Source organism: Streptomyces sp. NPDC058086 (assembly GCF_042885015.1).
In the GTDB taxonomy this organism is placed as follows: Bacteria; Actinomycetota; Actinomycetes; order Streptomycetales; family Streptomycetaceae; genus Streptomyces.
The window spans coordinates 1-56,331 of record NZ_JBHVST010000075.1 but is presented as its reverse complement, the minus strand read 5'-3'; the positions used below and the strand labels follow the sequence as shown (position 1 = coordinate 56,331).

Here is a 56,331-nt window from a genome sequence, read left to right as displayed (position 1 = left end):
TCGCAAGCCCGTCGCTTACGTTCGGATCGAGCAGCGGCTCGCTTGCCCGGCCCACGTCTGATCCAGCGGCGACGGGCTCGACGCACCGCCACGGCCCCGCCCCACCACCGCCACCAGGCGCCACGCACCCGGCACCCGTCACCCGGCACCCGGCAGGCGGCACCCGGCAGGCGGCACCCCATGGGGCCCGAGATAAAGCACTCGCCAGTAATTTCGGCGAGGTGAGATCCTGGACGGCGTATGTCTACGCATCCTGCCCCCGTCCTCGGCGACCTCGCCCCCCGCCTGGCCGAGCTGTCCCTGCGCGAAGCGCACCGGCTCGGCCGCAGGCTCGAGGGCGCGCGCCGGATCCGCAAGCCCGAAGCCCGCGCAGCCGTGCTCGCCGAGATCGACGCGGAGGTCACCAAGGCCGAGGCCCGCATGGCCGAGCGCCGCACCCGTGTGCCCGCCGTCACCTACCCCGAGCAGCTCCCGGTCAGCCAGAAGAAGGCCGACATCGCCGACGCCATACGCGACCACCAGGTCGTCATCGTCGCGGGTGAGACCGGCTCCGGAAAGACCACCCAGATCCCCAAGATCTGTCTCGAACTGGGCCGCGGCGTCCGCGGCATGATCGGCCACACCCAGCCCCGCCGCATCGCCGCCCGCACGGTCGCCGAGCGCGTGGCGGAGGAGCTGGACACCCCCCTCGGCGAGGCCGTCGGCTGGAAGGTCCGCTTCACCGACCAGGTGAATCCGGACGGCACCTTCGTCAAGCTCATGACGGACGGCATCCTGCTCGCCGAGATCCAGACGGACCGCGAGCTGCGCGCGTACGACACGATCATCATCGACGAGGCCCACGAGCGCTCCCTCAACATCGACTTTCTGCTCGGCTACCTCGCCCAGCTGCTCCCCAAGCGCCCGGATCTCAAGGTCGTCATCACCTCGGCCACGATCGACCCGGAGCGCTTCTCCCGCCACTTCGGCGAAGCCCCGATCGTCGAGGTCAGCGGCCGTACGTACCCCGTGGAGGTCCGCTACCGCCCGCTCCTCGAAGAGGAGGGCGACGACGCCGACCGCGACCAGATCACCGCGATCACGGACGCGGTCGAGGAACTGCAGGCCGAAGGCAAGGGCGACATCCTCGTCTTCCTCTCCGGCGAACGCGAGATCCGCGACACGGCGGACGCACTCACCAAGAAGCAGTACCGCTTCACCGAGGTTCTCCCTCTCTACGCCCGCCTCTCCCACGCGGAGCAGCACCGCGTCTTCCAGCCCCACACCGGCCGCAGGATCGTTCTGGCGACCAACGTCGCCGAGACCTCGCTCACCGTCCCGGGCATCAAGTACGTCATCGACCCGGGCAACGCCCGTATCTCCAGATACAGCCACCGCACCAAGGTCCAGCGCCTGCCCATCGAGCCGGTCTCGCAGGCCAGCGCCAACCAGCGCAAGGGCCGCTGCGGCCGTACGTCGGACGGCATCTGCATCCGCCTGTACTCCGAGGACGACTTCAACACCCGCCCGGAGTTCACGGACGCGGAGATCCTCCGTACGAACCTGGCGAGCGTCATCCTCCAGATGACGGCGGCCGGCCTCGGCGACATCGAGAAGTTCCCCTTCATCGACCCGCCGGACCACCGCAACATCCGAGACGGCGTCCAGCTCCTCCAGGAGCTGAACGCACTCGACCCGTCCGAGAAGGACGTACGCAAGCGCCTGACGGAGACCGGCCGCAAGCTCGCCCAGCTCCCCGTCGACCCCCGGCTGGCCCGCATGGTCCTGGAGGCCGACAAGAACGGCTGTGCGCGCGAGGTCATGGTGATCGCCGCGGCGCTCTCCATCCAGGACCCGCGCGAGCGCCCTGCCGACAAGCAGACGCAGGCGGACCAGCAGCACGCCCGCTTCAGGGACGAGACGAGCGACTTCCTCGCCTTCCTCAACCTCTGGCGTTACGTCCGCGAGCAACAGAAGGAGCGAGGCTCGTCGGCCTTCCGCCGCATGTGCAAGCAGGAGTACCTGAACTTCCTGCGCATCCGCGAGTGGCAGGACATCTACACCCAGCTGCGCACGGTCGCCAAGCAGATGGGCATCCACCTCAACGAGGACGACGCGGCGGACCAGAGCGTCCATGTCTCCCTCCTCGCCGGCCTGCTCTCGCACGTCGGCATGAAGGACGTGAAGGAGACCGGGGGCGAGAGCGGCGGGCGCAGCACGGGCAAGAACGAGTACCTCGGCGCCCGCAACGCCAAGTTCGCGATCTTCCCGGGCTCGGCCCTCTTCAAGAAGCCCCCGCGTTTCGTGATGTCGGCCGAGCTGGTGGAGACCTCCCGTCTCTGGGCCCGGGTGAACGCCAGGATCGAGCCCGAGTGGGTCGAACCCCTGGCGGAACACCTCCTCAAGCGCACCTACAGCGAACCGCACTGGGAGAAGGACCAGGCGGCCGTGATGGCGTACGAGAAGGTCACCCTCTACGGTGTCCCGATCGTCGCCCAGCGCAAGGTCAACTACGGTCGTATCGACGCCGAGACGAGCCGCGACCTCTTCATCCGCAACGCCCTCGTGGAGGGCGACTGGCGCACGCACCACAAGTTCTTCGCCGACAACCGCAAGCTCCTGACCGAGGTCGAGGAGCTGGAGCACCGTGCCCGTCGCCGGGACATCCTGGTCGACGACGAGACGCTGTTCGACTTCTACGACCAGCGGGTGCCGGCCCACGTCGTGTCCGGCGCGCACTTCGACTCGTGGTGGAAGCACAAGCGCCATGACGAGCCGGAGCTCCTCGACTTCGAGCGCTCGATGCTCATCAACGAGCGAGCCGGTGACGTCAGCAAGGACGACTACCCCGACTCGTGGCGTCAGGGCCGCCTGAAGTTCCGGGTGACCTACCAGTTCGAGCCGGGCGCGGACGCCGACGGCGTCACGGTCCACATCCCGCTCCAGGTCCTGAACCAGGTGACGGACGAGGGCTTCGACTGGCAGATCCCGGGCCTGCGCGAGGAAGTGGTCACCGAGCTCATCCGCTCCCTCCCCAAGCCCATCCGCCGCAACTACGTCCCCGCCCCGAACTTCGCGAAGCGGTTCCTCGACCAGGCCGTGCCCCTTCAGGAGCCGCTGCCGACGACCCTCGCCCGCGAGCTCAAGCGGATGGTCGGCGTGCCGGTCGCTGCCGACGACTTCGACTGGTCCCGCGTCCCCGACCATCTGAAGATCACCTTCCGGATCGTCGACGAGCGGCGCCGCAAACTGGCCGAGGACAAGGACCTGGAGACCCTCCAGCTCCAGCTGAAGCCGAAGGCACGCAAGGCGATCTCGCAGGCCGCGGCGGCGACGGCGGAGCGCGAGGGCGGCGAGTCCCTGGAACGTACGGGCCTCACGGACTGGACGATCGGCACGCTGACGCGCGTCTTCGAGACGCGCCGGGCCGGCCAGCCGGTGAAGGCGTACCCGGCCCTGGTCGACGACGGTCCGACGGCGAACACCGTCTCCGTACGTCTCTTCGACACGGAGGCCGAGCAGGCGCAGGCCATGTGGAAGGGCACCCGGCGGCTGATCCTGCGCAACATCCCGGTGAACCCGGGCAAGTTCGCCTCGGACAAGCTCACCAACGCCCAGAAGCTCGCCCTGTCCGCCAACCCGCACGGCTCCGTGCAGGCCCTGTTCGACGACTGTGCGACGGCGGCGGCGGACAAGCTGATCGGCGACTTCGGGGGCCCGGCGTGGGACGAGGAGTCGTACCGGAAGCTGTATGACAAGGTGCGCGCCGAGATCGTCGACACGACGGTCCGGACGGTGGGCCAGGTGCAGCAGGTCCTTGCCGCCTGGCAGGCCTGTGAGCGCCGTCTGAAGGCCACCGGCAGCCCCACCCTGCTGGCAAACCTCACGGACGTACGGACGCAGCTGAACGCCCTGGTGAAGCCCGGCTTCGTCACGGCGACCGGCCTGCGCCGCCTCCCGGACCTGATGCGCTATCTGGTCGCCGCCGACCGCCGCCTGCAGCAGATGCCGACCGGCGTCCAGCGGGACACCACCCGCATGGAGAAGGTCCACGAGATGCAGGACGAGTACGCGTGGCTCCTGGAGCAGCTGCCGCAGGGCCGGCCGGTCCCGCAGCAGGTCCTGGACATCCGCTGGATGATCGAGGAGCTCCGGGTCAGCTATTTCGCCCATGCGCTCGGCACGGCGTACCCGGTCTCCGACAAGCGCATCGTGAAGGCGATCGACGCTGCGGTGCCGTAACGGGACCTGCACGGTGGGTGAGTTCGACCCCGGGCTCACCCTCCTGTACAGTCTCTTCTCGCAGCACAACGCAAGAAAGTGACTGTGAAACCTGGTCCTGTGGAGCAGTTTGGAGTGCTCGCCACCCTGTCAAGGTGGAGGCCGCGGGTTCAAATCCCGTCAGGACCGCAGTAGATACGAGAGCCCGGGTCTTCGGACCCGGGCTCTCGTGCGTACGCACTCCGCGCAGCCGCACGAACTCACGGACCCCTCACGCATCCGGACTCCCGGACCACCCGCACGGACCGCCCCGCCCGGCTCGAACCCCCGGCAGCGCACGTTCGGGCCCCTGGGCGCGTATCCACAGACTCCGGGCGCCGTACGCCCCTTCACGCGCCTCGTGCGCCCCCACCCCCACACGGCCGCTCCCCAGGCCCTCCCACCGAACGCCGGACGCAGCCCCGCCCGACCGGCGGAGCCCCCCGCACCTTGACGCCGTCACATTCGGCGGGTACCCCGGAATCCAGGGCACTCGACCTCCTGGAGGTGGTTCATGGCGGCGTCCGCTCGGCACGAGACGCGCGCGCTGCTCCGCGCCCATCTGTCGGCCGCTTCCGGGTACCGCCATCTGACGCGGCACTGCCCGATCTGCCACCAGCTCCTGAGACTGGCCATGGAGCCCTCCGCGCACGGCGAGGAGGACGAGACGGCGGCCGAGGACGAAACCCCCGCCACGGCGTGACCCTCGCGCGGGAGGGCACAACCGCCCAACTCCTTTAGCGCAGACGCGTCACAGGCAACAAGGACTCTGGCATGTGACGGGTGTCACCGCATAAGTTTTCAGAAGGGCGGAACTTACACCCCACCTACAACTTGTCAATTTAATATGTGCAATTGCACTACTCTCCGAGGGCTCCCACAGGAGATCCGACACCCCTCCCCAGACTCCGACAAGGCCGCTCACAGGCCCACCGCACGACCCACGGCCGCGCCCCTTCGGCGCCTGAGCAGGGCACAAAAAAATCGCGCTGGACCCGGCGGAGTCCAGCGCGATCGACGACGCACCCTTGTCGCATATGTAACTGGGGTCGGGCGTGAGCCCTGTTGGGGCAGGACCCGCGTCGCTTGGAGCTGTGGTTCGGGCGTCTTGACAGGTTGGGGGACCTACCGAATTGCCCGGTTATGCGATTGTTCAGGCCTCGCTGCGCTGCTGCGGGATACCCGCGAGTAGCGCGCGGACCTCAGCCTCGCGGTAGCGGCGGTGCCCGCCGAGCGTGCGGATGGATGTGAGCTTGCCGGCCTTCGCCCACCGCGTGACCGTCTTGGGGTCGACGCGGAACATCGTGGCGACCTCAGCCGGGGTCAGCAGCGGCTCGGCATCAGGGGTGCGAGCGGTCATGAGCGGCCTCCTCGGGAGAACCGAACCTTCTCGGTTCATTCCTCTAAATTCTGCACCTTGACCCGCGTTGCCCGAAATGGCGGACACGGGTCGAGTCGGTTATAGGACGAACGGCTTGTCCTCGGCACTACAACTACACCATCCGTCCAGCCGCGTCGGCCAAACCGATGGAATTGCCCTCCCAGGTGTTCATCAGCGACGGAAGCCGATGGACCATGCCATAGCGGACAGTCACGCCACTGTGACGATCAGTCACAGGGCGATCAGGAGTCATCAGACCCCCCATAGCGCGCAATGCCGAGATTCCCGCCCAAACATGGACGGATGGAGCCCTCCCCCGGGCTCCTTGTCCTATTTTGGCACGAGGAGGGGCAAGCGATGCAAGAGCCAGGTAAGTGCCATCCGTCACGCTTGACACATCGTCGACACAAAAGACCGGATCAGGACCTAGGTCCCGACCTGCGCGATCTTCTCCCGCAGTGAGGGTTCTTCAGCGTGCGAGGACCATACGTCAGTTCGGGCGAACGCCAGTGAGAAGCACATCACACTTCTCGTGCGGCTGGCCCGCCCCAGCCGGCCCGGGACACTCAGACACCCCACAGGCGCTCAGACACCCCACAGGACACACAGGCCCCACAGGTCCCAGAGAGCACACAGAACCCACGTGCCACACAGGACCCACGTGCCCCACAGGCTCAAAGGCCCTGGACGCCCCTCAGTTCGCCGAGCGCCGGTCCCGGACCGAGCGCCAGCGCTCCACGAGCCGCCCGTACGCCTCGCCCGCCGCCGCCCCGTCCCCGTGACGCAGCGCCTCGATGCCTTCGGCCACGTCGGCCGCCGAGTGGTCGTCCTCAAGGTGCCCGGCCGGCAGGGTGTGCACGAGCCCGCCGTAGTCCAGCTCGACCAGCGAGCGCGGATGGAACTCCTCCAGCCAGCGCCCCACGTCCACCAGACCCTCGATGAGGGGCCCCTCGTCCAGGGTGTCCCGGAGGGTCTTCAGGGCGCGTGCCGTCCGTCGCCGCGCCTGCACCATCGGCGTCCGGTAGCGCAGCACCGGCGCTGCTCCGTCGCCACCCGTCCCCTTCTCGTACCGCCGCTCCTCGTCGGTGACGAGCACGAACCAGTTCAGCGGCACCTGCCAGGTCGAGGTGCGGATCCACGGGCGGGCGTCGGGGTTGCGGGCGAGCCAGCGCTCGTAGTCAAGGGCCGCCTGGCGGCGTACGAGCGGCGGCAGGACCGCGTCCAGGACGGACGCGGGCAGTTCGTCGGCCAGTTCCTCCAGCGCCTGCCAGCCGCGCAGCCGGGTGCGCCAGGGACAGACGCAGAGCACTCCGTCGACGCTCAGCACGAACGCGTCCGCGCTCTCGTGCACCGGCACGGGGATCGGCGGGGTGGGCAGCAGATCGGCCAGCGAGCGGCGCAACTCGTCCTGGTACGACGGGCGCTCGGCGCGCCGTGCGTAACGCGCCCAGTGGGTGCGCTCCGGCTCCGGGAAGGCGGCCAGCGGTTCGTACACGCGCAGATAGGACGCGTACGGGACGATCACCGAGGACACCTTGGGCACCCCTGCTCCCTCCCCAACGGACCGGACCCGAAACCCGGGCGGGAATCCCGGGCGAGCGGCGCGCGGGCGACCGGGAAATCACTCCAAATCGTCCCACGACCGTGCGGAAACGTACTCCGGGAGGAGGTGATCCTGAACACTGCGCGGATGGCGACCGGGCACAGGCTCTAATCTCATGCCCACGGAAGCCCGCCATCCGCACGGGCACCGTCCACAACCGCCGCTACTTACCTGGGAGTCACCACAGTGACCGACGTAACCGACGGCGTCCTGCACACCCTGTTCCACTCGGATCAGGGGGGTCATGAGCAAGTCGTGCTCTGCCAGGACCGGGCCAGCGGCCTCAAGGCCGTCATCGCCATCCACTCCACCGCTCTGGGCCCCGCCCTCGGCGGTACACGCTTCTACCCGTACGCGAGTGACGAGGAAGCCGTCGCCGACGCGCTGAACCTCTCGCGCGGGATGTCGTACAAGAACGCCATGGCCGGTCTCGACCACGGCGGCGGCAAGGCCGTGATCATCGGGGACCCCGAGCAGATCAAGAGCGAGGCCCTGCTCCTCGCCTACGGCCGGTTCGTGGCCTCGCTCGGCGGGCGCTACGTCACCGCGTGCGACGTCGGTACGTACGTCGCCGACATGGACGTCGTGGCGCGCGAGTGCCGCTGGGCGACGGGCCGCTCGCCCGAGAACGGCGGCGCCGGTGACTCCTCGGTCCTGACCGCCTACGGGGTCTTCCAAGGCATGCGGGCGAGCGCCCAGCACCTGTGGGGCGACCCGACACTGCGCGGCCGCAAGGTCGGCATCGCGGGCGTCGGCAAGGTGGGCCGCCACCTGGTGGACCATCTGCGCGAGGACGGCGCGGAGGTCGTGATCACGGACGTACGCGACGAGTCCGTACGACAGATCCTGGACAAGCACCCGACGGGCGTCACGGCCACCAGGGACACCGAGGCGCTGATCCGCACCGAGGGTCTGGACATCTACGCCCCCTGTGCGCTGGGCGGGGCGCTGAACGACGCGTCCGTGCCCGTGCTCACCGCGCGGATCGTGTGCGGCGCCGCCAACAACCAGCTCGCGCACCCGGGCGTCGAGAAGGACCTCGCGGACCGCGGGATCCTCTACGCGCCCGACTACGTGGTGAACGCGGGCGGTGTCATCCAGGTCGCCGACGAGCTGCACGGCTTCGACTTCGACCGGTGCAAGGCGAAGGCCACGAAGATCTTCGACACCACGCTGGCCATATTCGCACGTGCGAAGGAGGACGGGATTCCGCCGGCTGCCGCGGCCGACCGGATCGCCGAGCAGCGGATGGCGGAGGCGCGCCACCTCGGATAGCGGAACCTTCCATTCCGTCGCATTCCGCGCGTGTCTCGACGCTTGTCAGGGACCCGCCGAGGGGACACTTCGAGAGAACTCTCACTCCCGTCGGCGGGTCGTCCGCCAAGAAGAGGTTAAAATCGCGGTTGACCAGCGGGGACAGGGCACCTCGCAGGTTCTGGGCCTAGGCGCGTCCTGCGGGCGACGTACCGTATGGGCGCGGGCTCAGGTACCGTGGAAGCCCTACGGACCGGTCTCTCCACGGAGAGCCCGTTCCAGATCATGAACGCGTGTCAAGACTCTGGGGCCACCGAGCCCCGTATCCGAGGGGGTCGAGCCATGGGGCGCGGCCGGGCAAAGGCCAAGCAGACGAAGGTCGCCCGCCAGCTGAAGTACAGCAGCGGCGGGACTGACCTCTCGCGTCTGGCCAATGAGCTGGGCGCTTCGACTTCGAGCCAGCCGCCGAATGGCGAGCCGTTCGAGGACGACGACGAGGAAGACGACCCGTACGCCCAGTACGCGGATCTCTACAACGACGACGATGAGGATGAGGACGAGCAGTCCGGTCCGCAGTCTCAACGTCGCGGCGCTTGACGCACCAGCGTCCCTCGCGGTTTCCGCGATCTCTCGTAGCAGTAGCGGTGAGTAGATCTCTGTTGGCGGATTTCTCGTAGCAACCGCACTTCACCCGGTCCGGGGCCTCAACGCCGGACCGGGTTTCGTGCTGCCCCGAGGGCCTCAGCTCGCGTAGTCGCCGATCAGGGCCGCGCCCGTCGCGTGCTCGCCGCGCTCGGTGATCTCACCGGCGATCCAGGCGTCCACGCCGCGGTCCGCGAGGGTGGCCACCGCCACGTCCGCCGATTCCTCGGGGACGATGGCGATCATGCCCACGCCCATGTTCAGCGTCTTCTCCAGCTCCAGACGCTCGACATTGCCGGTCCTGCCGACGAGGTCGAAGACCGGGGCCGGGGTCCAGGTCTCGCGGTCCACGATCGCGTGCAGCCCGTCCGGGATCACCCGGGCCAGGTTGGCCGCGAGCCCGCCGCCGGTGATGTGGCTGAAGGCGTGCACCTCGGTGGTCTTCGTCAGCGCCAGGCAGTCCAGCGAGTAGATCTTGGTGGGCTCCAGGAGCTCCTCGCCGAGCGAGCGGCCGAACTCCTCGACGTGCTGGTCCAGGCTGAGGTTCGCCCGGTCGAAGAGGACGTGCCGGACGAGCGAGTACCCGTTCGAGTGAAGACCGGAGGCCGCCATGGCGATCACCGCGTCACCCGTACGGATACGATCCGGGCCGAGCAGCCGGTCGGCCTCCACCACGCCCGTACCGGCGCCCGCGACGTCGAAGTCGTCCGGACCGAGCAGGCCCGGGTGTTCGGCCGTCTCGCCGCCCACCAGAGCGCAGCCCGCGAGCACACAGCCCTCGGCGATGCCCTTCACAATGGCCGCCACGCGCTCCGGGTGGACCTTGCCGACGCAGATGTAGTCGGTCATGAAGAGCGGCTCGGCACCGCACACCACGATGTCGTCCATGACCATCGCGACCAGGTCGTGGCCGATGGTGTCGTACACGCCGAGCTGCCGGGCGAGGTCGACCTTGGTGCCCACGCCGTCCGTGGCGGACGCGAGCAGCGGGCGCTCGTAGCGCTTGAGGGCGGAGGCGTCGAAGAGGCCGGCGAAGCCGCCGAGGCCGCCGAGGACCTCGGGGCGCTGCGTCTTCTTCACCCACTCCTTCATCAGCTCCACGGCGCGGTCGCCCGCTTCGATGTCGACGCCGGCAGCCGCGTAGGAAGCACCGGATGTGCCCGTCGACGCAGCCGACTGATCAGATACAGCAGACATTGCCTGGGATCTTTCGGGTTGGTGATACGGGGCTCTGCGGCGCTTACGGGCGACGGATCGCGTCGGCCGCGGCCGTGGCGGCGGGACCGGCCGCGAGCTCAGTCTCCAGAAGTTGCTTGCCCAGCAGTTCCGGGTCCGGGAGCTCCATCGGGTACTCGCCGTCGAAGCAGGCGCGGCACAGGTTCGGCTTGGCGATGGTGGTCGCCTCGATCATGCCGTCGATGGAGATGTACGAGAGGGAGTCGGCGCCGAGCGAGGTGCCGATCTCCTCGATGCTCATGCCGTTGGCGATCAGCTCGGCGCGGGTCGCGAAGTCGATGCCGAAGAAGCAGGGCCACTTCACGGGGGGAGAGGAGATCCGGATGTGGACCTCCGCCGCACCCGCCTCGCGGAGCATGCGCACCAGGGCCCGCTGAGTGTTGCCGCGCACGATCGAGTCGTCGACGACGACCAGGCGCTTGCCCTTGATGACTTCCTTCAAGGGGTTCAGCTTCAGACGGATGCCCAGCTGGCGGATGGTCTGTGAAGGCTGGATGAAGGTCCGGCCGACGTACGCGTTCTTGACCAGGCCGGCGCCGAACGGAATGCCGCTGGCCTCCGCGTAACCGATCGCGGCGGGCGTCCCGGACTCCGGGGTCGCTATCACCAGATCGGCTTCGACAGGGGCTTCCTTGGCGAGCTTGCGCCCCATCTCGACACGCGAGAGGTACACGTTCCGGCCGGCGATGTCCGTGTCCGGACGGGCCAGGTACACGTACTCGAAGACACAGCCCTTGGGCTTCGCTTCCGCGAATCGGGACGTACGCAGGCCGTTCTCGTCGATGGCGACGAACTCGCCCGGCTCGATCTCACGGACGTAGGCCGCGCCGCAGATGTCGAGGGCGGCGGACTCGGAGGCGACGACCCAGCCGCGCTCCAGGCGGCCGAGGACCAGCGGGCGGATGCCCTGCGGGTCGCGGGCCGCGTACAGGGTGTGCTCGTTCATGAAGACGAGGCTGAAGGCGCCCTTGACCTGCGGGAGGACCTTCGCGGAGGCCTCTTCGACGGTCAGCGGCTTGCCGTCGTCGTCGACCTGAGCCGCGAGAAGCGCGGTGAGCAGGTCGGTGTCGTTGGTGGCGGCCACGCGGGTGGTGCGGCCGTCCTGCTTGGGGAGGTCGGCGACCATCTCGGCGAGCTGCGCCGTGTTGACGAGGTTGCCGTTGTGGCCGAGCGCGATGGAGCCGTGCGCGGTGGCACGGAACGTCGGCTGGGCGTTTTCCCACACGGAGGCGCCGGTGGTCGAGTAGCGGGCGTGACCGACCGCGATATGACCCTGGAGCGAACCGAGCGAGGTCTCGTCGAAGACCTGGGACACGAGGCCCATGTCCTTGAAGACGAGGATCTGGGAGCCGTTGCTTACCGCGATTCCCGCGGATTCCTGACCCCGATGCTGGAGGGCGTAGAGCCCGAAGTAAGTGAGCTTGGCGACCTCTTCACCCGGGGCCCAGACTCCGAAGACGCCGCAAGCGTCCTGGGGGCCTTTCTCGCCGGGGAGCAGATCATGATTGAGTCGACCGTCACCACGTGGCACACCACCGAGTGTAGGCGAGATCGACCACTGGTCCGAATTGGGGATACGGATCTTTGACGGATCACTCGTCGGCGACGGCTTGGAGGGTCTTTCCGTTTGTGCTGGTCAGCGCGATGGCTCGGTGGTTCAACTCGTATCCGACCGTGCTGTCGAAGAAACCCAGCAGGGTCCTCTCGGTGTCCATGAGTGAGCCGTCGCACATCATCCGGGTGGTCCTGGCGGTGCCGAGGGTGATATGTCCGTCGCGGACGGTGGCCTTGGCGGTGACCTGGTTGCAGCCGAGGCGGCCGGAAAGGATGCCTTTCGCCTTGTCGAGGGTGAAGTGGGCGTCGGCCCCCTCGGGAAGGGACTGGGCCACGGCACCGTCCCCGAGGGACATGACCGTCCACTTCGTGCCGTACAGGGGCGCGTCCGGCTCCTTGGTCAGATTGACGCGGTCGCCGCCGTCGGTGGTGAGCGTCAGCTTGTCGCCCTTGACCTCGCTGGTGAACGTGTCGTCGACGAAGGCGCGGCTGAGGCTCTGCTCGAAGCTCATGGGGTCCTTCTGGCAGCCCATGTCGGTCGCCTCGATCTTCCCGAAGTCGACACGGTCACCCTTGAGGGTGACGGTCGAGCCGAAAGTGTTGCAGCCGAGGTTGCCGCTGACGCGACCGTCTTCGCCGATCCGCAGATACGCGCTGTCCGGCGCCTGCCGGGTCCGGCCGTGCGTGGTGAGGGTGTCGACACTCCAGTGAACGCCGGTGACCGGCGACGATCCGCTCCCCACGGAACCGCCGCCCGCCGTCTCGGTGCCGCAGGCCACGGCGAGCGGAAGCAGGGTCAGGACACTGAGGGTCAGTCGCTGCTTGTCCATGACGGTGTGACGGGAGGGGTGGGGTGGCCGGTTCCCCTCCGGGGCGGTGCGGGTGGAGTCAACGGTGAGGTCGGCGGGCGGAACCGGCGGGCGGGCTCAGCCCATCAGGGGCAGCAGTCCGCCGAGGTCGGCCCGCTCACCGCTCGCGCTGACCTTCGCCTCGTCCAGCGCGGTCTTCCACTCCGTACGTCCCGTCGCCAGCCGGATCCAGGTCAGCGGGTCGGTCTCCACGACGTTCGGCGGTGTGCCCCGCGTGTGCCGGGGGCCCTCCACGCACTGCACGACGGCGTACGGCGGGATCCGCACCTCCGTCGACGCGCCGGGCGCCTTCACGGCGAGCGCGTCGGCGAGCAGCCGGGTGCACGCGGCGAGGGCCTGGCGGTCGTACGGGATGTCGAGACCCGGTACGGCGGCGTTCAGGTCGTCGGTGTGGACGACGAGTTCGACGGTGCGGGTGACCAGGCAGTCGGCCAGCGGCATCGCACCCGCGCTGGTGGCGAGCAGCCGGGAGCCGGGGTGGGCGTCGAGGTGGGCTGTGAAGTCCCGCTCCACGTCGGCCAGGAAGGCCACCAGGTCGGGGTGCTCCTCGGTCAGTCGGTGGGCTGTGTCCGCGATGGCTCCGGAGTTGGCGGAGGTCGCGAACGGCCAGTCGAGGACCGTGGCGTCCTGCCTCACGGGCTCCGGCTTGTCGAGGAGCCGGGCGACGGCCGCGAGAGTCGTGCCGACGTGCGCGACCAGTTCCCTCACCGTCCAGTCGCCGAGCCGGGTGGGCAGCGCGAGCCGCTCGGGCGTGAGAGCGGGGACGGCCTCCCGTATGTGCCCGAACTGTGCGAGAACCGCGGCGCGCGTCTTGGCGGGATCGTACGTCCGTGTGCGCTTCTTGACCGGGGGCATGGAGCTGAGCCTATGCCTCACGGCGCTCGTTCAGGTCCCGCGCACACCCGGACAACACTGGCCTTCGCCTGGAAGGAAGTGCAACATGACGGTTATGGCCGAGCACACGTCTCAGATGTCGGTGGAGGAGTTCGAAACGATCGCCTCCGCCGCTCCCGAGACCGTCACGTTGGAGTTCATCAACGGACGGATCGGAGTCAAGAAGGTGACGGACGGAGACCACAACACCATCGTGACCTGGCTGGCCCGACGCTGTATGCAGACCAGGCCCGACCTGGACCTGTATCAGGGCCAAGGGCTCCGCGTGGAGACATACCGAGAGGGCAGGGCGAAACCGGACGCGGTGGTCGCACCCGAAGCCCACTTCGCGGGACACGGCGAGTGGGCCGACCCGGCCGGAACGCTCTTGGTCGTCGAGGTCACCTCGTACGACTCGGACACCGACCGGCGGGACCGGCACGAGAAGCCCGCCGCATACGGCCAGTCCGGAATTCCCCTGTACCTCTTGATCGACCGGGACTCCTGCACGGTCACGGTGCACAGCACTCCGGACCGGAAGGTCGGAGGCTACCGCGACATCCACACCGCGAAGTTCGGTGAGAGGGTGCTCGTCTCCGACCCGATCGGCATCGAACTCGACACGGAGATCCTCAAGAACTATGTCCGATGAGTCGAGGAAGGCCCCGCCCGGAAACGTGACTCCGGGCGGGGCCTTCCTCGTCGTACGACCGGCGACGGTCAGGCGAGAAGCGCCGGGATGGTCCCCTCGTGCGCCTCGCGCAGCTCAGCCAGGGAGAGCGCGAACTCGCCCTGGACCTCGACCGCGTCTCCGTCCACGACACCGATACGGGTGACGGGCAGGCCCCGCGCACCGCACATGTCGTTGAAGCGGAGCTCCTCCGAGCGCGGTACGGCGACGACCGCGCGGCCCGCCGACTCCGAGAAGAGGAAGGTGAAGGCGTCGAGACCGTCGGGAACGACCAGCCGGGCGCCCTTGCCGCCGAGCAGCGCCGACTCGACCACGGCCTGGATCAGACCGCCGTCGGACAGGTCGTGCGCCGAGTCGATCATGCCGTCGCGGGAGGCGGAGATGAGGATCTCGCCGAGGAGGCGTTCGCGCTCCAGGTCGACCTTCGGGGGCAGGCCCCCCAGGTGGTCGTGGACGACCTGCGACCAGGCCGAACCGCCGAACTCCTCACGGGTGTCACCGAGCAGGTAGAGGAGCTGGCCCTCTTCCTGGAAGGCGACCGGCGTGCGGCGGGCGACGTCGTCGATGACGCCCAGCACGGCCACGACCGGGGTCGGGTGGATGGCGACCTCGCCCGTCTGGTTGTAGAGCGAGACGTTGCCGCCGGTCACCGGGGTGCCCAGCTGCTGGCAGGCGTCGGCGAGACCGCGGATGGCCTCGGCGAACTGCCACATGACGGCCGGGTCCTCGGGCGAGCCGAAGTTCAGGCAGTCGGAGACGGCGAGCGGCTTGGCGCCGGTCGTCGCGACATTGCGGTAGGCCTCGGAGAGGGCGAGCTGTGCGCCGGCGTACGGGTCCAGCTTGGCGTAGCGGCCGTTGCCGTCCGTGGCGATGGCGACGCCGAGCCCGGTCTCCTCGTCGATGCGGATCATGCCCGAGTCCTCGGGCTGCGCCAGCACCGTGTTGCCCTGCACGAAGTGGTCGTACTGGGAGGTGATCCAGGACTTGGAGGCCTGGTTCGGCGAGCTCACGAGCTTGAGGACCTGGTCCTTGAGCTCCTCGCTGGTCGCCGGGCGCGGCAGCTTGTTCGCGTCGTCGGCCTGGAGGGCGTCCTGCCACTCGGGGCGGGCGTAGGGGCGCTCGTAGACCGGGCCGTCGTGGGCGACCGTGCGCGGGTCGACGTCGACGATCTTGCCGCCGTGCCAGTAGATCTCCAGCCGGTCGCCGTCGGTGACCTCACCGATGACGGTGGCGATGACGTCCCACTTGTCGCAGATCTCCAGGAACCGGTCGACCTTCTCCGGCTCGACGACCGCGCACATGCGTTCCTGCGACTCGCTCATGAGGATTTCCTCGGGAGAGAGAGTCGAGTCCCGCAGCGGTACGTCGTCCAGGGTGACGCGCATGCCGCCGGAGCCGTTGGAGGCCAGCTCGGAGGTGGCGCAGGACAGACCGGCCGCGCCGAGGTCCTGGATGCCGACGACCAGCTTCTCGGCGAAGGCCTCGAGCGTGCACTCGATGAGCAGCTTCTCCTGGAAGGGGTCGCCGACCTGGACCGCGGGGCGCTTCGACGGCTTGGCGTCGTCGAAGGTCTCACTCGCCAGGATGGAGGCGCCGCCGATGCCGTCGCCGCCCGTGCGGGCCCCGTACAGGATGACCTTGTTGCCCGTGCCGGACGCCTTCGCGAGGTGGATGTCCTCGTGCTTCATGACACCGATGGCACCGGCGTTGACGAGGGGGTTGCCCTGGTAGCAGGCGTCGAAGACGACCTCGCCGCCGATGTTGGGCAGACCGAGACAGTTGCCGTAGCCGCCGATGCCCGCGACGACGCCCGGCAGGACGCGCTTGGTGTCGGGGTGGTCGGCGGCGCCGAAGCGCAGCGGGTCGACGACGGCGACCGGGCGGGCGCCCATCGCGATGATGTCGCGCACGATGCCGCCGACGCCGGTGGCCGCTCCCTGGTAGGGCTCGACGTACGACGGGTGGTTGTGCGACTCGACCTTGAAGGTGACGGCGTAGCCCTGGCCGACGTCGACGACACCGGCGTTCTCGCCGATGCCGACGAGCAGGGCGTCGGACTGCGGGGCCTTCTCGCCGAACTGGCGGAGGTGAACCTTCGAGGACTTGTACGAGCAGTGCTCGGACCACATGACGGAGTACATGGCGAGCTCGGCGCCGGTCGGGCGGCGGCCGAGGATCTCGACGACCCGCTCGTACTCGTCCTTCTTCAGGCCCAGTTCGGCCCAGGGCAGCTCGACGTCGGGGGTCGCGGCCGCGTTCTCGACCGTGTCCAGAGGCGTGCGGCTCATGCGTTGACCAGCTTCTTGAGGATCGAGGTGAAGAAGGGGAGGCCGTCGGTACGGCCGGACCCGACCAGGGTCTCGACGGCGTGCTCGGGGTGCGGCATGAGACCGACCACGTTCCCGGCCTCGTTCGTGATGCCCGCGATGTCCCGGAGGGAGCCGTTGGGGTTGAAGTCGACGTAACGGAAGACGACCCGGCCCTCCGCCTCCAGCATGTCGAGCGTGTGCTCGTCGGCGACGTACCGCCCGTCCATGTTCTTCAGCGGGATGTGGATCTCCTGGCCGGACTCGTAGTCGGCCGTCCAGGACGTCTCCGCGTTCTCCACCCGCAGCTTCTGGTCGCGGCAGATGAAGTGGAGGTGGTTGTTGCCGAGCATCGCGCCGGGGAGAAGGTGCGCCTCGGTGAGGACCTGGAAGCCGTTGCAGATGCCGAGGACGGGCATTCCGGACTTCGCCTGCTCGATCACGGTCTCCATCACGGGCGAGAAGCGCGAGATGGCACCGGCCCGGAGATAGTCGCCGTACGAGAAACCGCCGGGCAGCACCACGGCGTCGACCTGCTTGAGGTCCTTGTCCTTGTGCCAGAGGGCGACGGGTTCGGCACCGGCGAGCTTGATCGCACGCTGCGTGTCCCGGTCGTCGAGGCTGCCGGGAAAGGTGACGACTCCAATACGAGCGGTCACTTTCCTGCCTCCGCGACTTCCTCGACCTTGACGGTGAAGTCCTCGATCACGGTGTTGGCGAGGAAGGATTCCGCCAGTTCATGGATGCGGGCGAGCGCGGCGTCGTCCACCGGTCCGTCCACTTCCAGTTCGAATCGCTTTCCCTGACGTACGTCGGAGAGACCTTCGAAACCGAGGCGCGGCAGTGCACGCTGCACCGCCTGGCCCTGGGGGTCGAGGATCTCCGGCTTGAGCATGACGTCGACTACGACGCGTGCCACTGGCACTCCCGGTGTGTGGTGCTGAGCAGGTCCCTTCAGACTACCCGTACAAAATTTCTACCCGCGTAGATTCGTAGAATCCTACGTGAGCCCGATCACGATCCCGCATCGACGCGGGGGCCTGCACGGAAAATCCTGGGAAAAATCGCAGAAGAGCGGCGGGGCCCCATTACCTTCGGACACGCGGAAGGTTTTAGTCGGGCTTCACAATGCAATGCTCGGCACTGTACAAATGAATTGGCAATAGCCGATACTTTGCCCAATAACAGCCGGACAGTCGACATCTCCCCGACAACTCCGTGACGTCCACGCACGTCATGGGGTGTGATCGCAGAGGTGCCGCACGAAGGGACCGATATTCGTGGCGCAGCGTGTCGTGGTCACTCTCTTTGACGACATCGACGGCTCGGAAGCGGCGGAGACGATCGCCTTCGGACTCGACGGCAAGTCGTACGAGATCGACCTCAATCCAACCAATGCCAAGAAACTGCGTAAGGCCCTCGCGCCCTACCTCGAGGCCGGCCGCAAGCAGTCGAAGTCCGGGAAGGCGTACACGCACACCGCGTTGACCCCCGACCCGGCCGCCGTCCGCGCCTGGGCCCGCTCCAACAAGCTGGACGTCCCCCCGCGCGGCCGCATCCCCAAGAAGGTCTACGAGGCGTTCGCCGAGGCGCACTGAATGCGAGGCTCCGGCGGCCGGCTCGCCGGGCTCCCGCTCCGGCCGGCTCGCCGGGGCCCCGCTCCGGCCGGCCATCCGCCCCCGCGCGCAACCGACTTGCGCTGACCCCCCGCTGATCAGCTAGAGTCTGGAGCACGCCGAGGGGCAAGGCCGAAAAAGCCGGACCCCAAGGAGTCACGCGGGTGTAGTTCAGTAGCAGAACATCCCCCTTCCAGGGGGAAGGCGCAGTGTGCAATTCCTGTCACCCGCTCTGCAGCCCTTACCGACCACTCTTGTGGATCAGGTAAGGTGGTGCTCGCACCGACCGGTGAAAGCTGGTCGGCGGCAATGCGGACGTAGCTCAGTTGGTAGAGCGCAACCTTGCCAAGGTTGAGGTCGCGAGTTCGAGCCTCGTCGTCCGCTCCAGGAAGCAAAGACCCCGGTCATCGACCGGGGTCTTTCTCGTGTGCGCGCACGACCGTCCCCTGACATTTGTCATGCGGAGTGATGACACCGCGCACTGCTGTCGGGTCCCGTCCGCGGGGACGCTGATTTCATGAACACGAACGAGCGAGATGACGTGATCGAGGTCACTGATCTGCGGCGCGTGTACGGGGGAGACCGGGGAGCCGGCGGAGATTTCGAGGCCGTGCGCGGAATCACCTTCTCCGTGGGCCGCGGTGAGCTCTTCGCGCTGCTGGGGACCAACGGCGCGGGCAAGACCTCCACCGTCGAGCTGCTGGAGGGCCTCGCTCCTCCGGCGGCCGGCCGGGTGCGGGTCCTCGGACACGATCCGTACGAGGAGCGCGCGGCCGTCCGGCCCCGGATCGGCGTGATGCTGCAGGAGGGCGGCTTCCCCTCCGAGCTGACGGTCGCGGAGACCGTACGGATGTGGGCGGGCTGCACGAGCGGAGCCCGGCCCACCGCTCAGGCCCTGGAGATGGTCGGGCTCACCCGGCGGTCCGGGGTACGGGTGAAGCAGCTGTCCGGGGGCGAGAAACGGCGCCTGGACCTGGCCCTCGCGCTCCTCGGCCGCCCCGAGGTCCTCTTCCTCGACGAGCCGACGACCGGCCTGGACGCCGAAGGACGCCGGGACACCTGGGAGTTGGTGCGCGAGCTGCGCGACGGCGGCACGACCGTGGTGCTGACCACGCACTACCTGCAAGAGGCGGAGGAGCTGGCCGACCGGCTCGCGGTCCTCCACGAAGGGCACATCGCGGCCTCCGGCACCCCCGCCGAAGTGACCGCTTCCTCACCGTCCCGGATCTCCTTCGAACTGCCCGACGGCTACTTCCTCGGAGACCTGCCCCCGCTCGCCGGGCTCGGCGTGACCGATCACGAGACGGTGGGCCGCGCCGTCAGGCTGCGCACCGACGAGCTCCAGCGCACCGCCACCGCGCTGCTCGTGTGGGCCCACCAGAAGCAGGTCGAGCTGCGGGGGCTCGATGTGCGGTCGGCCTCGCTGGAGGAGGCGTTCCTGCGGATAGCGCGGGACGCTGCGGGCCGGGGCGCGGGTGTGCGGGACGCGGATGTACGGGGTGCGGATGCGCCGGGTGCGGGTGCGGGTGTGCGGGAGCAGGAAAGGGGGACGGTGGCATGAGCGCGACAGTTCCGGCGACCGGGCAATCCGGTGCGGGTGCGGATACGGGTACGGGCACGGGTACGACGACGGCCGCGGGGCGGATGGCCGCCCTGGCGCGTGCCGAACTGACCCTGCTGGGCCGCTCGAAGGCGACCCTCGCCGCCGCCGTGTTCATGCCGCTGCTCTTGCCGTTCAGCCTCCGCTCGACGGTCGACCAGATGGACCTGAAGGGCACCGGGCTCTCGGTCGGCTCGGTCGTCCTGCCGTCCTCCGTCGGCTTCTCACTCCTCTTCGCGGTCTACAGCTCGCTGGTGAGCGTGTACGCGGCCCGCCGCGAGGAGCTCGTCCTCAAACGGCTGCGCACCGGGGAGCTGCGGGACGCGGAGATCCTCGCGGGCGCGGCCCTGCCCTCGGTCGCGATCGGCCTGGTGCAGTGCCTGGTCCTGACGGTCGCGTGCGCCGCGCTGCTGGACGTCGGCGCGCCCCGGGCACCCCATCTCGCCGTCCTGGGGCTGCTCCTGGGCCTGGCGATGTGGCCCCCGCTCGCGGCGATCACGGCGAACTTCAGCAAGAGCGTGGAGGGTGCCCAGGTCGCCACCATGCCCTTGATGCTGGTGTCGCTGTTCGGTTCCGGCACCTTCTTCCCCCTCCAGGTCATGCCGGACCAGCTGGCCTCGGCCTGCGAACTGCTGCCCCTGACCCCGGTGATCACGCTGATTCGCGGCGGCTGGACCGGCGGCCTCTCCGCGCACGACACCCTGGGCGCGCTCGGGACGGCGGTGGCCTGGATCGTCCTCGCGGTGTTTGCTGTACGGCGGTGGTTCCGCTGGGAGCCGCGGCGTTGACCAGGGACTTGGTGGTGGGCATGGGCGGGCGCGATGGCTGGTGGCGCGGCAAGAGCACGCCGGCGAAGGTCGAGACGTACACACGGTGGTCGTTCCACACCTTTCCGTTCGTCGAGGTCGCCACCTTCGCGCTGCCGGCCTTCGGATATGTGCCCGCCCCGGTGAACTGGATCCTGTTCCTGCTGGTGAGCGCGCACGCCGCGCTCGTCGCGGTGACCGCCTCGCTGACCCTGGACTGGACCCGCGGCCGCCGCCCCCTGCCGGTACGGCTGCTCTGGGCGCTGGGCACCGCCACCGTGGTGATCGCCGTCGTGAGTCTGATCGTCTCCCTGCACGGCCCGCGCGGCGCGGACAACGGGGCGGCGGCGGCAACGGTGTTCGTCGGCGTCCTGTCGTTCGGGATCGGCACCCTGGCACTCGCGGTGCGCGAGACACGACGCATGGTGTACGGCGTGCTCGGCACCGCCCTGGGCGCCGGCGCCGTGGCCGTCCCGGCGGGTGTCCCCGCGACCGGCGCCGCCGTCGCCGCCGGTGCGGTCGTCCTCGCCGCCGGTTTCTTCACCTTCACCTCCGCCTTCTCCGTCTGGCTGCTGAACGCCGTCTACGAACTCGACGAGGCCCGCGAGACCCGGGCCCGGCTCGCGGTCGCCGAGGAACGGCTGCGCTTCGGGCGCGATCTGCACGACGTGATGGGCCGCAACCTGGCGGTGGTCGCGCTGAAGAGCGAGCTCGCCGTGCAACTGGCCCGGCGCGGGCGGCCGGAGGCCGTGGAGCAGATGATCGAGGTCCAGCGGATAGCGCGGGAGACGCAGCGGGAGGTCCGCGAGGTCGTACGCGGCTACCGCGAGGCCGATCTCCGGACCGAACTCGCGGGCGCGCAGGGCGTGTTGACGGCCGCGGGCATCGACTGCGAGGTCAGCGGCCCGGTGACCGGACTGCCCGCGGAGATCCAGTCCGCGCTCGGCTGGGTCGTACGGGAGGCGACGACGAACGTGCTGCGGCACGGGGACGCCGGAAGGTGCGCGGTGTCCCTGCGGGTGACGGAGGGCCGGGTGACCCTCACCGTCGAGAACGACGGGGCGCCCGGTACCGGTACGGGGTCCCGTACCGGACCCGCCGCCGCCGAGCCGGGACGGGGGTCCGGGCTCGCCGGGCTGCGGGAGCGGCTCAGGGAGGTGGACGGGGTGCTGCGGGCCGGGCCTGCCGGGGGTGACCTGTTCCGCCTGACCGCCGAGGTGCCGCTGCCCCCTGCCTCGGTCCCGGAACCGGCTCCGGCCCCGGAACCGGGTGGCTCGCCGCCGCCCGTCCCCCACCCCGTGAGTGAGGTCACCTCATGACATCCACCCCACCCGCCTCATCCACCCCACCTGTCCCGTCTGCCCCGCCCGTGCGGCTGTTGCTCGCCGACGACGAGCACCTGATCAGGGGTGCGCTCGCCGCGCTGCTGGGACTGGAGGACGACCTCGTGGTGGTCGCCGAGGCCGCGACCGGGCCCGAGGCGCTGGCGATGGCGCTGGCGCACGAACCCGATGTCGCCGTCCTGGATCTGCAGATGCCGGGGGCGGACGGTGTGAGGGTGGCCACATCGCTGCGGGCCGAACTGCCCGGCTGCCAGGTGCTGATCGTGACGAGTCATGGGCGGCCGGGGCATCTGAAGCGAGCGCTTGCGGCAGGTGTGCGCGGGTTCGTCCCGAAGACGGTCAGCGCACGGCGGCTCGCGGAGATCATTCGTACCGTCCATGCGGGAAACCGCTATGTGGACCCGGAATTGGCCGCGGACGCGATCTCCGCCGGGGACTCGCCGCTGACCGCGCGCGAGGCCGAGGTGCTCGAGTTCGCCGCCGACGGGGCGCCCGTCGCGGAGATCGCGGAGCGGGCGGCGCTGTCCCAGGGGACGGTACGCAACTATCTTTCGTCGGCCGTCTCGAAGCTGGGGGCGGAGAACCGTCACGCGGCGGTGCGTCTCGCACGGGAGCGAGGTTGGGTATAGTTGGTCTCGCACCACAGCGCATGCGGACGTAGCTCAGTTGGTAGAGCGCAACCTTGCCAAGGTTGAGGTCGCCAGTTCGAACCTGGTCGTCCGCTCAGAGAAAGAAGCCCCCGGCCCTTCAGGGTCGGGGGCTTCTTCGTGTGCTCCTTCGCGTCCTCAGCTCCAGCTGGTGCCGGTCAGGCGCTCGTACGCCTCGATGTACTTGGCGCTGGTCGCGTCCACGATGTGCTGCGGCAGCGGCGGCGGGGGCTGCTCGCTCTTGCGGTCCCAGCCCGACTCGTCAGACGTCAGCCAGTCGCGGACGAACTGCTTGTCGAAGGAGGGCTGGGCGTGGCCCGGCTCCCACTCGTCGGCGGGCCAGAAGCGGGAGGAGTCCGGGGTCAGCACCTCGTCGGCGAGGACGAGCGTCTCGCCCTCGTAGCCGAACTCGAACTTGGTGTCCGCGAGGATGATCCCGCGCTCACGCGCGATGTCACGGGCGCGGTCGTAGACGGCGAGGGTCGTCTGACGCAGCTGGGCCGCCGTCTCGGCGCCGACCTGGCGGGCGACCTCCTCGTACGACACGTTCTCGTCGTGCTCGCCGACCGCGGCCTTGGTGGCGGGGGTGAAGATCGGCGCGGGGAGTTCCGAGCCGTCGACGAGGCCCTCGGGGAGGGCGAGGCCGCAGACCGTGCGGGACTCGACGTACTCGACGAGGCCCGAGCCGGTGAGATAGCCGCGCGCGACACACTCGACCGGCGTCATCCGCAGGGACTTGCAGATGAGGGTGCGGCCCTCCCAGTCGGCGGGGGCGCCCGGCGGGAGCTCGGTGCTCAGCACATGGTTGGGGACCAGGTCGGCCAGCTTGTCGAACCACCACAGCGAGAGCTGGGTGAGGACCCGGCCCTTGTCGGGGATCTCGGTGGGAAGCACCCAGTCGTAGGCGGACATGCGGTCACTGGCGATCATCACGAGGTCGCCCGCCTCGTTCTGGTACAGGTCGCGCACCTTGCCGGTGTGCAGATGCACCAGACCCGGGACCTGGAGGGGCTCGGGCTTTTCGACGAATCCGGACACGGTTCCTCCCCGTGGTTGAAGAAAAAGGGACGCCCGTAGGGCCCGAATAGGGGGGTGGTGGGCGACGGGTGGGCCAAGTGGCTCGATTCTCCCGTATTCGGGGAGCGGCTTTGGCCAGGGGGGTGGGCTGGGGCCCGTGGTGGTCGTGCGGGGTGCGCGTTCTCAGTCGCGTTTGCAGATGCGGTCCAGGAGGTTCGCGGTGGCTCGCTGGATACGTGCGTCGACGTGGCCGGGGCGGTCCAGAGCCGGGGACCAGGCGAACGTCCCGGCCGCGAAGACCAGGGCGCCGGAGGGGGCGCGGTAGAGGGAGGTCTCCTGGTGGCGGGTGGCGCCCTCGCTGTCCTGGTACGGGGAGTGGGCGAGGAGGATGCGGCCCTGGTGCTCGGGCAGCGGGGTGCGCGGGAAGTAGCGGTCGGCCTCGCCCGCGACCATGCCGTCGAGTTCGTCGCCTTCCTGTGCGCCGCTCGCCTCCCACAGCCAGTGGTCGGCGTTGCGCACGACCAGGGGGTGGGGTTCCGGGACCCTGCCCGCGTACTGGATGCCGATGAGCTGCTGCTCGGGACGGTCGATCTCGCGCCACAGCGCCGGCCTTCCCGGGCCTCTGCGTTTGCGGCAGGTCAGCAGACGGTCGGCGACGCCGGACGGGGACGGGGCCAACTCCACCTGCCAGTACATGGTGTTGGCGGAGAGGAAGACCAGGGAGGTGCCGCTTTCGCGGGCGAGTTCCACGGTGCGGCGCATGGCCGACGACCAGTACTCGTCGTGCCCCGGGAAGACCAGGCCGCGGTAACGGGTGGGGTCGACGCGGCCGGCGTGCAGGTCGCGGGCGTCGGCGTAGGCGATGTCGTAGCCGTAGCGCTCGGCCCAGCGGATGAAGTCGTAGGCGTGGCCGACGTGGAGGGGGAGGCCCGCACCGGCGTACGGGCGGTCGAAGGAGACCGTCGTCGCGGCCTCGGACTCGCCCAGCAGACGGCCGTTCTCGTCCCAGGCGTGGTAGAGGCTGGCACCGGTGTGCCCGTCCTCCGGATAGAGGTTGTACGCCTGCCAGGTGATGTCCGGGAGCAGGAGGAGAAGGTCCGCGGGGTGGTTGTCGCGGACGGTGAAGGGAACGTGGGAGCGGTAGCCGTCGGCGGTGGTGAGTACGGCCACGTACGCGCCGATGTTCCAGTAGCTCGGGATCTGCAGCCGCCAGGAGAGCCACCAGTGATGGCAGGAGACTGTTCTGTCGGCGGTGAGGGGTGGCGGCTGGACGATGCCCGACAGGCGGGGGCTGGTGGTGATCTTGCTGGCCCCGTCGCCTCCGTAGTGCCCGATGCGGTAGATGTCGACGCTGAATTCCTGGGGCGGGTCGACGGTGACGTGGAAATCGATGGCCTCGCCCGGCGCGGCCGCTCCGTTGGAGGCGAAGCCCTTGATCTGGCGGTGCACGTCGTCGGCCGGGCGGGGACCGCCGGCGCGGGGGTGGGGGATGGGGGGCCTGCGCGAGCCCTGGAGGGTGGCGGAGCCACCGGGGCCCCCGGACTGACCCGCCTGACCGGCCCGACCTGTCTGATCGGCATGATCAATGTGATCGATGTACCACGGGACGACATGGCCGGTGTCGTCGAAGTACTGCTCGTCGCCCCTGAGCCAGGGAACGGGGCCCTGGCCGAAGGGGTCCGTCACGGCGTGCGCGAGTGCGCCCGACTCCCAGCGGCGGATCTGCTCCGACCCCATGCCTGCTCCCCTCCCTCGTGCCCCCGTCGGTTCTGTAAGCCTCTGCCCTGCACGCGATCGGTCCCAGCACATCACATTACGCACGCACTCCGTCACCGTTCGTCGCGAATTGACGTGAACGGAACGCGGTTCTCCGGTCCTGGAGGCGGATACGGGCGGCTGGGAGCAGGGACGGTGGTGGCGGTGTCAGACCAGGCGGACCGGTTTCTCGGGGCGGACGCCCAGGTGGCGGAGCCAGTCCCGGAGAGGCTCCGGGTCACCGTCCTCGACGAGGGTCAGGATCCGCGGCCCCAGATCCGCGGCCCGCACCCCGTCGACGAGAAGGGCGGGTCCGTCGAGCCAGTCGAGCCCCGGCGCCGCCCCGGCGGTGTCCATCGCCGCACAACAGACCATCGCGGTGACATGGTCGGCCAACAGCTCACGCCCACTGCGCGGCGGCTGGAGCGGGAAGAGCGGCAGCAGCCCGTCGTCCCAGAACGACCAGTCGGGGCCCGGCTGCTCCGCGCCCCCGCTCGGCCCGGACACGACGGCCGGCGCCGCCGCCTCCTCACGGGCCAGCTCCGCGCTGAGCCCGGCCGCGAGCGCCGCCGTCCGCTCGCTTCCGAGCACGGGCTCGCCGTCCTCCCCGACCTCCTCCTCGGCCTCCACCTCCACCTCGACCTCGTTCAGGCTCACTCCCGTGCCCCTCTCCTCGTACGCCTCGCGCCGATCGATGGAGAGGCCGGCGTCGTCCGTGGCCGACGCGGTCAGATGGTCGAGCACGCGTGCCAGCGTCGGACCGCCCTGGTCGGGCTGGGTCGGATCCGTGGGGTGGCGGACGCCCAGTGCGTCCAGCACCCGGTGCAGCCGGGCCGCTTCGGTGCGCCAGGTGCGGTCGACCACCTCGTCCGGATACTCCTGCCAGTCCACCGGCGCCCAGTCGGGCCCGGGCTCCGCGGGCCCGCCGTGGAAGAGGCGCGCGGCGAGGAGCGAGGCCGCCTCGTCCACCGAGCCGGGCTCTTCGAGCAGGTCGCAGGCGGGACGCTCGCCGAGGCGGGAGGCGAAGCCCTCGGCCAGCCGGTCACGGCGCGACAGCTCGGTGAGGGCCGCGACGACACCCGCGTCCAGCCGGGACGGCCAGCGGCCCATCCGCCAGGCGGGCAGCGCGACCCGGGTCAGCAGCCGGTCCCAGCCCGCGTACGCCAGGCCGACCTGTTCCTGGGCGACGATCCGCAGACCGTAGTCCACAGCCTGTGCACGCTCGGCCGCCGCGGCGGCCACTCCCCGTTCCATCTCGGCCGCATGACCCCGACAGCTGCGCAGCAGCAGGCGGGTCACCCAGCCGACACCGGCGAGGACCGTGCGGACCAGGGGGCCGCGGGCGGGCTCGGAGGTCACGGCCACGGCCGCGTCCAGACCCCGTACGAAACGGCGGGCCGCGGCTATGTCGGGGTGGGCCGAAGGGCCCGTACCGGCGACGACCGGGGCGAGGACCGCGCGCAGCTCCCCGACCCGCATCCACCACAGGAAGGGCGAGCCGATGACGAGGACGGGAGCCGCGGGGGCCCGGCGGGAACGCCCGGCTCCGCCTCCTACCCCTCGTGCGCCCGCTATTTCGTCGCGGTGCTCGGGTGGCGGCGGCCCGTGCGCCGGGTGGGTGCGGTCCTCCAGCCAGCTGTCGCAGTCCGGGGTCAGCGCTATCGCCGAGGGCGGCGGGACGTCGAGGCGGTCGGCCAGGTCCCGGACCAGGCGGTAGAGGTCGGGAGCGGACGCCTCCGCGATCGGGACCGTGGGGCTCACGGCGGGCCGTGCGCGGGCGACGACGAGCGCGATGCCCGCGGCGGCGAGCAGCACGACGACGGCGAGGACCGTCACGATCCAGCGCGTGACGGGCCAGCTTCCGCCGGTGATGTGCCCGGTCGAGCCGCCGACGAGCAGCACGACGGCGACGGCCGCGGGCAGCAGGGCGACGGCCAGCGCCCTGCTGCGGATACGCAGCACGGCGAGCGCCCGGGAGCGCGCGGCCTGCGCGCCCACCTCCACACCCATACCGGTCACGACCGGATGTCACCCCCTGCTGTCGGCCCGGCCCGGGCTGTCTCGCAGCCCGCGCCGAAGGATGCCCTGGTGTTGCTCACTCCCCCACTGTGGCACCCACCACCGACATCGCAATGCCGGTGGGCCAAGTGCCGGAACGCTTTCGCCGCACCCTAGTTGGGGCCTCGGCCCCCGTCAGCCGGATGGGGCATCGCTCACTCGATGGAATGGCTTTGGGGAAAGGTGGATGACCGTGGGCAAGGATCAGGCCCCGGATTCCATACAGAATCCGGGGCCTGGTGGTGCGTGCGGGGGTGGGGCTACGCCTCCGTCAGGGGCTTTACGCCTCGGTCGTGGCCTCGGTCGTGGCGTCCGCCGCCGCCTTTGCCGCGATGTCCGTACGGTGCTGCGAACCGTCGAGACCGATGCGGGCGACCGCCGCGTACGCGCGGGCGCGGGCCTCGGTGAGGTCGGTGCCGGTCGCCGTGACGGAGAGCACCCGGCCGCCCGCACTGACGACCGCGCCGCCGTCGTGCTTCGTCCCGGCGTGCAGGACGTACGCGTGCGGGGCGTCCAGCGCCGTCACCTCGTCGAGCCCGGTGATCGGGTCGCCGGTGCGCGGGGTGTCGGGGTAGTTGTGGGAGGCCACGACCACGGTGACCGCCGCGTCGTCGCTCCAGCGCAGCGGCGCCAGATCGGCGAGGGTGCCCTTGGCGGCGGCGAGCAGGACGCCCGCGAGCGGGGTCTTCAGCCGGGCCAGGACCACCTGGGTCTCCGGGTCGCCGAACCGGGCGTTGAACTCGATCACCCGTACACCGCGGCTCGTGATCGCCAGACCCGCGTAGAGAAGGCCGGAGAACGGGGTGCCGCGGCGGCGCAGCTCGTCGACGGTCGGCTGGAGGACGGTCTCCATGACCTCCTCGACCAGCTTCGGGTCCGCCCACGGGAGGGGCGAGTACGCACCCATGCCGCCGGTGTTCGGTCCCTCGTCGCCGTCCAGCGCGCGCTTGAAGTCCTGGGCGGGCTGGAGCGGGACGACCGTCTCGCCATCGGTGATCGCGAAGAGGGAGACCTCGGGGCCGTCGAGGAACTCCTCGATGACGACGCGGTCGCAGGCGATGGCGTGCGCGCGGGCCTTCTCGAGGTCGTCGGTCACGACGACACCCTTGCCGGCCGCGAGTCCGTCGTCCTTCACGACGTACGGGGCGCCGAAGGCGTCCAGCGCCTCGTCGACCTCCTCGGGCGTCGTGCAGACATACGAACGTGCCGTGGGGACGCCCGCCCCCGCCATCACATCCTTGGCGAAGGCCTTGGAGCCTTCCAGCTGCGCGGCCTCCTCGGAGGGGCCGAAGCAGGGAATGCCGGCCGCGCGCACGGCGTCGGCGACCCCGGCGACGAGCGGCGCCTCCGGGCCCACGATCACCAGCTCGGCGCCGAGCTCCGTGGCCAGCGCGGCCACGGCGGCGCCGTCGAGGGCGTCGACCGGGTGCAGCTCGGCCGTCTCCGCGATGCCTGCGTTCCCGGGGGCGCAGTGCAGGGCGGTGACGTCGGGGTCGAGGGACAGGGAACGGCACAGGGCGTGTTCGCGGGCGCCACTACCGATGACGAGGACCTTCACGGGGTCAGCCTAACCGTCGGGGCCGGGTGCCTTTGTGGGGGCTTCCGAAGCAGGGGGTGGGGAGAGTTGGTGCGATCCTCCGAGAGAGGCCCGGGTGTTCACTCGTTGGAGAACTCCTCCACCACCGTCGCGCCGAGTTCGCGGACGATCAGGTCGTGGCCCGAGAGGGCGGACTCGTCGAGGTCGGGGTCGTCGTCCTCGGGGATGTCGTCCTCGGGGGCCACCGGAGGCGGCTCGTAGGCGGCGGGGGGTGGTGGGGCAGGCGTGGAGGCGGGCGCGGCCGAGGCCTGGCCCGCGGGCGGGCCCTGCGGCGCGGCGGGGCGCGGAGCCGGGGCCGGGGGCTGCTGGGGGGAGGGGCGCGAGCCGGCCGGAGCTCCGCCGTGACCGCCGCCACCACCAGCGCCGTAGCCGCCGCTGCCGCCGAACCCGGGACCAGGGCCGGAGGCCGACATCGGTGGCGGTGCCGAGCCACCGGAGGTGTCGACGATCGCCTCGATCTTCCACTGCACGTTGAACTGTTCGGACAACGCCTGCTTCAGGACTTCCTCGCTGCCGCTGCTCGCGAAGTTGTCGCGCGCACCCGCGTTGACGAAGCCGATCTGCAGGGTCGTGCCGTCGTAACCGGTGACCTGCGCGTTCTGACTGAGCAGGATCCAGGTGAAGCGGCGGCGGTTCTTCACGGCCTCCAGGATGTTCGGCCAGAGCATGCGGGGGTCGACGCCTCCGGCGGCGGGGACCGGCGCGGAGGCAGGGCCGGGGCCCGGGCCCGATCCGGGGGCGGGAGTGGACGCCGTCGGCGCAGGCGCTGGTGCGCCGGCCGCGGCGGGGGCCTGTCCCCCGCCCGCGGGTGTCGCGGTCGGCCAGCCGCCCGGACGCCGACCGCTGCCCACGGCCGTCGCGGTGGGCCAGGCGCCGGGCGCGGCTCCGGACGGGGGCACGGGCGGAGCCGTAGCGGCAGCCGGAGGGGCCGTGGCGGCAGCCGGAGGAGCCGCGGGCGAGGCAGCGGCAGCCGCGGGACCCGGAGCGGGTGCCGGGGCCGAGGCAGGAGCAGCCCCCGCACCCGGTGCCGCAACAACCCCGCCGGCACCTCCCGCACCACCGGCCCCGTACCCCTCGTTCGCCGCTCCCTGCCCGCCGGGTCCCGTCGCTCGCGCCGCGGCCCGGGCCGCGGCGACCCCGCCGCCCGGCGGAACCATCGGAGCGCCCGCCGGAGCCCCTCCATGCACTTCGGGGCCGGGTACGTACCCCATGGCGGGGGCACCCGCGCCGGTACCGGAGAAGTTCACCCCGCGCTCGATACGGTCCAGACGGGCCATGACGGATCGCTCGTCCCCGTACGCCGCGGGCAGGAGCACGCGCGCGCAGATGAGCTCGAGCTGGAGTCGCGGCGAGGTGGCGCCGCGCATCTCCGTCAGCCCCTCGTTGACGAGATCGGCGGCGCGGCTCAACTCGGCGGCGCCGAAGACCCCGGCCTGGGCCTGCATGCGCTCGACGACATCCGACGGGGCGTCGATGAGCCCCTTCTCGGCGGCGTCGGGAACGGCGGCCAGGATCACCAGATCGCGCAGCCGCTCCAGCAGGTCCGCGACGAACCTCCGGGGATCGTTGCCCCCCTCGATGACGCGGTCCACGATCTCGAAGGCCGCGGCGCCGTCGCCCGCGGCGAACGCCTCGACCACGGAGTCCAGCAACGACCCGTCCGTGTAACCCAGCAGGGAGGTGGCCATGGCGTATGTCACACCGTCGGTGCTCGCCCCCGCGAGGAGCTGATCCATGACGGACATGGAGTCACGCACGGAGCCGGCGCCGGCCCGCACGACCAGCGGCAGCACGCCGTCCTCGACGGGAATGCCCTCACGCCCGCAGACCTCGCCCAGGTACCCCCGCAGGGTCCCCGGCGGCACGAGCCGGAACGGATAGTGGTGGGTCCGCGACCGAATCGTCCCGATGACCTTCTCGGGCTCGGTCGTGGCGAAGATGAACTTGAGGTGCTCGGGCGGCTCCTCGACCACCTTCAGCAGGGCGTTGAAGCCCGCCGGGGTGACCATGTGGGCCTCGTCGATGATGTAGATCTTGTACCGACTGCTCGCCGGCCCGAAGAAGGCCTTTTCCCGCAGGTCACGAGCGTCGTCGACACCACCGTGCGAGGCGGCGTCGATCTCGATGACGTCGATCGACCCCGGCCCGTTGCGCGCGAGGTCCTTGCAGGACTGGCACTCCCCGCAAGGAGTCGGCGTCGGCCCCTGCTCGCAGTTCAGACACCGGGCCAGAATCCGCGCACTGGTCGTCTTGCCGCACCCGCGCGGACCGCTGAACAGGTACGCGTGATTGACCCGGTTGTTCCGCAGCGCCTGCTGCAACGGGTCGGTGACATGCTCCTGCCCGATGACCTCGGCGAACGACTCCGGGCGATAACGGCGGTACAGCGCGAGAGACGACACACATACGAGGTTATAGGCGCCCACTGACAACAAGGACCGCTCACCGAGCCCCGGGCCCCCGGCGGCCGGACCCCGTGCCGCATCCCGCCCCGCGAACGCAAGCGCCCCCCACGCACCCGCCAGAGCCAACCTACCCTTGCTGCCTTCCGGCCCTGGGGGAGTTCAGTCAGATAGCGCCACGTGAGGGGCTCCGCACAGAGTACCTGATCCGGGAGGGGGGAACGAGTTCGCGAGCACTCCTCAACGTCTTGTATTGTTTGCCGCGGAGGATTCGCCTAGAGGCCTAGGGCGCACGCTTGGAAAGCGTGTTGGGGGCAACCCCTCACGAGTTCGAATCTCGTATCCTCCGCCAGTGCCTCACCGGGCACGATGTCGAAGGGCCCCACCGTTCGCGGTGGGGCCCTTCGACGTTGTCCGTCCCGGTTCCGGTCGGCGCTGTCCGACAGGGCGGACGGGGCAGGCGGCAGGCGGGGTCAGTCGCGCAGGGAGTGCAGCATGGTGCCGATCTTCGCCGCGACCGTCTCGGCCGAGCCCTGGGCGTACGACGAGTCCATCGCCTCGTACGTGATCCGCGCGTAGCTCTGCGCCTCGGCCATGTTCTTCGAGCCGCCTTCGAGCATCGACATGACGGCGGTGTGCGGGAACGGCGAGTGCTTCTTGACGGCCAGCGCGGTGTCGGTGGACAGCTCCGGTTCCACCCCCACGAACACGCCGCTGCCGACCTGGAGAACCCAGACCGGCACGTCGGCCGTGGCGTTCGGGGTGAAGTCGTACGTCTTCGTCGGTCCCGTCGGGTGTCCCATCGCCATCGTGCCGACCGTGACGGTGTCGGTGAGCAGGCGCACCGTCGAGCCCGAACCGCCGCCGGAGGTCTTGATGGTCTCGCTGACCCGGACGGCCTCGGTGCCCAGCCGCTCGCCCTGCACCGTGAGAAGCAGCCAGCCGGCGTCCTGGGCATCGACCTGGGACCACTTCTTGTCCTTGTCGATGGTGTACCGCTTCGACCTGAACGCCGGTGACTGGTCCCCGCAGGAGCCGACCAGGAAGAACCCGACGGCGTCGCCGTCGTACTGCTTCTCCACGTGCTGCACCGCAGCGCCCGCCAGGTCGGCCGTGATCGGCAGGTCGCCGCTTGCCATGACCGACTCCATCATGACCGAGGACTGGACGCTGTAGTTGATGAGGACGGCGATGGGGTTGCCGTCCAGGTCGTCGAGGCGGGTGACGCCCACGCTCTTGTCGGACGAGCCCCTCTCACCGGTGCCGAGCCACCAGCCGTCGTCGGTGAGGACGTCCCGGTTGACGTTGACGTCGCAGGTGCCGGTGCCGAAGCCGACCCGCGCGGGCTTGAGCCCCGCGACCGCCGCCGCGATCGCGGTCGCGGTAGCGGTCGTGATCTGCTGCACGTACTGAGCCGCTGCCGTCGACGTGGTGGTCGCCTGCACGTGCGGGGCGGAGAACGTGTGCGTCACGGTCACGACGATGTCGGCCGTCGCCACGCCGGACGCCTTCGCGATGGCCGTCCTCATCGCGGCGATCGCCTCAGCGCTGATCGACGTCAGGTCCAGCACGGCGAGAGCGACGCGCCGCGAGCCGTTCTCCAGCAGGAGGATCCGCACGTAGAGGTCGTCGTGGACCGTCGTGAAACCGTCGAGCGGCAGGAGTGAGGACGGGATGTCGATCGCGGCCCGGCCGGCCCCCGCCTCCAGTACCGGTTCCTTCAGCGCCGGTTCGGCGTTCGCCGCCTGCACCGCCGTGGCGCCCCCCAGGGACGTGGCTGTCACCGCCGCGGCGATGGAGCCGTTCAGGAACGACCGCCGGTGCAGCGGGCTGCCGAGACGAGTGCTTTCGTTCTCATTCTTGGGAACCACAGCTTTCTCCTTCATATTCAAGAAGTCCCTGCCCGACAAACCGAAGACGCCCGTTAAACCCAAGACGTCCGTTGCGACGCGCGATAAACAGTCGGATTTCAGCGAATTTTCGCCATCGGTAAAGTGAGAGCACACCCGGCACCAGGGCACGTCCGCCAGGCCGCCCCGGCACAGACAGCCCGCCCAGCCCCAGGCAGCGGGCCATCGGCACGACGCCCTCGGCCCGCAAGAAGCAACCGGAACAACCCGGCGCGCCAGGATCGTCACACCGGAAAATGAGGACGTCAACAATTGCGGCGCGCTATCTAAGATTGCACGCCGCGAATTCACGTACTCGACCTGGAAACCTCTGCGTTACCTGTGAAAAAAGGGCTGCTTTCTCGAAGCGCTTCACAGCATGGGGCGAAACAGTGAGCACGCACTCAGTAGCCCTGGCAATCACTCTCGAAGGAGCTCGTCTTCATGGACAGGCGTACGTTCATGGCCGGATCTGCGACTGCGACAGCCGGCGCCCTGGCGGTGTTCGGCAGCGCGACCCCCGGCTCGGCCGACGAGGCAGCCGAGACGGGCTCGGGGGGTGACCACGTGCGGAGCGTCACCGCCATCACTCAGGTCTTCGGCTCCGGGCAGAAGCTGGTCGCGGTGGCGGTCGAGTACGACAGCGACATCGACGGCTCGACCCTGTCGACGTCGACGTTCGCGGTCACCGACCGCACCGTGACCAAGGTCTACACGAACAGGACGGCCGACCTCGCGCAGCGGGGCAGGAACGGCCGCTACGTCGTCGTAGAGCTGTCGCCGGACGACACGGCGGCGGCCCTGTGGGTGACGCAGCAGGGTTCCGGCACTCCTCCCGGCGACGGGTCCGGCGGCGGGTCGGGCGGCGGGTCGGGCGGCGGGTCAGGCGGCGGGTCGGGCGATGACGGCGGCGGGCCCGGGGCCGGGGGCCCGGTGGTCGGCGACACCACACCGGGCGGAACCATCGTCGCGGCACAGGCCACGCTGACCCAGCCGGGCACCGTCACCACGGCCCGCGGTCGCCGTTACGCCCCGGACAGCACGGCGCGGTCCTCCGACGCCGTGGTGAACCTGATCGTCGACGACTTCCGGCAGCTCTCGTTCAGCGACCCCGCGACCGGGCAGACCCTGAGGTACAACCTGTTCGTCCCGAGGAACTACGACCGCCGCAAGAGCTACCCGATGGTGCTGTTCATGCACGACGCGAGCGTGGTCAACGTCGCGACGCAAGGCCCCCTGGTCCAGGGCCTCGGCGCCGTGTGCTGGGCGAGCCCGGAAGACCAGGCCCGGCACGAGTCCTTCGTCCTGGCCCCCGAATACGGCTCCGTGGTGATCGACGACAACTACGAGCCGTCGACGCTGTTCGAGGCCACCGCCAACCTCGTCCGGTCGGTGACACAGGAGTACAGCGTCGACCCGGACCGGCTCTACACGACCGGGCAGTCGATGGGCGCGATGATGTCGCTGGGTCTGAACATCAGGTACCCCGACCTGTTCGCCGCCGCGTTCGTCGTCGCCGGTCAATGGCCGGAGGCCCAGGCCGCGCCGCTGGCACAGAAGAAGCTGTGGATCCTCGTCTCCGCGGACGACACCAAGGCCTACTCCGGCGAGCAGGCCGTCACCGAGGTCATCCAGGACCAGGGCACGCAGGTCAGCACCGCCCTGTGGGACGGCCGGTCCACGGCCGCGGAGTTCGCCGCGGCCGTCCGGAGCATGAAGGCACAGCGGACCCCGGTGAACTTCGCCGCCTTCGAGACCGGCACCGTCGTACCGTCCGGTTCCACCACCAGCGCGCACATGGCCACCTGGCAGGTCGCCTACACCATCCCCGGCATCCGCGACTGGATCATGCGCCAGTCCCGCTGAGCCCCGCCGGGCCCGCGCGTCGCGGACGCCCCGGTCATGATCGGTGAGCGCTGTGCCGACTTCCTCCTGGCGGGCGCCCGATGCCCTGTCGCCTCGTCAACTCCCTGCGCCTACAGTCTCGTCGGAGTGACGGACGAGCTGGGTGGGGTGGGTGTGTATGGAGTCGGCGCAGCGTGTGATCCACCGGAGTGGGCTGTTCTCACGGCTGCTGGTCGTGCTGGTGGGCGTGGCGGTCCTGCTGCTCGGCTACAGCCTGTTCAGGGAGAACCTGTCGGCACGGCTGACCCATGACTGGCCCTGGAAGCTCAAACTGCTGGATATACAGAGCGCCGTCACGGCGGTGCTCGGTACGGGAGGAGCCGCGCTGGCCCGGGCCCAGTACGCGCGGACGGTGCGGCCCGCCATCGGATACGGGGGCCGCGTCGTCGCGAACACGGCTCCGAACGAGCGGCTGGCCTGGATGTGCAAGCTCCTCAACGGCGGGCAGGAGGTGGCGATCACCGCGGACACCAGCTACTGGATCGAGTACACGTCCGCGGCACGCGCCGCCGGCGCCGTCGACTCGACGGAGTGGATGAGCCAGCCGGAGGCGACAGCGGCGATCGCGAGCCGTGAGCTGGCGGAGCGGCAGGACTTCCAGCTGAACCTTGTCGGACGCGGTTACCCCATCCCCGGGCAGGGACAGGGGCAGCTGTTTCTGGGCTGGTTCACCGAGAAGGCCATGCGCGAGCTGGAGAGCGTATACGTGCGGGTGCGTGTGGTGGACCGGGTCGGCGATGTCCACGAGCGCGTCGTCAACTTGCTGACGGGCGCCGATCGTTCACCCACCCACCCGGACGCTTCCCCCTTCTGAGCATCCCGCTCTCCCCCGAACCGGGGGTGCAGCTAGCTACACCCCCGGTTCGGGAGTGCACCTCATCGTTTCGGCGCACGGACGACGGCATCGTTGAACCCAGCTGGTCCCAGAGGTTCACAGCTCCCCCGTCCGGAAGGAAAGCCCATGAACGCGCTGCTCTCGAAGCCGGAGACGGAGACGGGCACGGAGACGGGGGCGGGGGCGGAGACGGGGGCGGAGACGGCGTCCGCGATGCGGGGTGCGGAGTCGGCCGGGACCGTCGCTTACGAAGCCCGCCTGATACCGGCGACCCCGGCCGCCCCCGGTCCGCTCGCCTCCTTCGCCCGGTTCGTCCTCTGCGGCGGCGGCATCGGCGTCCTCTCCAGCTTCGCCGTCCCCCTCGTCACCGGACTGATGCCCTGGGCGGTGGCCAACGCGGTCGTCACCGTCGCGTCGACCGTCCTCTGCACCGAGCTGCACGCACGCTTCACCTTCGGAAGCGGGAAGCACGCCGGATGGCGCCAGCACTGGCAGTCCGCAGGATCAGCCGCGGCCGCCTACGCCGTCACCTCCGTCGCCATCCTCGTCCTGCACACCCTCCAGACCTCCCCGAGCATGCTCACCGAACAGATCGTCTACCTCAGCGCTTCCGGCCTCGCCGGCATCGGACGCTTCCTCCTCCTGCGCCTCTACGTCTTCGCCGGCGGACGGACCAGGCCCACGGAACCGGTACGGGTGAACAGCCCGGCACGCCGGCCGCACCGGGCCCTGGCCTGGGCCTAGGCCCCGCCGCCCCGGAGAGTCAGAGGGTGACCGCGACCGCGTTGGCTGCACCCGTACGATCACCCGTCATGGAGGACTGGCTGGAGCGCGCGGCGAAGCTGAGGCAGTGGACCGGCAACGGCGTCCGCGCCCCGCACAAGCCCCTGCTCCTCCTCTACGCCCTCGGCCGGTTCCAGCGGGACGCCGACGGCGAGTTGCGCTACAGCGCGGTCGAGGAAGACCTGAAGCGGCTGCTGGCCGAGTACGGTCCCGCCAACCGGACGACACCGGCGTACCCCTTCCACCACCTGGTCGGCGACGGGGTGTGGGAGGTGCGGACCGACCGCGGGCCCGGCAGCCCCGGCAGCGGGGTGCGGGAACTGCGGTCGACGGGCGCGGCGGGACGGCTGGCGCCGGAGCTGCGGGCGGCGCTGCGACGCGAGCCCGCGCTCCTCGGCCGGATGGCCCGGATCCTGCTCGACCTGCACTTCCCGCCCTCGCTCCACGACGAACTGTGCGAGGCCGTGGGCCTGGAGTGGGAGCCGGAGGGGTCGGCGCCCCTGCCGGGCGCGGGGCCTCGGGACCGGCGCCGGCGCGACCCGCGGATGCGGGAGCTGGTCCTGACGGCGTACGAGTACCAGTGCGCGTTCTGTGGGTACGACGGCCGGATCGGGGCGGTGCCGGTCGGGCTGGAGGCCGCGCATGTGCGCTGGTGGGCGTTCGACGGGCCGGACGACATCGACAACGGTCTGTGCCTGTGCTCGCTGCACCACAAGCTGTTCGACAAGGGCGTCCTCGGCATCGGGGACGGGCACCGCATCCTGGTGTCGCAGCGCTTCGTCGGGCGGAGCCCGGCGGCCCGCGACCATGTCATCGCGCTGGCGGGCCGTCCGCTGACCGGCCCCCAACCGGGCACCGCGCCCGTCGCCGCGCACCACCGGACCTGGCACACCCGACAGGTGTTCCACGGAGCTCCGCGCCTTGCCGCGCCGGCCTGAACCGCACACGGCGGGGTGTGACGCAGGTCACGGGAAGTCGGTGTGGAGTGCCGGACAGCTCATAGGGGTGAGCATTGATATGCGTACCCGGGTACGGGCCGGGGAATCGAGCGCCTTCGCGGAGCTCTTCGACAGTTATGCGCGCGCGGTCTACAACCATGCCTTCCGGCTGACCGCCGACTGGTCGACGGCCGAGGACGTGATGGCCGCGACCTTCCTGGAGGCATGGCGGCTGCGCGAGAGGGTCGACCCCGAGGGCGGCTCGCTGCGCCCCTGGCTGCTGGGCATCGCCACCAACACCGCGCGCAACCAGTACCGGAGCAACCGGCGTTACCGGCAGGCGGCCCAGGCCGCCGCCGCGGCCGAGCTGTCGGTGCCCGACCACGCCGAGGACGTGGCCGGGCAGGTCGACGACCGGCGCCGTCTCGCGACCGCCCTCGCCGCCCTCGCGAAGCTGCGGCCCCCGGAGCGCGAGGTCATCGCGCTCTGCCTGGGGGAGGGCCTGGACTACGAGGCCGCGGCGGAGGCGCTGGGGATTCCGGTCGGCACGGTCGCCTCCCGGCTCTCCCGCGCCCGCAAGAAGCTGCGCACCCTCACCGACCCCGGACCGGCGCGCCAAGAACCCGGACCGCCGCTGAAAAAAGTTCGCGGAAGACGGGAAGGCAGCCGCCTCGACCGACAGATAACAGGCGATCGCACCCAAGTGATCCGGCCCGCACAGGAAGGAAACCGATGAACGAGAACACGCCCCGGCAGAGTCCGGCCGAGCGGGACGAGAGCACCCAGCAGCTCCTGTCCCGCACGGCGCGCGATCTCCCGGCGGGCCGTCACCAGTTCCACAAGGAGCGCCTGATGGCCCAGATTCACCAGATCCAGCAGGAAGAGCGCACGGCAGCCGCCGAGGCGGTGGCCCCGGCGCGGACCCGGCGGCCCAGGCTGCCGCGTCCGGCGATCACGCTGCCCGCGCTGGCCGCCGCGCTGGCCGGGACGGTCGTCGCCGTCGTGGCGATGAACGACGGCGGCGGGGTCAGGGACGGCGGTGTCGCCACCGGACCCGCCCTCACCACCCACATCGGTGCCGCGACCACCAAGGGCGTCCCCCAGCTGCTGGGCCAGATCTCACTGGCGGCGGCCGAGACCAAGGGCGGCCACCCGGCCGTCGAGCCCGGCCAGTACATCTACATAGAGTCCAAGACGGCCGACACCTTCGTGAAGACCGTCGACGACAAGAGCAGCCTCGCCAGCCACGCGCTGCACACCCGCAAGGTCTGGCAGTCCCCCGACGGCACCAAGGGCTGGCTGATCGACCCCGCCTCCAGCGACGACCCCGCGGGGGAGACCCTGAGCCTGCCCGACGAGCAGGGGAACGCCCTGGTCGGCGGCCTGAACCACCCCACGTACGACTACCTGGCCAAGCTGACCACCGACCCCGATCAGCTCCTGGCCGAGATCTACAAGGAGACCAAGGGCCACGGCAACTCGCCCGACCAGGAGGCGTTCACGACCATCGGTGACCTGCTCGGCGAGAGCTATCCCCCGGCGAACCTCTACCCGGTGCTGTTCAAGGCCGCCGCGAAGATCCCCGGTGTCGTCGTCGTCGACGACGCGGTGGACGCGGTGGGACGGAACGGAGTCGCGGTGGCCCGGCTGGACGAGACCAGCGGTCAACGCGAGGAGTGGATCTTCGACAAGAAGACCCATGTCTTCCTGGGCGAGCGCTCGGTCCAGGTGAAGCAGAGCACCGGCGAGGACGCCCTGATGACGCCCGGCACCGTGACCTTCACCAGCGCGATCCTCAAGCGGGCCGTCGTCGACGGCATGAAGCAGACCCCGTGAGCCGACGCGGTGGCCCCGTCAGCCGATCTTCACGGTCTTCGACACCGTGACCTGGTCGATGTCGGTGGTGCGGACGGTGACCTTCATGGTCCAGGTGCCGGCCACCGGGAGGGTGACGCCGTCCGCGGCCCAGTAGCCGCCCTTGTCCGCCAGCTCGGCGTCGATCGGGCCGATCTGCTGGGATTCCAGAGTGAAGGTGAGGCGCAGCTCGGGCACGGTGGCGAAGCCGCCGTCGGAGCCGTAGATCACGGCCTGCACGGAGTTCTCGCCGACCCGGCTCGGTGTCAGTTCGATCTGCACCTTGCCGTGTCCGCCCTTCGTGCCCACGTCGAACGGGATCGTCGTCGTCGAGGCCGTGGTCTCCCCGGCGGCCGCGATCGCGGAGGCCGCCGCGGCCTCGGTGGCCGCGCGGCCCGGCTGGGTGCCGGTGAGCAGGGTGGTGATCACCAGCACGACGACGCCGACGACGACCTCGACCAGCACCGAACGCCGCAACGCCCGCCGGTACCGGTCGGTCTCGTCCGAGGCCTCGTCGGAAGCCTGACCCGAGGCTTCGTCGGAAGCCTTGCCCGGGCTCTTGTCGGAAGTCCCGTCGGAGGGCTCGTGATCCGGATCCGATGCACCGCCGTCCGATGCGCCGCCGTCCGACAGGCCGCCGTCCGACGGGCCGGCCGCCTCCTCGACCCGTACGTCGGCGGGGGCGGCCGAGGCCCCCACCGTCTGCGGCACCCGTTCCTCCACCGGCACCGGCGCCGCTGTCCTTGTCTCCTCCGCCGCGAGCATCAGCCGCCCGGTCCAGCGCCGCGAGGCCCCCGCCCCCGCCAGCAGCACCAGCACCGCCACCAGCTTGGCGACGAGAAGTCGGCCGTACGAGGTGGAGGTGAGCGCGTCCCAGGAGCCGAGGCCGCGCCAGGACTGGTAGACGCCGGTGACGACCAGGACGGTGACCGAGGCGAGGGCGAGGCGGGAGAAGCGGTTGACGACGGCCGCGGGGAGCGGCTCGGCCGACCGGTACAGCGCGGTGAGCAGGGCCGCGAGGCCGCCCAGCCAGACCGCCATGGACAGCAGATGCAGTACGGAGGAGACCATCGCCACGGGGACCTGGATCCCGGCGGACGCGTGCTCGGCGACGGCCCAGGTGACGGCGAGGGAGACGGTGAGCAGCCCGCCGAGCGCGAGGACGGCCCGCCCCCGCGCCTGCTCGCGTACCGGATAGAACACCGCCGCCCCGAGCAGCACCAGCCGCGCCAGCAGGGCCAGTCCCGGCCTGCTGGTCAGGGTCTCGCTGAGGACGGACGGGTCGAAGGCGTCCGCCGGGCCGCTGCCGCGCTCGTAGGGGCCGCGCAGGAGCAGCAGCGCGACGGTGGACCCGGCCAGGATCCACCATCCGATGAGGAGCAGTCGCCGCACCGGGCCCGGGAACCCGCAGACCAGGACGAAGGTGGCCGCGCCGATGAGGAGGGCCAGGCCGCCGTACGCGAAGTAGCGGGCGGTGTCGTAGAACGTGCCCGCGACGGTGTTCCCGGAGGCGTCGACGAGGACGGGCGGGGCGGTCGCGGAGGGTTTGCCGATGGAGAAGGTGAAGGCGCCGGAGACCGGGTGGCTGTCGGCCGAGACGACTCGCCACGCCACCGTGAAGGTGCCGGTGCCCAGGCCCTTCGGCAGGGTCACACGGGCGGTGTCGGAACGGTCGCCCGCGTGCCCCGGATCGCCGGTGTGCACGCGCCGGTTGTCCGGGTCGAGCACGCGGAAGGAGTCGTCGAGGAGCCCGATGGACTCGCTGAAGGACAGCGTCACCTCGGTGGGCGCCGTCTTCAGCACGCTGCCGTCCTGCGGATCGGTGCCGGTCAGCGCGGCGTGGGCGGACGCGCCGCCGACACCGCCGAAGAGCAGCAGGACCAGCACCGTGCCGAGCAGTGCGAGCCCTTGGGCGATCCGCCGTCGGCCGCGCCGTCGGTCCCGCTGTCCGCCTCCGCGTACGCTCACACGCCGTCTCCGTCGTCTCCGCGGCGTCCGCACAGGCCTGAGCGGGCTCCGCATTTCCAGAGTCACGGATACGTACGGACGAATCCGGCGCCGTGCTCACTCTCCCGGCGAGGAGCCCACCGGGGAACCCGCCGACGAGCCCAGCGGGGAAACCCCTGCGAGGGCCGCCTCCCGCGTCAGGAAGGCCAGCCGGGCCCGCTTCTCGGGCAAGTAGACCTCGGGAAGGTCGATTTCGGGAAGCACGATCTCCGGGCCGGGTACGAAGCCCTGCCGGACCAGGCGCGTGATCGCCTTCTCGTTGCGCGCGTCGGGTTCGACCACGACCCGCTGCCGGTCGAGGCCGATCAGCACGTACACGGTGAACGCGGTCAGCAGCGCGGACGACCAGCCCGCCCGGCCACCGCCGGACCCCGCGGGGCCGATCAGCAGGTGGACGCCGATGTCGCCGGGCTCGACGGCGTAGCACTCGCTGACCCGGTCGGCCTCGGGCTCGTACGTCTGGAAGAGCGCGGCGGGCTCGCCGTCCTTGACCGCGAGGAAGGCGTGGTGGGTGTCGAGCGAGTCCAGGTGGACGTACGTCTCCAGCACCTGCTCCTTCGTGAGCCCGTTCATGCCCCAGAACACGGCACGCTCCTCGCTCACCCAGCGGTGAATGACGTCCAGGTCGGCGTGCGGGTCGACGGGCAGGACGCGCACGGTCCCGAAGCCGTCGATCTTGTACTCGTGCACGGCCTCGCGGTCGGCGTCGTACGGCTCACTGCTCATGGTCGTCCTCAACCTTCTCTGTCTCCTGCTCCTGTGTCAGCCGGCTCCAGTCGGTGACGACCGGGGCCAGTTCTCCCTTGAGCCACAAGGGGAGTTGGTCGCGGTGGTGGGCCGAGCCCGGGACCCCCGAGGCGCCGAAGGGGACCACCCAGAGGCTCTGGTCGCGGTCGGCGAGGTCCCAGACGTAACGGGCCGCCGGGCCGCGCGCGCTCAGGTCGGTCAGGCCGGGGACCGTCGAGGTGCACAGCACGCAGTCGTGGTCTCCGGAGAGCCCCGGTTCGTCGTACAAGGTGGTCGTGAGCGCGCGCCAGGGCGCGAGGCGGTGGGTGTCGCCCCAGACGCCGAGCGGTTGCGCGGCCGCCTCCTCGACGGCCTCGCGGACGAGGGCGGCGCGGTCGATGCCGTACAACTCCTCGGCCTTCAGCAGGTGTTCGAGGGCGAAGCCGACGCGGGGGAGGAGGGCGAGCCAGGGGCGGAAGACCTCGGGGTACGCGGGCGGGTCGGCCAGCGCGGCGAAGGCGGGGTGCGCGGCGAGCCGCCGTACGACCGCGCCGCGCACCGCGGAGTAGGCGGCCGCCGCCATGCTGTCGGCCGTCATCCGGCGGTCCCAGCCGAGCAGCCAGTCGCGCAGGGCCTTCGCCTCGATGCCGAGTCCGTCGAGGGCGGCGAGGTGGCCCATCAGGGGTGCGGCGGAGGCCAGATGGGTGTCCATGTGGATGTCCGCCATGTCCTGGGCCGACCACTTCGGCCGTTCGCCGAGGAGCTGTCGGATCCGGGCGGCACGGTGCGGCGGGGCGAACTCGACGCCGAGCGGGGTGGCCGGACCGCGCTGGTTCGCCATCACGGCGACGCCGTCCTCGACCGTCCCGTACGGCATTTCGTGCCAGCCGAGCCATTCGTGCCCGGGCTCCCAGGCGGCGACGATCCGGGTGCGGTTGTCCGCGCCGCGGAGCGGGACCCGGCCGGCGACCCGGTGCAGTACGCCGCCCTCGGTGTCGGCGGCCTGGACGACGTTCACGGGCTCGGCCCAGTGGTCGAACGCCCGGTCGACGTCGGCGACTTCGCGGGCCCGCAGGAGGGGGAGGAGCGCGCTGAAGCCGAGGTCTTCGGTGACGCGGGGCGGGTAGCGGAGGCTGATGGGTTCGACGCCCTCGGTCGTCTCCGCTCCCCCGATGACGACCGGTCCGCGCGGGGTCTCGACGACCTCGACCTCGACGGGTTCACCGCCCGCCACCTCGACCGTCTCCATGTGCCGGGCGATGGCCCGCCACTCCCCGTCGGGGTCGAGCGCCTCCCATCTGTCCGTGCCCTCCGGTCCCTGGGGTCCGACGCGTCGCAGTCGTTCCCGGTACAGGTCCTGGTAGTCGGCCATCGCGTTGGTGATGGCCCAGGCGACCGTGCCCGTGTGGGCGAAGTGGGCGATGCCCGGGACGCCGGGGACGGCGAGGCCGACGACGTCGAACTCGGGGCAGGAGAGGTGGATCTGCTGGTAGACGCCGGGGTCCTCGATGAAGCGGTGGGGGTCGCCCGCGATGACCGGCTGCCCGGTACCGGTCCGCTCGCCCGTGACGAGCCAGCCGTTACTGCCGGAGGTGCCGGGACCGTCGGCGGCGAAGAGGTCCACGGCCTCCGGTCCGATCCGGCGGACGACCTCCTCCCTCCACAGCTTGGCGGGGAAACCGGCGAAGAGGATGTGCGCGCCGAGCCAGACGCCGAGCGGGGTCCAGGGCTCCCAGCGCCCCGGGGCAAGCCCGGTCTCCGCGAACTCCGGTGCGCGCCTGGCGCCTTCGGCCAGTGCCTCGTTGACCCCGTCGACGTACGCGACGACCCAGTCGGCGGTCTCCGGATCCCGTCTCTCCAGCGCCGCGAAGCAACGTCTCGCGGTGTCGTCGAGCCGGGCCCGGCGTGCGAACCGGTCCCAGCCGACGGCCTCGGCGCCGAGGAACGCGGCGGAGGTGCCCTGCGAGCGGTGCCGTTCGACCTCCAGTTGCCAGGCACGGTCGAGGGCGGTGACACGACCCTGGGCACGGGCGAGGGCGAGGGCGCCGGTGGCGCGCAGGTGGGGGATCCCCCAAGGGTCACGGTAGAGCTCGGCGGTCACAATCCATCCCCACTTTTATCAGGTTAGGCTAACCTAACTTCCATTGGGGCGAAATCGTACGCGAGGGGTGGAGAGCCGATGGGCCAGGGGCACGGCTGGGAAGGCGCGGTACTCAAGCTGCTGCGCGGCAAGAACTTCGAGTTCACGGTGACCGGAGCCGAGGACATCACCCCGCGCTACCGGCGCCTGCGCCTCACCGACGGCGGCATGCTCGCGGCGACCGGAGTCCACCCGACCATGTGGGTCCGGCTGTGGTTCGACAACGCGGGCAAGCCGCACCAGCGGGCGTACACCCTGGTCGACCCCGACCCGGCGAACGGCACCTTCGGGCTGGAGTTCGCACTGCACGAGGGGCGCGCGAGCGACTGGGCGCGGGCGGCGAAGGCCGGGGACACCATCGAGGCCACGGTCCACGGCACCGCGTTCACGGAGCCGGACCCGGCCCCGTCCCACGTCTTCGCCGTCGCCGACTCGGCCTCCCTCCCCGCCCTCAACTCCATCCTGGAGGCGGTGGGTACGGTCCCGGCGACGATCTGGTTCGAGACGGACCACGGCACGGACGGGCTCCCGCTCCGCACCCGCCCCGCACTCCACGACCTGCGCCCGGTCCCGCGCCGGGGTGCCCCTCTCGTCACCCGGGTCAAGGAGTCCCTCGCTGACCTCCTCAAGGGCCAGCCCTCCCCCTACGTCTGGATCGCCTGCGACACCACCACGACCCGGGCCCTCACGACGTACGTCCGCAAGGAACTCTCCGTCCCGAGGCAACGGGTGAACGCCATGGGCTACTGGCGCACGGAGGCCTGAGAGGCGTTCCGCACCCTCACGCGGGATCATCGAGGCATGGACGTCAGCCTTCACATCGCCCAGGATCCCGAAGCGGACGCGCTGCTCAGCCGCAGTCCCCTCGCCGCCCTGACCGGGATGCTGCTGGACCAGCAGGTGCCGATGGAGTGGGCGTTCAAGGGGCCGCGCACGATCGCCTCGCGCATGGGTGCGGACGAGTTGGACGCGCACGAGATCGCCGTGTACGACCCGGAGAAGTTCGCCGCGCTGCTCACCGCGAAGCCCGCCGTGCATCGCTATCCCGGGTCCATGGCCAAGCGGATCCAGCAACTGTGCCAGTACCTCGTGGAGCACTACGACGGGGACGCGGCCAAGGTCTGGGAGGGCGTCAAGACCGGCGAGGAACTGCTGCGGCGGCTCAAGGAACTGCCCGGCTTCGGCGCCCAGAAGGCCCAGATCTTCCTGGCCCTCCTCGGCAAGCAGTTCGGTGTGCGGCCCAAGGGCTGGCGCGAGGCGGCGGGGGCGTACGGCGAGCCGAACTCCTTCCGCTCCGTCGCCGACATCACCGACCCGGACTCCCTGGCGAAGGTCCGCGCCCACAAACAGGAAATGAAGGCCCAGGCGAAGGCCTCCGGCAAGTAGCCCCATTCGCTCGCCCCTCGAACACCGGGCAACCCGGAGGCTTTAGGGGCGCGGGGAACTGCGCGACCAGCCCCCGCCCACCCGCAGCCGACGAACTCACCACAGCGGGGGTGCGGACCGCAGGTCCGTCGGATGGGTCACCGCGGTGGCGGGGCGGCCCCGCCCGGCCAGAGCATGGAGCATGAGTGAGGTACCGAACGCTCCCCACCACGGCCCGCGGTACGACGACCGCCACATCCACGACCGCGAGCCACACGTCACCCCCGAAGGCCCCCTGCACCTCATCGCCCGCAGCGCCTGGCAAGCCGTCCTGCTCGCCGGCATCGCGGCCTTCGTCCTGGGCGTGCTGGTGCTGGTCTGGCCGGGCGCCTCCCTGCTCGCCGCGGGCGTGCTCTTCGGCCTCTACCTGCTCTTCAGCGGCGTACTCCAGCTCGTCGCCGCTTTCGGCACCCACGTCGCGACCTCGCTGCGCGTCATGGCCTTCATCAGCGGTGCCCTCTCGATCCTGCTCGGCCTGTTCTGCTTCCGGGGCCCGATGCAGTCGACCCTCCTGCTCGCCCTGTGGATCGGCATCGGCTGGCTGTTCCGCGGCATCACCCAGACCCTGGCCGCCGCGTCCGACCCGACCGTGCCGGCCCGCGGCTGGCAGATCTTCCTCGGGATCGTCAGCTTCCTCGCGGGGATCGTCCTGATCGTGTCCCCGTTCACCTCGGTCGCCGTCCTCACCCTCGTCGGCGGCTGCTGGCTCATCGCGGTGGGCGTCACGGAAATCATCACCGCGTTCGTGATCCGCGGCCGCGCCAAGCACATCCCGGCCGTCGTCTGACCGCACGACGAGTCCACGCCGTACGTCAACTCCGCGCCTCACCCGTAGCCCATGAGGGCGGACCTGGCCGCCGACCCGATGAACCACCCACTCCGGATGGGGACACGACCTCCTATGAGCCCCTCTCCGCACCGTCGGCCGCGCCCGTCGCACCGGCACGCGTGGATGCGGGTTCTGACGCTCCTCGTCGTCACGATCCTCGCGGCGGGCGCCCATGTCGACGCCCTCGCCCCGACCCCCGTCGTGGCCTCCGCCGAAACGGACTGTGGCGCCGAACACGACGTACTCGACACGGCACTTCGCCCGCCCGCCCGGCAGGACCACCGCCCCCTCAACCCGCTGCGCCCCGCACCGACCGCTCCCGACGGCCCGGAGCCGGCGCCCCGCCCCCGTCGCGTACCGCCGTCGCACTCCCGCACGCTGCACGCCCTGCGCTCAGTGGTCCTGCGCTGCTGACAGGCCCGGCCCGGCCTCCGGACCGTCCCCACCAGCCAGTCAGTGAACCAGCGAACGCAAGGACACAGTCATGACCACCGACCCGTACGCGGTCCTGCGCGCCCTCCTGCGCGCGGAAGCCGTCCGCAACACGCCCAAGCCGCAGCCCGAGTCCAGGCCCGCGCCGGACGCCCGGCAGGCGCGGACGCCCTCGCCCAAGGAGCATGGAAACAGCTAGGCACAACGGCCAGGCACAACCGAGGGAAAACCGAGGCGAGCGCCCCGACCGCGTGCGGGGCGCTCGCCTCACTTCCTGTCAGCTGTCAGCTGACAGCTGACAGCTGACAGCTGACAGCTGACAAACACCGACTACCAACTACCGGCTGGCGGCTACCGTCTGCGCCGAGCCGTTCCGAAGAGGGAGCGGGTGATCTCCCTGCCGATCTGCGTGCCCACCGACCGTGCCAGGGACTTGAAAATGCCGCTGCCGACGACCTGTTCGACGACCGAGGGTTCCTCCTTCACCCGGCCACCGCCCTTCGCGGGCGCCCGCCCGGCCTCCGGAGCCGCCTGGGCGGCGGCCTGCGCGGCTGCCGCGTCCCGCGCCGCGAGCTTCTCGTACGCGGACTCGCGGTCGACCGCCTGCGCGTAGCGCCCGTACAGCGGGGACGCCTGCACCGCCCGGTCCAGCGCGGCCGGATCGACGGGGCCCATCAGGGACTGCGGGGCCCGCAGCCGGGTCGCCGCGACCGGCGTCGGCGCGCCCTTCTCGCTCAGCACGGTCACCACGGCCTCCCCGGTGCCGATGCCGGTGAGGACCTCCTCCAGGTCGTACGCGGAGTTGGGGAAGGTCTTCACCGTGGCCTTCAGCGCCTTCTGGTCGTCCGGTGTGAAGGCACGCAAGGCGTGCTGGACACGGTTTCCGAGCTGGGCGAGGACGTCGGACGGCACGTCCTTCGGAGTCTGCGTCACGAAGAAGACGCCGACTCCCTTCGAACGAATGAGCCGCACGGTCTGGGTGATCGACTCCAGGAAGGCCTTCGACGCGTCGGTGAAGAGCAGGTGCGCCTCGTCGAAGAAGAAGACCAGTTTCGGCTTGTCGATGTCGCCGACCTCCGGGAGGTCGTGGAAGAGATCGGCGAGCATCCACATCAGGAAGGTCGAGAAGAGCTGCGGTTTGTCCTGGACCTCGGCGAGTTCGAGGACGGACACCGTCCCGCGCCCGTCCGAAGCCGTCCGCAGCAGCTCGCTCGTGTCGAACTCCGGCTCCCCGAAGAACGGGCTCATGCCCTGCGCCTCGAAGGCGGTCAGGGAGCGCAGGATCACGCCCGCCGTCGCGGGCGACAGGCCACCGATACCCTTCAGCTCCGCCTTGCCCTCGTCCGAGGTCAGGAAGGTGACGACGGCCCGCAGGTCCTTGAGGTCGAACAGTTCCAGACCCTTCTGGTCGGCGTAGTGGAAGATCAGGCCGAGCGACTGCTCCTGGGTCTGGTTGAGCTGGAGCACCTTGGACAACAGGACCGGGCCGAAGCTGGTGACCGTCGCCCGTACGGGGATGCCCTTGCCCATGCCGCCGAGCGCGTAGAACTCGGCCGCGCAGGCGGTCGGCGTCCACTCCTGGTGGACCTCCTGGGCACGCGCCAGCACCTTGTCGTTCGACACGCCCGGCGCCGAGATCCCGGAGACATCACCCTTGATGTCGGCGAGGAACACCGGCACGCCCTGCGCGGACAACTGCTCGGCGATCAGCTGCAGCGTCTTGGTCTTGCCGGTGCCGGTGGCTCCGGCGACCAGCCCGTGCCGGTTGAGCACGGGCAGCGGAATGCGGATCCGTGCGTCCGGCAGACACCGCCCGTCCCAGAGCAGAGCGCCCAGGTCGAGCGCGGGTCCGGAGAACGCGTAACCGGAGGCGATCTCCAGGGCCTCCTGGGAAAGCCCACGGACGCCGCTCACACCTTCGGGTGCCACCGCGGGAGGTGCTTCGCTGTCGCTCATATCAGGACCCTGTTCCCGGTTTGCACTGATTTACGGCGTCTTTTCCAGCGTCGCACTACGTCGCCATGGCTGCGCCCGGAAGGTCTGGGCCGGTAGGCTTTCCGTGTGATCTTCAAGCGCATCGGAAACGGACGGCCGTACCCCGACCACGGCCGGGAAAGCACCCGGCAGTGGGCGGACGTCGCGCCGCGCCCGGTCCGCCTCGATCAACTCGTGACGACCAAGGGCCAGCTGGACCTGGAGACCCTCCTCGCCGAGGACTCCACGTTCTACGGCGACCTGTTCGCGCACGTAGTGAAGTGGCAGGGCGACCTGTACCTCGAGGACGGCCTCCACCGCGCCGTACGCGCCGCGCTGCAACAGCGCCAGGTGCTCCACGCGCGTGTGCTCGAACTCGACTGAGACGACTTCGGCCGAGACGAACTCGACCGAGGCAGACTCGGCCGAGACCGGGCGCAGGGACGCGAGAGCCTCTTCGCGGCCCGGGATCCCCGCTCGTTGACCCTTTTGGGTTGGACTGAGCCTCGAACGATGATCATTTAGTAGGAATCACCGCCGCGGCACACTACGCTGCGCCCATGAGCATGCTCACTCCCCCTGGCATGGGCGGCCAGTACCGGATCACGGGGGACAAATACCCACGGATGCGCCGACCCCGGGGGCGTCGCAGGCTCGTGTTCCTGGTCGTCGCCTCCGTCACCGCGCTAGGGCTGATCGGGTGGGGAACCCTGCAGCTCATCGATGTCTTCACGGGCAAGGGCGACAAGGCCACGGCGGCCGGTGCGAAGGACGACTGCACGTCCAAGGCCGGCCCGTCGGCCAAAGCGACCACGGCGTCCACTGCCTCCACGACGTCCACCGCGGCCGGGACCCTTCCCAGGCCCGGACAGATCACCGTCAACGTCCTCAACGCCACGCCGCGCAGCGGGCTCGCCAAGCAGACCGCGGACGAGCTGAAGAAGCGCGGGTTCCGCATCGGTGACGTGGGCAACGCGACGGCCACGTACGACAAGAAGGTCAACGGCGCCGGGATACTGCTCGGCGCCAAGGGGGCCGCACAGGCCGCGCTGCCGGTACTGGGCACGCAGCTGTCCGGCGCCGAGGTGAAGACGGACGGCCGCGCCCAGGCCGACCGGGTCGACCTGATCATCGGCACCAGCTTCAAGAGCCTCACGAAGAAGGAGGACGCCGACAAGGCCCTGGCCACCCTGTCCGGGCCCCAGCCGGCCGCGTCCGCCTCTCCGAAGAACTGCTGAACAGCCGAGAACAGCGAGGGCTGTCGGCAGCCCCGTAGGGCCGCCGACAGCCCTCGTGAGACCGCTGAGGGCCCAAGGGACGGCTCAGGGCCCCATAGGGCCGCGACGGTCCCGCGTAGGCCCGTCGCAGGTCCCGCCGAGGTGCGGGAACCTACTCGGCCGCCCCGTACATCCGGTCCCCCGCGTCGCCCAGCCCCGGCACGATGTAACCGTGCTCGTTGAGCCGTTCGTCGACCGACGCGGTCACGACCGTCACCGGCGTGCCCGCGAGCTCGCGCTCCATGACCTCGACGCCCTCCGGGGCGGCGAGCAGCACCACGGCGGTGACGTCGTCGGCGCCGCGCTTGATCAGTTCCTGGATCGCCGCGACGAGCGTGCCGCCGGTGGCCAGCATCGGGTCGAGGACGTACACCTGGCGCCCGGAGAGGTCGTCCGGCATGCGGGTCGCGTACGTGGACGCCTGGAGCGTCTCCTCGTCGCGCACCATGCCCAGGAAGCCCACCTCGGCGGTCGGCAGCAGCCGCACCATGCCGTCGAGCATGCCGAGGCCCGCACGCAGGATCGGCACGACCAGCGGGCGCGGGTAGGACAGCTTGACGCCCGTGGTGGAGGCGACCGGGGTCACGATGTCGACCTGCTCGGTGCGCACGTCCCGGGTGGCCTCGTAGGCGAGCAGGGTGACCAGCTCGTCGGCGAGCCGCCGGAAGGTCGCGGAGTCGGTGCGCCGGTCGCGCAGGGTGGTGAGCTTATGGGCGACCAGGGGGTGGTCGACGACGTGGAGACGCATGCCCATAACAGTAGCCGTGCCCCCGTGTCCCTCGCGCTGGCATCAAACCGCCCGTCAGGGGGAAAGCGGTAGGGACGGACCTGGGGTGGTGGGCCTATGCCGGACCGGGAAAAGGAGTCCCCGGAGCAGCTGGAGCGACTCGGACGAGCCGAGGGGGCCGAACCCGCCCAACGGCCCGGACGACTTCGCCGCGTCGAACAATCCGAACGGTCCGGGCGGGCCGAACGGGCCGAACCAGCCGAACCGGCCGAACGGATCGGGCAGCCGGAGACGGACGCCGAGCGCCGGCGGCGCCGGGCCCAGTTCCTCCGGGACCTGACCGAGGCGCGCGAGCTGCGCGACCGCGTCCAGCCCCGCCGCGCCAAGGTCGCCCGCCTCCGTCACGCCATGCGCATGCGCACCTTCCGTTGGTAGCTCCTTTTGCAGCTCCTTGGTGATCCGCCCACGCCGTGAGGGCGGGGACATGCACACACGACGCCGAGGGCCGCGTACGATCCGCTGGTAGCGATCAAAAGAGGCAGACACAGCAGGCCGAAGACGTCCCCTGAACGCTCTGTTTCTGCCACGATTCCGAGTGGGTGGGGTCTCGGAGCAGCACTCCCCGCCCAATCGACCTCCGCCGGGGGGACCCCCAACCGGCACGCCTATGACCAGTGGGAGAGTCACGGTGTACTTCGCCGCACTGCTCGCGCGCACCGAAGACGGGTGGGAAGCGAGCGACACAGAGCTCGACGATGTGGAGACCCTGTCGGATCTGACCGATCTGGCCCGTGAAGCCTCGGAGGAGGACACGGTGCTCGTACTCATCGAGCAGGAGGACGCGTGGTTCGGCGTCGTCCGCGTGGACGGTGAGGAGGACCCTCGCATCTACGTCTCGGACGCCGCAGCCGCTGCCCGCAGCTCGTACGGCGAGATCCTGCTCACGGACGAACTACTAGGACGGGAGCCCGGCGACGACGACGCCGACCTGGACTCCCTCGACCTGGACGGCACCGAGGACGGTGAACCCGACGACGCAAGCGACTCCGAGGACGACGAGGAGGAGAGCGTCTCCGGCGAGATCGTCTCGCACAGCCCCGTCGGGGACCGCGAGATCCTCGCCGACCTCGGTGTGAGCGAGAAGGAACTGCTCGCCCTGGACGAAGGCGACGCGCTCAGCACGATCGCCGAAGCCCTGGGAGCGGCGGAGGTCCTGGAGACCGTCCGCTAGGACCTGATCCGCCGGACAGGTCCTAGGACCCGATCCGGAAGGCAGGTCCCGGCTCCCGCGGCTTCCGGGGGAGGCGGTTTCCCGGGCGAGCCCGATAGATTTCCCGGGTGAGCCCGACAAAAGAGACCTTTCCAGCAGATCCGGCAGATCCGGTACGCGACCGCTGGCGGGCCGCGATGCGGCTCGCCCTGGACGAGGCCCACCGGGCCGTCCAGGGCGGGGATGTTCCCGTCGGCGCCGTCGTGCTGTCCACGGACGGTACGACGGTGCTCGCGACCGGACACAACGAACGCGAGGCCACGGGCGATCCGACGGCGCACGCCGAGGTGCTCGCGATCCGCGGGGCCGCCCAGCGGCTCGGCGAGTGGCGGCTGGCCGGCTGCACGCTCGTCGTCACCCTGGAGCCCTGCGCGATGTGCGCGGGCGCACTCGTCCAGTCCCGGGTCGACCGGGTCGTCTACGGCGCCCGCGACGAGAAAGCGGGCGCGGCCGGTTCCGTCTGGGACCTCGTACGCGACCGCCGGCTCAACCACCGCCCCGAGGTGATCGGGGGCGTACTCGATGACGAGTGCGCGAGTCTGCTCACCCGTTTCTTCCGCGACCGCTGACCCCACGGGGCGGCGGGACCGGCGGCGGGAAACGGATTTCAGACCATGGCCCACCTTGGGGTAGGGTCTCCCTCGGTAGCGTGTCCGAGCGGCCGAAGGAGCTCGCCTCGAAAGCGAGTGTGGCGCAAGTCACCGAGGGTTCAAATCCCTCCGCTACCGCTTGAGAAGGGCCCCGTCGCAAGACGGGGCCCTTCGTGCGTACGGCAAAGGACCTCGGCCAGCGGGCCGTTGGTCCAAAAAAGTGGGGTGAAGGTTACACTCGCCGCCGGCACAGGGGGCCCAGTGGGCGCAGCAGTCACAGGGAGGCCGCGATGGCGGTGAATTCGAAGAAGATCGCCATCTACATACTCGTGGTCTTCGCGCTGTACGTGATCATCACGGATCCGGCGAAGGCGGCCGACTACGTCCAGATAGGGTTCGAGGGCATTTCGACCGCCGCCCGGTCCATCGGCGACTTCATGACGTGGATCGCCGACGGGGCCAAGAACTGATCGGCCGCCCCCGCACGGCCCGTACCACCAGGGAGTACCCGTGATCCGCCATCTGGTCCTCTTCAAGCTCAACGAAGGCGTCGAGCGTGACGACCCCCGCGTCGTCGAGGGCGCGGCCGCCTTCCGCGCGCTCGGCGATCAGATCCCCGAGCTGCGGTTCTGGGAGTGCGGCTGGAACATCACCGACCGGCCCGTCGCGTACGACTTCGCGATCAACTCCGCGGTCGACGACTCCGACGCCCTGAAGCGGTACTTGGAGCATCCCGCACACCAGGCGGGCGTCGCGCTGTGGCGCGAGTTCGCGACCTGGGTGATCGCCGACTATCCGCTCTGAACCGATCCGAGCCGACGCGCTCTGGGCCCCTCGCCGGAAACCGGTGGGGGGCTTTTCCGCTTCTTATGCCCCAACTCTCCCTAAATCCTGTTCAACACGGGGTTATCCGGTGCTTGCACACAGTGCACATGTCTTGTGATGCTATGACCGCTTTTGACGGATGAGTTGATGGATCTGACGGATCATGGAGGTGGAGTTGACCGTGCCGGCCAGTACTGCGCCTCAAGCACCGCCACAGGAAATCCCCAAGGAACACATCACCACGGAACCCATCGCCCAGGAACGCGTCACCCCCGAGCAGATCGCCCCTGAGCACATCGCCCACGAACGCGTCACCCCTGAGCGACGCCGCGGCGCCGACACCCGGGCCCTCACGCAGCTGCTCTTCGGCCAGCTCAAGACGCTGGAGCCGGGCACCACGGAGCACGACCGCGTACGTGGGGCGCTCATCGAGGCGAACCTGCCGCTCGTGCGGTACGCGGCCGCCCGCTTCCGCTCCCGCAACGAGCCGATGGAGGACGTGGTCCAGGTCGGCACCATCGGCCTGATCAACGCGATCGACCGCTTCGACCCCGACCGGGGCGTGCAGTTCCCGACCTTCGCGATGCCGACCGTCGTCGGCGAGATCAAGCGGTACTTCCGCGACAACGTCCGCACCGTCCACGTACCCCGCCGACTGCACGAGCTGTGGGTGCAGGTGAACAGCGCGACGGAGGACCTGACGACGGCCTTCGGGCGCTCCCCCTCGACCGCCGAGATCGCCGAGCGGCTGCGCATCACCGAGGAGGAGGTGCTGTCCTGCATCGAGGCCGGACGCTCGTACCACGCGACCTCCCTCGAAGCCGCCCAGGAGGGTGACGGGCTGCCCGGACTGCTCGACCGGCTCGGCTACGAGGACCCGGCCCTCGACGGAGTCGAACACCGTGACCTCGTCCGCCATCTCCTCGTACAACTGCCCGAGCGCGAGCAGCGGATCCTTCTCCTGCGCTACTACAGCAATCTGACGCAGTCACAGATCAGTGCCGAGCTGGGAGTCTCCCAGATGCATGTGTCAAGGCTGCTCGCCCGGAGCTTCGCACGGCTGCGATCCGCAAACAGGATCGAGGCGTAACCGACAAGAGCGAATCGCTCAACGTCTCCTTTTCCGACAGTTCAGCGCTGAAAAACCGTCAGACCCCCCTTTTCCAGGGCCGATTCACCCCCTCCATGTCGACATGTCACTACAGCGTGTTGCCGACATGTGACATTCTGCCGGAAGAGCGTTTGGCGCAGCCCCGCCTCCGGTATTCAGGTGGAGGCTGCGTTCCTCCGACGGGAGCGTCCGCCGCTACCGTCCGCGACCCAAAGGGGGTGGCATGTCCGCAGACCAGGGCAGCTCGAAGGTGCTCACGCTCACGAAGAGCGAATCCGCGCCCGACGCGCTTCACGATGTCCCGGCCCTCCCGGCCCCCGATGCCGCTCCGGCCCTCGAAGCCGTCCCGGCGGCCCCCGAGACCTCGGGAGCCATCGACACCCGCACCCTGTCCCGCTCCCTGTTCCTGCGGCTCGCCGCACTCGGCGAGAACAGTCCCGAGCGTGCCTACGTCCGGGACACCCTCATCGAGCTCAACCTCCCGCTCGTGCGGTACGCGGCAGCCCGCTTCCGCTCCCGCAACGAGCCGATGGAGGACATCGTCCAGGTCGGCACCATCGGCCTGATCAAGGCGATCGACCGCTTCGACTGCGAACGCGGCGTGGAGTTCCCGACGTTCGCGATGCCGACGGTCGTGGGCGAGATCAAGCGGTTCTTCCGTGACACCTCGTGGTCCGTCCGCGTCCCGCGGCGCCTCCAGGAGCTGCGCCTGGCCCTCACCAAGGCCAGCGACGAGCTCTCCCAGAAGCTCGACCGCTCCCCGACCGTCGCCGAACTCGCCGCGGTCCTGGGCGTGTCGGAGGAGGACGTCGTCGACGGCCTCGCGGTCGGCAACGCCTACACGGCCTCCTCCCTCGACTCCCCGGCCCCCGAGGACGACGGCGGCGAGGGCTCCCTCGCGGACCGCCTCGGCTACGAGGACACCGCCCTGGAAGGCGTCGAGTACCGCGAGTCGCTGAAGCCGCTGCTCGCCAAACTCCCGCCCCGCGAGCGCCGGATCATCATGCTGCGCTTCTTCGCCAACATGACCCAGTCGCAGATCGGCGAGGAGGTCGGCATCTCACAGATGCACGTCTCCCGCCTCCTCACCCGCACCCTGGCCCAGCTCCGCGAGGGCCTGATCTCCGACTGAGACCCCCTGCTCGACCCTTCATAATTGACGGATCGTCAGCCACACTGGCGCGATGCGTCGAGCGACTTGGCTCCGTGGCCGTCGAGGCGCCCTGGTTGGGGCCGCGGACGGGGTTGTGGGGCTGGGTGCCGTAGATGGCGGGGGGCGGGCCCGTGGGAGCCGCGGTGGGTAAA

At 70.2% G+C, this 56,331-nt stretch carries 50 protein-coding genes, 6 tRNA genes and 1 other RNA gene; 36 read left to right on the top strand and 21 right to left on the bottom strand.

From position 1 onward, the window contains the following. Positions 1–240: 240 nt before the first annotated feature. From hrpA to ACFVWD_RS40170, 3 genes are all read left to right on the top strand, one after another. Complete coding sequence (hrpA, locus tag ACFVWD_RS40180) at positions 241–4,221, top strand: ATP-dependent RNA helicase HrpA (RefSeq protein ID WP_389602909.1); 3,981 nt, start codon at positions 241–243, stop codon at positions 4,219–4,221. 93 nt (positions 4,222–4,314) lie between these two features. Next, a tRNA-Asp gene (locus ACFVWD_RS40175) sits at positions 4,315–4,389 on the top strand. 364 nt (positions 4,390–4,753) lie between these two features. Beyond that, positions 4,754–4,942, top strand: coding sequence for a DUF6274 family protein (locus tag ACFVWD_RS40170; RefSeq protein WP_384920445.1), 189 nt, complete (start codon positions 4,754–4,756; stop codon positions 4,940–4,942). A gap of 450 nt (positions 4,943–5,392) precedes the next feature. On the opposite strand, the gene bldC is transcribed toward ACFVWD_RS40170, so the two are convergent. Further along, positions 5,393–5,599, bottom strand: coding sequence for a developmental transcriptional regulator BldC (gene bldC, locus ACFVWD_RS40165; RefSeq protein ID WP_003949541.1), 207 nt, complete (start codon positions 5,597–5,599; stop codon positions 5,393–5,395). 715 nt (positions 5,600–6,314) lie between these two features. Beyond that, positions 6,315–7,163: a hypothetical protein gene (locus ACFVWD_RS40160; RefSeq protein WP_389602908.1), complete on the bottom strand. Its 849-nt coding sequence runs from the start codon at positions 7,161–7,163 to the stop codon at positions 6,315–6,317. Positions 7,164–7,409: 246 nt separating this feature from the next. Between ACFVWD_RS40160 and ACFVWD_RS40155 the strand changes: the two genes are divergently transcribed. Together ACFVWD_RS40155 and ACFVWD_RS40150 are read left to right on the top strand one after the other, a co-directional pair. Next, positions 7,410–8,498, top strand: a complete 1,089-nt coding sequence (locus tag ACFVWD_RS40155; RefSeq protein WP_389602907.1) for a Leu/Phe/Val dehydrogenase — start codon at positions 7,410–7,412, stop codon at positions 8,496–8,498. Positions 8,499–8,819: 321 nt separating this feature from the next. Beyond that, positions 8,820–9,074: a DUF3073 domain-containing protein gene (locus ACFVWD_RS40150; protein ID WP_153289771.1), complete on the top strand. Its 255-nt coding sequence runs from the start codon at positions 8,820–8,822 to the stop codon at positions 9,072–9,074. 144 nt (positions 9,075–9,218) lie between these two features. Here the strand turns inward: ACFVWD_RS40150 and purM are convergent, their stop codons facing one another. The 4 genes from purM to ACFVWD_RS40130 all read right to left on the bottom strand — a co-directional run bounded on the left by purM (position 9,219) and on the right by ACFVWD_RS40130 (position 13,633). Further along, entirely contained in the window at positions 9,219–10,316 is a 1,098-nt protein-coding gene (gene purM / locus ACFVWD_RS40145; RefSeq protein WP_389602906.1) for a phosphoribosylformylglycinamidine cyclo-ligase, read from the bottom strand. 43 nt (positions 10,317–10,359) lie between these two features. Next, on the bottom strand, positions 10,360–11,886 hold the full coding sequence (gene purF / locus ACFVWD_RS40140) for an amidophosphoribosyltransferase (protein WP_101404199.1): 1,527 nt from the start codon (positions 11,884–11,886) through the stop codon (positions 10,360–10,362). A 61-nt stretch (positions 11,887–11,947) separates the two neighbouring features. Then, a complete protein-coding gene (locus ACFVWD_RS40135) occupies positions 11,948–12,739 on the bottom strand; it encodes an META domain-containing protein (RefSeq protein WP_389602905.1) in 792 nt (263 codons plus the stop codon). A gap of 96 nt (positions 12,740–12,835) precedes the next feature. Further along, the gene (locus ACFVWD_RS40130; RefSeq protein ID WP_389602904.1) at positions 12,836–13,633 is read right to left on the bottom strand and encodes a sterol carrier family protein; all 798 of its coding nucleotides are present in this window, start codon (positions 13,631–13,633) and stop codon (positions 12,836–12,838) included. Positions 13,634–13,718: 85 nt separating this feature from the next. Between ACFVWD_RS40130 and ACFVWD_RS40125 the strand changes: the two genes are divergently transcribed. After that, a complete protein-coding gene (locus ACFVWD_RS40125; RefSeq protein WP_389602903.1) occupies positions 13,719–14,303 on the top strand; it encodes a Uma2 family endonuclease in 585 nt (194 codons plus the stop codon). Between the two features lie 68 nt (positions 14,304–14,371). On the opposite strand, the gene purL is transcribed toward ACFVWD_RS40125, so the two are convergent. Genes purL through purS form a run of 3 tightly spaced genes read right to left on the bottom strand, consistent with a single transcriptional unit; the run spans position 14,372 to position 17,567 of the window. Beyond that, entirely contained in the window at positions 14,372–16,630 is a 2,259-nt protein-coding gene (gene purL / locus ACFVWD_RS40120; RefSeq protein ID WP_389602902.1) for a phosphoribosylformylglycinamidine synthase subunit PurL, read from the bottom strand. Continuing rightward, positions 16,627–17,307 (bottom strand): phosphoribosylformylglycinamidine synthase subunit PurQ, encoded by a 681-nt coding sequence (gene purQ / locus ACFVWD_RS40115; RefSeq protein WP_101404194.1) that lies wholly within the window; start codon positions 17,305–17,307, stop codon positions 16,627–16,629. The genes purL and purQ overlap by 4 nt, the downstream gene beginning before the upstream one ends. Further along, positions 17,304–17,567 (bottom strand): phosphoribosylformylglycinamidine synthase subunit PurS, encoded by a 264-nt coding sequence (gene purS / locus ACFVWD_RS40110; protein WP_389602901.1) that lies wholly within the window; start codon positions 17,565–17,567, stop codon positions 17,304–17,306. The genes purQ and purS overlap by 4 nt, the downstream gene beginning before the upstream one ends. 361 nt (positions 17,568–17,928) lie before the next feature. On the opposite strand from purS, the gene ACFVWD_RS40105 reads away from it, so the two are divergent. The 8 genes from ACFVWD_RS40105 (at position 17,929) to ACFVWD_RS40070 (ending at position 22,737) form a co-directional block, all read left to right on the top strand. Then, positions 17,929–18,246, top strand: a complete 318-nt coding sequence (locus ACFVWD_RS40105; protein ID WP_101404193.1) for an Lsr2 family protein — start codon at positions 17,929–17,931, stop codon at positions 18,244–18,246. A gap of 178 nt (positions 18,247–18,424) precedes the next feature. Further along, positions 18,425–18,496, top strand: a tRNA-Gly gene (locus tag ACFVWD_RS40100). Positions 18,497–18,575: 79 nt separating this feature from the next. Beyond that, positions 18,576–18,651, top strand: a tRNA-Gly gene (locus ACFVWD_RS40095). A 130-nt stretch (positions 18,652–18,781) separates the two neighbouring features. Continuing rightward, on the top strand, positions 18,782–19,825 hold the full coding sequence (locus ACFVWD_RS40090; protein ID WP_389602900.1) for an ABC transporter ATP-binding protein: 1,044 nt from the start codon (positions 18,782–18,784) through the stop codon (positions 19,823–19,825). After that, the gene (locus ACFVWD_RS40085; RefSeq protein ID WP_389602899.1) at positions 19,822–20,652 is read left to right on the top strand and encodes an ABC transporter permease; all 831 of its coding nucleotides are present in this window, start codon (positions 19,822–19,824) and stop codon (positions 20,650–20,652) included. The genes ACFVWD_RS40090 and ACFVWD_RS40085 overlap by 4 nt, the downstream gene beginning before the upstream one ends. Positions 20,653–20,672: 20 nt before the next feature. After that, positions 20,673–21,989 carry a sensor histidine kinase gene (locus ACFVWD_RS40080; protein ID WP_389602915.1) on the top strand — a complete coding sequence of 439 codons (1,317 nt, stop codon included), beginning with the start codon at positions 20,673–20,675 and terminating at the stop codon, positions 21,987–21,989. Then, positions 21,986–22,642 carry a response regulator gene (locus ACFVWD_RS40075; RefSeq protein WP_389602898.1) on the top strand — a complete coding sequence of 219 codons (657 nt, stop codon included), beginning with the start codon at positions 21,986–21,988 and terminating at the stop codon, positions 22,640–22,642. Before ACFVWD_RS40080 ends, ACFVWD_RS40075 begins: the two co-directional genes overlap by 4 nt. A 22-nt stretch (positions 22,643–22,664) precedes the next feature. After that, positions 22,665–22,737 (top strand) — tRNA-Gly (locus ACFVWD_RS40070). A gap of 61 nt (positions 22,738–22,798) precedes the next feature. On the opposite strand, the gene ACFVWD_RS40065 is transcribed toward ACFVWD_RS40070, so the two are convergent. From ACFVWD_RS40065 to ffs, 6 genes are all read right to left on the bottom strand, one after another. Beyond that, the gene (locus ACFVWD_RS40065) at positions 22,799–23,698 is read right to left on the bottom strand and encodes a phosphoribosylaminoimidazolesuccinocarboxamide synthase (RefSeq protein ID WP_389602897.1); all 900 of its coding nucleotides are present in this window, start codon (positions 23,696–23,698) and stop codon (positions 22,799–22,801) included. Between the two features lie 162 nt (positions 23,699–23,860). After that, entirely contained in the window at positions 23,861–25,414 is a 1,554-nt protein-coding gene (locus ACFVWD_RS40060) for a N,N-dimethylformamidase beta subunit family domain-containing protein (RefSeq protein ID WP_389602896.1), read from the bottom strand. 186 nt (positions 25,415–25,600) lie between these two features. Then, positions 25,601–27,442, bottom strand: a complete 1,842-nt coding sequence (locus tag ACFVWD_RS40055; protein WP_389602914.1) for a hypothetical protein — start codon at positions 27,440–27,442, stop codon at positions 25,601–25,603. 328 nt (positions 27,443–27,770) lie between these two features. Next, positions 27,771–29,048 carry a phosphoribosylamine--glycine ligase gene (purD, locus tag ACFVWD_RS40050; protein ID WP_389602895.1) on the bottom strand — a complete coding sequence of 426 codons (1,278 nt, stop codon included), beginning with the start codon at positions 29,046–29,048 and terminating at the stop codon, positions 27,771–27,773. Positions 29,049–29,146: 98 nt separating this feature from the next. Next, positions 29,147–31,489, bottom strand: coding sequence for a DNA polymerase III subunit gamma and tau (locus ACFVWD_RS40045; protein WP_389602894.1), 2,343 nt, complete (start codon positions 31,487–31,489; stop codon positions 29,147–29,149). Positions 31,490–31,583: 94 nt separating this feature from the next. Next, positions 31,584–31,682, bottom strand: an RNA gene (gene ffs / locus ACFVWD_RS40040) — signal recognition particle sRNA small type. Between the two features lie 71 nt (positions 31,683–31,753). Between ffs and ACFVWD_RS40035 the strand changes: the two genes are divergently transcribed. Beyond that, positions 31,754–31,841: transfer RNA gene (locus ACFVWD_RS40035), tRNA-Ser, on the top strand. Between the two features lie 121 nt (positions 31,842–31,962). On the opposite strand, the gene ACFVWD_RS40030 is transcribed toward ACFVWD_RS40035, so the two are convergent. Continuing rightward, positions 31,963–33,360: a hypothetical protein gene (locus tag ACFVWD_RS40030; RefSeq protein WP_389602893.1), complete on the bottom strand. Its 1,398-nt coding sequence runs from the start codon at positions 33,358–33,360 to the stop codon at positions 31,963–31,965. A 462-nt stretch (positions 33,361–33,822) separates the two neighbouring features. Here ACFVWD_RS40030 and ACFVWD_RS40025 point away from each other — a divergent pair, with 462 nt between their 5' ends. The 6 genes from ACFVWD_RS40025 (at position 33,823) to ACFVWD_RS40000 (ending at position 39,675) form a co-directional block, all read left to right on the top strand. Then, entirely contained in the window at positions 33,823–35,244 is a 1,422-nt protein-coding gene (locus ACFVWD_RS40025; protein WP_389602892.1) for an alpha/beta hydrolase-fold protein, read from the top strand. A 175-nt stretch (positions 35,245–35,419) separates the two neighbouring features. Further along, positions 35,420–36,097, top strand: a complete 678-nt coding sequence (locus tag ACFVWD_RS40020; RefSeq protein ID WP_389602891.1) for a hypothetical protein — start codon at positions 35,420–35,422, stop codon at positions 36,095–36,097. 234 nt (positions 36,098–36,331) lie between these two features. Further along, entirely contained in the window at positions 36,332–36,862 is a 531-nt protein-coding gene (locus tag ACFVWD_RS40015; protein ID WP_389602913.1) for a GtrA family protein, read from the top strand. A gap of 68 nt (positions 36,863–36,930) precedes the next feature. Continuing rightward, positions 36,931–37,839 (top strand): phosphorothioated DNA-binding restriction endonuclease, encoded by a 909-nt coding sequence (locus ACFVWD_RS40010; protein WP_389602890.1) that lies wholly within the window; start codon positions 36,931–36,933, stop codon positions 37,837–37,839. 79 nt (positions 37,840–37,918) lie between these two features. Beyond that, positions 37,919–38,575 (top strand): RNA polymerase sigma factor, encoded by a 657-nt coding sequence (locus ACFVWD_RS40005; protein WP_389602889.1) that lies wholly within the window; start codon positions 37,919–37,921, stop codon positions 38,573–38,575. Further along, positions 38,572–39,675: a CU044_5270 family protein gene (locus ACFVWD_RS40000; RefSeq protein ID WP_389602888.1), complete on the top strand. Its 1,104-nt coding sequence runs from the start codon at positions 38,572–38,574 to the stop codon at positions 39,673–39,675. The genes ACFVWD_RS40005 and ACFVWD_RS40000 overlap by 4 nt, the downstream gene beginning before the upstream one ends. An 18-nt stretch (positions 39,676–39,693) precedes the next feature. Here the strand turns inward: ACFVWD_RS40000 and ACFVWD_RS39995 are convergent, their stop codons facing one another. From ACFVWD_RS39995 to ACFVWD_RS39985, 3 genes are read right to left on the bottom strand one after another with little or no spacing between them, the layout of a single operon-like run. Continuing rightward, positions 39,694–41,715 carry a copper resistance protein CopC gene (locus ACFVWD_RS39995; RefSeq protein ID WP_389602887.1) on the bottom strand — a complete coding sequence of 674 codons (2,022 nt, stop codon included), beginning with the start codon at positions 41,713–41,715 and terminating at the stop codon, positions 39,694–39,696. 42 nt (positions 41,716–41,757) lie between these two features. Then, on the bottom strand, positions 41,758–42,426 hold the full coding sequence (locus ACFVWD_RS39990) for a GNAT family N-acetyltransferase (protein WP_389602886.1): 669 nt from the start codon (positions 42,424–42,426) through the stop codon (positions 41,758–41,760). After that, positions 42,416–44,527: a penicillin acylase family protein gene (locus tag ACFVWD_RS39985; RefSeq protein WP_389602885.1), complete on the bottom strand. Its 2,112-nt coding sequence runs from the start codon at positions 44,525–44,527 to the stop codon at positions 42,416–42,418. The genes ACFVWD_RS39990 and ACFVWD_RS39985 overlap by 11 nt, the downstream gene beginning before the upstream one ends. A gap of 78 nt (positions 44,528–44,605) precedes the next feature. Between ACFVWD_RS39985 and ACFVWD_RS39980 the strand changes: the two genes are divergently transcribed. The 5 genes from ACFVWD_RS39980 (at position 44,606) to ACFVWD_RS39960 (ending at position 47,451) form a co-directional block, all read left to right on the top strand. Then, positions 44,606–45,331 carry a siderophore-interacting protein gene (locus ACFVWD_RS39980; protein WP_389602884.1) on the top strand — a complete coding sequence of 242 codons (726 nt, stop codon included), beginning with the start codon at positions 44,606–44,608 and terminating at the stop codon, positions 45,329–45,331. Between the two features lie 36 nt (positions 45,332–45,367). Then, entirely contained in the window at positions 45,368–45,952 is a 585-nt protein-coding gene (locus ACFVWD_RS39975) for an HhH-GPD-type base excision DNA repair protein (protein ID WP_389602883.1), read from the top strand. Between the two features lie 181 nt (positions 45,953–46,133). Then, positions 46,134–46,778: an HdeD family acid-resistance protein gene (locus ACFVWD_RS39970; RefSeq protein WP_389602882.1), complete on the top strand. Its 645-nt coding sequence runs from the start codon at positions 46,134–46,136 to the stop codon at positions 46,776–46,778. Positions 46,779–46,943: 165 nt separating this feature from the next. Then, entirely contained in the window at positions 46,944–47,234 is a 291-nt protein-coding gene (locus tag ACFVWD_RS39965) for a hypothetical protein (protein WP_389602881.1), read from the top strand. Positions 47,235–47,304: 70 nt separating this feature from the next. Next, on the top strand, positions 47,305–47,451 hold the full coding sequence (locus ACFVWD_RS39960; RefSeq protein WP_389602880.1) for a hypothetical protein: 147 nt from the start codon (positions 47,305–47,307) through the stop codon (positions 47,449–47,451). A 152-nt stretch (positions 47,452–47,603) separates the two neighbouring features. On the opposite strand, the gene ACFVWD_RS39955 is transcribed toward ACFVWD_RS39960, so the two are convergent. Then, positions 47,604–49,208, bottom strand: coding sequence for a helicase HerA-like domain-containing protein (locus tag ACFVWD_RS39955; RefSeq protein ID WP_389602879.1), 1,605 nt, complete (start codon positions 49,206–49,208; stop codon positions 47,604–47,606). Positions 49,209–49,313: 105 nt separating this feature from the next. Between ACFVWD_RS39955 and ACFVWD_RS39950 the strand changes: the two genes are divergently transcribed. Further along, complete coding sequence (locus ACFVWD_RS39950) at positions 49,314–49,610, top strand: type II toxin-antitoxin system VapB family antitoxin (protein WP_003999914.1); 297 nt, start codon at positions 49,314–49,316, stop codon at positions 49,608–49,610. 200 nt (positions 49,611–49,810) lie between these two features. Beyond that, the gene (locus tag ACFVWD_RS39945) at positions 49,811–50,464 is read left to right on the top strand and encodes a LytR C-terminal domain-containing protein (RefSeq protein ID WP_389602912.1); all 654 of its coding nucleotides are present in this window, start codon (positions 49,811–49,813) and stop codon (positions 50,462–50,464) included. 151 nt (positions 50,465–50,615) lie between these two features. Here ACFVWD_RS39945 and upp read toward each other — a convergent pair whose 3' ends face one another. Next, positions 50,616–51,251, bottom strand: a complete 636-nt coding sequence (upp, locus tag ACFVWD_RS39940; protein ID WP_101403573.1) for a uracil phosphoribosyltransferase — start codon at positions 51,249–51,251, stop codon at positions 50,616–50,618. Between the two features lie 96 nt (positions 51,252–51,347). On the opposite strand from upp, the gene ACFVWD_RS39935 reads away from it, so the two are divergent. From ACFVWD_RS39935 to ACFVWD_RS39900, 8 genes are all read left to right on the top strand, one after another. Next, on the top strand, positions 51,348–51,665 hold the full coding sequence (locus tag ACFVWD_RS39935) for a hypothetical protein (protein ID WP_389602916.1): 318 nt from the start codon (positions 51,348–51,350) through the stop codon (positions 51,663–51,665). A 253-nt stretch (positions 51,666–51,918) separates the two neighbouring features. After that, the gene (locus ACFVWD_RS39930) at positions 51,919–52,461 is read left to right on the top strand and encodes a hypothetical protein (protein ID WP_389602911.1); all 543 of its coding nucleotides are present in this window, start codon (positions 51,919–51,921) and stop codon (positions 52,459–52,461) included. A gap of 176 nt (positions 52,462–52,637) precedes the next feature. Continuing rightward, on the top strand, positions 52,638–53,069 hold the full coding sequence (gene tadA, locus ACFVWD_RS39925; RefSeq protein WP_389602910.1) for a tRNA adenosine(34) deaminase TadA: 432 nt from the start codon (positions 52,638–52,640) through the stop codon (positions 53,067–53,069). Between the two features lie 74 nt (positions 53,070–53,143). Further along, positions 53,144–53,228, top strand: a tRNA-Ser gene (locus tag ACFVWD_RS39920). A 152-nt stretch (positions 53,229–53,380) separates the two neighbouring features. Then, positions 53,381–53,560: a hypothetical protein gene (locus ACFVWD_RS39915; RefSeq protein ID WP_389602878.1), complete on the top strand. Its 180-nt coding sequence runs from the start codon at positions 53,381–53,383 to the stop codon at positions 53,558–53,560. 40 nt (positions 53,561–53,600) lie between these two features. Continuing rightward, positions 53,601–53,894 carry a Dabb family protein gene (locus ACFVWD_RS39910; RefSeq protein WP_389602877.1) on the top strand — a complete coding sequence of 98 codons (294 nt, stop codon included), beginning with the start codon at positions 53,601–53,603 and terminating at the stop codon, positions 53,892–53,894. A gap of 202 nt (positions 53,895–54,096) precedes the next feature. After that, positions 54,097–55,005, top strand: coding sequence for an RNA polymerase sigma factor SigF (locus ACFVWD_RS39905; protein ID WP_389602876.1), 909 nt, complete (start codon positions 54,097–54,099; stop codon positions 55,003–55,005). Positions 55,006–55,249: 244 nt separating this feature from the next. Then, positions 55,250–56,158: an RNA polymerase sigma factor SigF gene (locus tag ACFVWD_RS39900; protein ID WP_054235068.1), complete on the top strand. Its 909-nt coding sequence runs from the start codon at positions 55,250–55,252 to the stop codon at positions 56,156–56,158. The last annotated feature ends 173 nt before the right edge of the window (positions 56,159–56,331 follow it).

What these genes read in the sequence shown, in the direction of transcription:
- hrpA (WP_389602909.1), top strand. Translation starts at nt 241, where the DNA reads ATGTCTACGCATCCTGCCCCCGTCCTCGGCGACCTCGCCCCCCGCCTG.
- ACFVWD_RS39995 (WP_389602887.1), bottom strand. Translation starts at nt 41,715, where the DNA reads ATGCGGAGCCCGCTCAGGCCTGTGCGGACGCCGCGGAGACGACGGAGA.
- purL (WP_389602902.1), bottom strand. Translation starts at nt 16,630, where the DNA reads ATGAGCCGCACGCCTCTGGACACGGTCGAGAACGCGGCCGCGACCCCC.
- ACFVWD_RS39915 (WP_389602878.1), top strand. Translation starts at nt 53,381, where the DNA reads ATGGCGGTGAATTCGAAGAAGATCGCCATCTACATACTCGTGGTCTTC.
- purM (WP_389602906.1), bottom strand. Translation starts at nt 10,316, where the DNA reads ATGTCTGCTGTATCTGATCAGTCGGCTGCGTCGACGGGCACATCCGGT.
- ACFVWD_RS39900 (WP_054235068.1), top strand. Translation starts at nt 55,250, where the DNA reads ATGTCCGCAGACCAGGGCAGCTCGAAGGTGCTCACGCTCACGAAGAGC.
- ACFVWD_RS40000 (WP_389602888.1), top strand. Translation starts at nt 38,572, where the DNA reads ATGAACGAGAACACGCCCCGGCAGAGTCCGGCCGAGCGGGACGAGAGC.
- ACFVWD_RS39965 (WP_389602881.1), top strand. Translation starts at nt 46,944, where the DNA reads ATGCGGGTTCTGACGCTCCTCGTCGTCACGATCCTCGCGGCGGGCGCC.
- ACFVWD_RS39990 (WP_389602886.1), bottom strand. Translation starts at nt 42,426, where the DNA reads ATGAGCAGTGAGCCGTACGACGCCGACCGCGAGGCCGTGCACGAGTAC.
- ACFVWD_RS40005 (WP_389602889.1), top strand. Translation starts at nt 37,919, where the DNA reads ATGCGTACCCGGGTACGGGCCGGGGAATCGAGCGCCTTCGCGGAGCTC.
- ACFVWD_RS40150 (WP_153289771.1), top strand. Translation starts at nt 8,820, where the DNA reads ATGGGGCGCGGCCGGGCAAAGGCCAAGCAGACGAAGGTCGCCCGCCAG.
- upp (WP_101403573.1), bottom strand. Translation starts at nt 51,251, where the DNA reads ATGCGTCTCCACGTCGTCGACCACCCCCTGGTCGCCCATAAGCTCACC.
- ACFVWD_RS39980 (WP_389602884.1), top strand. Translation starts at nt 44,606, where the DNA reads ATGGGCCAGGGGCACGGCTGGGAAGGCGCGGTACTCAAGCTGCTGCGC.
- ACFVWD_RS39960 (WP_389602880.1), top strand. Translation starts at nt 47,305, where the DNA reads ATGACCACCGACCCGTACGCGGTCCTGCGCGCCCTCCTGCGCGCGGAA.
- ACFVWD_RS39975 (WP_389602883.1), top strand. Translation starts at nt 45,368, where the DNA reads ATGGACGTCAGCCTTCACATCGCCCAGGATCCCGAAGCGGACGCGCTG.
- ACFVWD_RS40125 (WP_389602903.1), top strand. Translation starts at nt 13,719, where the DNA reads ATGACGGTTATGGCCGAGCACACGTCTCAGATGTCGGTGGAGGAGTTC.
- ACFVWD_RS39945 (WP_389602912.1), top strand. Translation starts at nt 49,811, where the DNA reads ATGGGCGGCCAGTACCGGATCACGGGGGACAAATACCCACGGATGCGC.
- ACFVWD_RS40055 (WP_389602914.1), bottom strand. Translation starts at nt 27,442, where the DNA reads ATGGGTGTGGAGGTGGGCGCGCAGGCCGCGCGCTCCCGGGCGCTCGCC.
- ACFVWD_RS39955 (WP_389602879.1), bottom strand. Translation starts at nt 49,208, where the DNA reads ATGAGCGACAGCGAAGCACCTCCCGCGGTGGCACCCGAAGGTGTGAGC.
- bldC (WP_003949541.1), bottom strand. Translation starts at nt 5,599, where the DNA reads ATGACCGCTCGCACCCCTGATGCCGAGCCGCTGCTGACCCCGGCTGAG.
- ACFVWD_RS40060 (WP_389602896.1), bottom strand. Translation starts at nt 25,414, where the DNA reads ATGGGGTCGGAGCAGATCCGCCGCTGGGAGTCGGGCGCACTCGCGCAC.
- ACFVWD_RS39935 (WP_389602916.1), top strand. Translation starts at nt 51,348, where the DNA reads ATGCCGGACCGGGAAAAGGAGTCCCCGGAGCAGCTGGAGCGACTCGGA.
- ACFVWD_RS39970 (WP_389602882.1), top strand. Translation starts at nt 46,134, where the DNA reads ATGAGTGAGGTACCGAACGCTCCCCACCACGGCCCGCGGTACGACGAC.
- ACFVWD_RS40130 (WP_389602904.1), bottom strand. Translation starts at nt 13,633, where the DNA reads ATGCCCCCGGTCAAGAAGCGCACACGGACGTACGATCCCGCCAAGACG.
- ACFVWD_RS40075 (WP_389602898.1), top strand. Translation starts at nt 21,986, where the DNA reads ATGACATCCACCCCACCCGCCTCATCCACCCCACCTGTCCCGTCTGCC.
- ACFVWD_RS40010 (WP_389602890.1), top strand. Translation starts at nt 36,931, where the DNA reads ATGGAGGACTGGCTGGAGCGCGCGGCGAAGCTGAGGCAGTGGACCGGC.
- ACFVWD_RS40090 (WP_389602900.1), top strand. Translation starts at nt 18,782, where the DNA reads ATGAACACGAACGAGCGAGATGACGTGATCGAGGTCACTGATCTGCGG.
- tadA (WP_389602910.1), top strand. Translation starts at nt 52,638, where the DNA reads ATGCGGCTCGCCCTGGACGAGGCCCACCGGGCCGTCCAGGGCGGGGAT.
- ACFVWD_RS40085 (WP_389602899.1), top strand. Translation starts at nt 19,822, where the DNA reads ATGAGCGCGACAGTTCCGGCGACCGGGCAATCCGGTGCGGGTGCGGAT.
- ACFVWD_RS40170 (WP_384920445.1), top strand. Translation starts at nt 4,754, where the DNA reads ATGGCGGCGTCCGCTCGGCACGAGACGCGCGCGCTGCTCCGCGCCCAT.
- ACFVWD_RS40015 (WP_389602913.1), top strand. Translation starts at nt 36,332, where the DNA reads ATGCGGGGTGCGGAGTCGGCCGGGACCGTCGCTTACGAAGCCCGCCTG.
- ACFVWD_RS40025 (WP_389602892.1), top strand. Translation starts at nt 33,823, where the DNA reads ATGGACAGGCGTACGTTCATGGCCGGATCTGCGACTGCGACAGCCGGC.
- ACFVWD_RS40080 (WP_389602915.1), top strand. Translation starts at nt 20,673, where the DNA reads ATGGGCGGGCGCGATGGCTGGTGGCGCGGCAAGAGCACGCCGGCGAAG.
- ACFVWD_RS40135 (WP_389602905.1), bottom strand. Translation starts at nt 12,739, where the DNA reads ATGGACAAGCAGCGACTGACCCTCAGTGTCCTGACCCTGCTTCCGCTC.